General features: G+C 66.4%; 37 protein-coding genes. 20 read left to right on the top strand and 17 right to left on the bottom strand.

The window, feature by feature from the left end:
* Positions 1-782, top strand: a 782-nt coding sequence (locus tag K2Y56_RS11045; RefSeq protein WP_292507433.1) for a sugar nucleotide-binding protein, incomplete at its 5' end; no start/stop codon positions are given.
* A 59-nt stretch (positions 783-841) separates the two neighbouring features.
* Here the strand turns inward: K2Y56_RS11045 and K2Y56_RS11040 are convergent.
* The gene (locus tag K2Y56_RS11040; protein ID WP_292507432.1) at positions 842-1,558 is read right to left on the bottom strand and encodes a sulfate transporter family protein; all 717 of its coding nucleotides are present in this window, start codon (positions 1,556-1,558) and stop codon (positions 842-844) included.
* Between the two features lie 182 nt (positions 1,559-1,740).
* Between K2Y56_RS11040 and K2Y56_RS11035 the strand changes: the two genes are divergently transcribed.
* Positions 1,741-3,075: an NAD(P)/FAD-dependent oxidoreductase gene (locus K2Y56_RS11035; protein ID WP_292507431.1), complete on the top strand. Its 1,335-nt coding sequence runs from the start codon at positions 1,741-1,743 to the stop codon at positions 3,073-3,075.
* Here K2Y56_RS11035 and K2Y56_RS11030 read toward each other — a convergent pair.
* Positions 3,062-4,753, bottom strand: a complete 1,692-nt coding sequence (locus K2Y56_RS11030; protein WP_292507430.1) for a methyl-accepting chemotaxis protein — start codon at positions 4,751-4,753, stop codon at positions 3,062-3,064. The two genes, K2Y56_RS11035 and K2Y56_RS11030, sit on opposite strands and share 14 nt — an antisense overlap.
* A gap of 387 nt (positions 4,754-5,140) precedes the next feature.
* Complete coding sequence (locus tag K2Y56_RS11025; RefSeq protein ID WP_292507429.1) at positions 5,141-6,268, bottom strand: type II asparaginase; 1,128 nt, start codon at positions 6,266-6,268, stop codon at positions 5,141-5,143.
* Positions 6,269-6,669: 401 nt separating this feature from the next.
* Between K2Y56_RS11025 and K2Y56_RS11020 the strand changes: the two genes are divergently transcribed.
* Entirely contained in the window at positions 6,670-8,646 is a 1,977-nt protein-coding gene (locus K2Y56_RS11020) for a CoA-transferase (RefSeq protein ID WP_292507428.1), read from the top strand.
* A gap of 269 nt (positions 8,647-8,915) precedes the next feature.
* Here the strand turns inward: K2Y56_RS11020 and K2Y56_RS11015 are convergent, their stop codons facing one another.
* Positions 8,916-10,547, bottom strand: a complete 1,632-nt coding sequence (locus K2Y56_RS11015) for an alpha-D-glucose phosphate-specific phosphoglucomutase (RefSeq protein WP_292507427.1) — start codon at positions 10,545-10,547, stop codon at positions 8,916-8,918.
* A gap of 1,273 nt (positions 10,548-11,820) precedes the next feature.
* Here K2Y56_RS11015 and K2Y56_RS11010 point away from each other — a divergent pair.
* Together K2Y56_RS11010 and K2Y56_RS11005 are read left to right on the top strand one after the other, a co-directional pair.
* Positions 11,821-12,543: an ATP-binding protein gene (locus K2Y56_RS11010; protein WP_292507426.1), complete on the top strand. Its 723-nt coding sequence runs from the start codon at positions 11,821-11,823 to the stop codon at positions 12,541-12,543.
* Positions 12,540-13,220: a response regulator transcription factor gene (locus K2Y56_RS11005; protein WP_292507425.1), complete on the top strand. Its 681-nt coding sequence runs from the start codon at positions 12,540-12,542 to the stop codon at positions 13,218-13,220. The genes K2Y56_RS11010 and K2Y56_RS11005 overlap by 4 nt, the downstream gene beginning before the upstream one ends.
* An 18-nt stretch (positions 13,221-13,238) precedes the next feature.
* On the opposite strand, the gene K2Y56_RS11000 is transcribed toward K2Y56_RS11005, so the two are convergent.
* Positions 13,239-13,538, bottom strand: a complete 300-nt coding sequence (locus K2Y56_RS11000) for a hypothetical protein (RefSeq protein WP_292507424.1) — start codon at positions 13,536-13,538, stop codon at positions 13,239-13,241.
* A 458-nt stretch (positions 13,539-13,996) separates the two neighbouring features.
* Between K2Y56_RS11000 and K2Y56_RS10995 the strand changes: the two genes are divergently transcribed.
* Together K2Y56_RS10995 and K2Y56_RS10990 are read left to right on the top strand one after the other, a co-directional pair.
* A complete protein-coding gene (locus K2Y56_RS10995; protein WP_292507423.1) occupies positions 13,997-14,689 on the top strand; it encodes a sugar transferase in 693 nt (230 codons plus the stop codon).
* Positions 14,690-14,811: 122 nt separating this feature from the next.
* Positions 14,812-16,953 carry an AAA family ATPase gene (locus K2Y56_RS10990; protein WP_292507422.1) on the top strand — a complete coding sequence of 714 codons (2,142 nt, stop codon included), beginning with the start codon at positions 14,812-14,814 and terminating at the stop codon, positions 16,951-16,953.
* Between the two features lie 121 nt (positions 16,954-17,074).
* Here K2Y56_RS10990 and K2Y56_RS10985 read toward each other — a convergent pair whose 3' ends face one another.
* Entirely contained in the window at positions 17,075-18,463 is a 1,389-nt protein-coding gene (locus K2Y56_RS10985) for a polysaccharide biosynthesis/export family protein (RefSeq protein ID WP_292507421.1), read from the bottom strand.
* Between the two features lie 164 nt (positions 18,464-18,627).
* On the opposite strand from K2Y56_RS10985, the gene K2Y56_RS10980 reads away from it, so the two are divergent.
* The 3 genes from K2Y56_RS10980 (at position 18,628) to K2Y56_RS10970 (ending at position 23,564) form a co-directional block, all read left to right on the top strand.
* Complete coding sequence (locus tag K2Y56_RS10980; protein ID WP_292507420.1) at positions 18,628-19,767, top strand: glycosyltransferase family 2 protein; 1,140 nt, start codon at positions 18,628-18,630, stop codon at positions 19,765-19,767.
* A gap of 48 nt (positions 19,768-19,815) precedes the next feature.
* Complete coding sequence (locus K2Y56_RS10975) at positions 19,816-21,099, top strand: glycosyltransferase family 4 protein (RefSeq protein WP_292507419.1); 1,284 nt, start codon at positions 19,816-19,818, stop codon at positions 21,097-21,099.
* A 263-nt stretch (positions 21,100-21,362) separates the two neighbouring features.
* Positions 21,363-23,564, top strand: coding sequence for a carbohydrate-binding domain-containing protein (locus tag K2Y56_RS10970; protein ID WP_292507418.1), 2,202 nt, complete (start codon positions 21,363-21,365; stop codon positions 23,562-23,564).
* Between the two features lie 38 nt (positions 23,565-23,602).
* Here K2Y56_RS10970 and K2Y56_RS10965 read toward each other — a convergent pair whose 3' ends face one another.
* Genes K2Y56_RS10965 through K2Y56_RS10945 form a run of 5 tightly spaced genes read right to left on the bottom strand, consistent with a single transcriptional unit; the run spans position 23,603 to position 29,232 of the window.
* Positions 23,603-24,394 carry an FkbM family methyltransferase gene (locus tag K2Y56_RS10965; protein ID WP_292507417.1) on the bottom strand — a complete coding sequence of 264 codons (792 nt, stop codon included), beginning with the start codon at positions 24,392-24,394 and terminating at the stop codon, positions 23,603-23,605.
* A gap of 43 nt (positions 24,395-24,437) precedes the next feature.
* Positions 24,438-25,946 (bottom strand): lipopolysaccharide biosynthesis protein, encoded by a 1,509-nt coding sequence (locus K2Y56_RS10960; protein ID WP_292507416.1) that lies wholly within the window; start codon positions 25,944-25,946, stop codon positions 24,438-24,440.
* Between the two features lie 8 nt (positions 25,947-25,954).
* Positions 25,955-27,163 carry a glycosyltransferase family 4 protein gene (locus tag K2Y56_RS10955; RefSeq protein WP_292507415.1) on the bottom strand — a complete coding sequence of 403 codons (1,209 nt, stop codon included), beginning with the start codon at positions 27,161-27,163 and terminating at the stop codon, positions 25,955-25,957.
* Positions 27,160-28,485: a glycosyltransferase gene (locus K2Y56_RS10950; protein WP_292507414.1), complete on the bottom strand. Its 1,326-nt coding sequence runs from the start codon at positions 28,483-28,485 to the stop codon at positions 27,160-27,162. Before K2Y56_RS10950 ends, K2Y56_RS10955 begins: the two co-directional genes overlap by 4 nt.
* Positions 28,486-28,497: 12 nt before the next feature.
* Positions 28,498-29,232, bottom strand: a complete 735-nt coding sequence (locus K2Y56_RS10945; RefSeq protein WP_292507413.1) for an HAD hydrolase-like protein — start codon at positions 29,230-29,232, stop codon at positions 28,498-28,500.
* Between the two features lie 261 nt (positions 29,233-29,493).
* Between K2Y56_RS10945 and K2Y56_RS10940 the strand changes: the two genes are divergently transcribed.
* The 4 genes from K2Y56_RS10940 to K2Y56_RS10925 are packed head-to-tail and all read left to right on the top strand — an operon-like array spanning position 29,494 to position 34,406.
* Positions 29,494-30,633, top strand: coding sequence for a glycosyltransferase (locus K2Y56_RS10940; protein ID WP_292507412.1), 1,140 nt, complete (start codon positions 29,494-29,496; stop codon positions 30,631-30,633).
* A gap of 34 nt (positions 30,634-30,667) precedes the next feature.
* The gene (locus K2Y56_RS10935) at positions 30,668-31,573 is read left to right on the top strand and encodes an FkbM family methyltransferase (RefSeq protein WP_292507411.1); all 906 of its coding nucleotides are present in this window, start codon (positions 30,668-30,670) and stop codon (positions 31,571-31,573) included.
* Between the two features lie 39 nt (positions 31,574-31,612).
* Positions 31,613-33,049 carry a hypothetical protein gene (locus K2Y56_RS10930; protein WP_292507410.1) on the top strand — a complete coding sequence of 479 codons (1,437 nt, stop codon included), beginning with the start codon at positions 31,613-31,615 and terminating at the stop codon, positions 33,047-33,049.
* A 55-nt stretch (positions 33,050-33,104) separates the two neighbouring features.
* Positions 33,105-34,406 (top strand): glycoside hydrolase family 16 protein, encoded by a 1,302-nt coding sequence (locus K2Y56_RS10925; protein WP_292507409.1) that lies wholly within the window; start codon positions 33,105-33,107, stop codon positions 34,404-34,406.
* 181 nt (positions 34,407-34,587) lie between these two features.
* On the opposite strand, the gene K2Y56_RS10920 is transcribed toward K2Y56_RS10925, so the two are convergent.
* A complete protein-coding gene (locus K2Y56_RS10920; RefSeq protein WP_292507408.1) occupies positions 34,588-35,385 on the bottom strand; it encodes a methyltransferase domain-containing protein in 798 nt (265 codons plus the stop codon).
* Between the two features lie 184 nt (positions 35,386-35,569).
* Entirely contained in the window at positions 35,570-36,658 is a 1,089-nt protein-coding gene (locus K2Y56_RS10915) for an HD domain-containing phosphohydrolase (RefSeq protein ID WP_292507407.1), read from the bottom strand.
* A gap of 348 nt (positions 36,659-37,006) precedes the next feature.
* On the opposite strand from K2Y56_RS10915, the gene K2Y56_RS10910 reads away from it, so the two are divergent.
* Positions 37,007-37,363: a CsbD family protein gene (locus K2Y56_RS10910; RefSeq protein ID WP_292507406.1), complete on the top strand. Its 357-nt coding sequence runs from the start codon at positions 37,007-37,009 to the stop codon at positions 37,361-37,363.
* 78 nt (positions 37,364-37,441) lie between these two features.
* Here the strand turns inward: K2Y56_RS10910 and K2Y56_RS10905 are convergent, their stop codons facing one another.
* Entirely contained in the window at positions 37,442-38,227 is a 786-nt protein-coding gene (locus K2Y56_RS10905) for a 3-hydroxybutyrate dehydrogenase (protein ID WP_292507405.1), read from the bottom strand.
* A gap of 238 nt (positions 38,228-38,465) precedes the next feature.
* Between K2Y56_RS10905 and K2Y56_RS10900 the strand changes: the two genes are divergently transcribed.
* The 3 genes from K2Y56_RS10900 to K2Y56_RS10890 all read left to right on the top strand — a co-directional run bounded on the left by K2Y56_RS10900 (position 38,466) and on the right by K2Y56_RS10890 (position 41,743).
* Positions 38,466-39,419: an acetyl-CoA carboxylase carboxyltransferase subunit alpha gene (locus K2Y56_RS10900; RefSeq protein WP_292507434.1), complete on the top strand. Its 954-nt coding sequence runs from the start codon at positions 38,466-38,468 to the stop codon at positions 39,417-39,419.
* Between the two features lie 13 nt (positions 39,420-39,432).
* A complete protein-coding gene (locus tag K2Y56_RS10895; RefSeq protein ID WP_292507404.1) occupies positions 39,433-40,119 on the top strand; it encodes a DUF1796 family putative cysteine peptidase in 687 nt (228 codons plus the stop codon).
* Positions 40,120-40,300: 181 nt separating this feature from the next.
* Positions 40,301-41,743 carry a L,D-transpeptidase family protein gene (locus K2Y56_RS10890; protein WP_292507403.1) on the top strand — a complete coding sequence of 481 codons (1,443 nt, stop codon included), beginning with the start codon at positions 40,301-40,303 and terminating at the stop codon, positions 41,741-41,743.
* 104 nt (positions 41,744-41,847) lie between these two features.
* Here the strand turns inward: K2Y56_RS10890 and K2Y56_RS10885 are convergent, their stop codons facing one another.
* Positions 41,848-42,726: a peptidylprolyl isomerase gene (locus K2Y56_RS10885; protein WP_292507402.1), complete on the bottom strand. Its 879-nt coding sequence runs from the start codon at positions 42,724-42,726 to the stop codon at positions 41,848-41,850.
* A gap of 254 nt (positions 42,727-42,980) precedes the next feature.
* Between K2Y56_RS10885 and K2Y56_RS10880 the strand changes: the two genes are divergently transcribed.
* Both K2Y56_RS10880 and secA read left to right on the top strand, forming a co-directional pair.
* Positions 42,981-43,340, top strand: a complete 360-nt coding sequence (locus K2Y56_RS10880) for a hypothetical protein (RefSeq protein ID WP_292507401.1) — start codon at positions 42,981-42,983, stop codon at positions 43,338-43,340.
* Positions 43,341-43,550: 210 nt separating this feature from the next.
* Positions 43,551-46,418 carry a preprotein translocase subunit SecA gene (gene secA / locus K2Y56_RS10875; RefSeq protein WP_292507400.1) on the top strand — a complete coding sequence of 956 codons (2,868 nt, stop codon included), beginning with the start codon at positions 43,551-43,553 and terminating at the stop codon, positions 46,416-46,418.
* A gap of 123 nt (positions 46,419-46,541) precedes the next feature.
* Here the strand turns inward: secA and K2Y56_RS10870 are convergent, their stop codons facing one another.
* On the bottom strand, positions 46,542-46,919 hold the full coding sequence (locus K2Y56_RS10870) for a response regulator (RefSeq protein ID WP_292507399.1): 378 nt from the start codon (positions 46,917-46,919) through the stop codon (positions 46,542-46,544).
* A 10-nt stretch (positions 46,920-46,929) separates the two neighbouring features.
* Positions 46,930-47,485 (bottom strand): ATP-binding protein (locus K2Y56_RS10865; RefSeq protein ID WP_292507398.1); only part of this gene is annotated, 556 nt, incomplete at its 5' end.

The following is a 47,485-nucleotide window of genomic DNA, read 5'->3' as shown; positions in this document are numbered from 1 at the left end:
CGCTCGGCGCGGACGCGTCGTCTACATCGCTCTATGCCAAGTCCAAGGCCTTGGGAGAAGTGCAGGTCTTTTCCGCTTGCCCCGACGCCGTGGTGTTCCGACCCTCGATCGTGTTCGGGCCGGGCGACAGCTTCTTCAACCGCTTCGCGAGCCTCGCCCGCGCCCTTCCGGTGCTGCCGCTGGCCGGTGCGGAGACCAAGTTCCAGCCGGTCTTCGTCGGTGACGTCGCCGAGGCGATCGCCCGCGCCGTCGACGGACAGGTGTCCGGCGGCAAGGTCTACGAACTCGGCGGCCCCGAGATCGAGACCCTCGAGGGCCTCGTGCGCTACATGCTCGAGACGACGATGCGGCGCCGGGCGGTGGTGTCGCTGCCGCTGCCGGCAGCCCGGCTCCAGGCGCGCCTGCTCGAAGCCGTCGATACCCTGACCCTCGGGCTGCTGCCCGATTCGCTGAAACTGACTCGCGACCAGGTCACTCTGCTCCAGACCGACAACGTCGTGTCCGAGGCGGCGAAGGCGGAGAGCCGCACCATCGAGGCCCTCGGCATCACGCCGACCGCCGTGGAAGCCGTGGTGCCGGGCTATCTTTGGCGATTCCGCAAGGCCGGCCAGTTCACCACCGGCCGCGGCAGTGAAGCTCAGGCAGAGATCCCCGACACCTTGGCGGACGAACCGCTGGCGAGCGGCTCGCAGCACCGACCTGGCCGAGCCAGCGGCCCGGCGATCGGCCCTGACGCGGCAAGCCCGAGCCGGATGGGGACGCGCTGGGGAACGCGGGACTAAGCATCATTCCGCGAAGTGGTCCGCGGTTCGCGGATAAGAATGATGCGGCTTGCTGGGGTCTAGCGAAGCCGCCCCTGTGCCGCCGGTCCCGCGAGAAGGGCCTTCCGGCTCAGGCCCTTGTGGACATGGACCATGAGGGCGATGCCGAAGAGCGGCGTGAGCAGGTTGAGCACCGGCACCACCATCAGGCCCGCCAGCAGGGCGCCCGCGCTCATGGTGGTGAAGGAATGGTGGCGCCGCATCGCGCCCGCCTCGCCGAGGCCGCGGAACCGGGCCGCTGCGAGTTCGAAATACTCGCGCCCGAGCAGGTAGGTATTGGCGCCGAAGAAGGCGACGAGGTTCACGCCCGGCACGAAGATCAGGATCAGCGCCACGAAATTGACGAGGAGCGCCAGGCCGGCAAAGCGCAGGGTGTAGAGCATCGCCCGCCCCAACGGCATCGCAGTGCCGGGCGGGTCGCCCGGGAAGTCCGTCGCTTCGACGATGGCGGCGGCATCGTCGAGGAAATAGCCCGCCACGAGGATCGAGACCGCCGGCATCAGGTAGGCCAGCGCCACGAACAGGCCGGCACCGGCGAAGAAGAATGCGAGGGTGTCGAGGAACGGGTACTCCGCCGAAAGGTGGTGGTTGGCGAGGAACCAGGCGATGAGTCGTGTCAGCGCGAACCAGATCACGACGAGGATGCCGATCGTCAGCGCCAGCGACTTCCACAGGATCGCCCGCAGCGGCGGTGAGAACACCTGTCGGAGCGCAGCGAGGCAGGCCTGAAGCAGCATGAAGCGGACCCTCGAGCGGGGGGACGGATGCCCGCGTTAGGGTGCCATCTGGCGCCCCTCGCCGGCCGGAACAAGGCCGGTCCGACCCCATACGACGCTAAGCCGCCTCAGACGAGAAGCCGGTTTCCATTGCCACCGCCAGAGCGTTGACCGTTCGAGAGCCGCCCTCCATGAGCTGATTCATGACCCCAACACCTCCGCCGGTCGCGCATTCCCATTTCCGGCCGAGCGTAGCACCGCGGCTCGCACCCATCCTGCCCGATCCCGATGTCGTGGTGATCGGGGCGGGAGCCGCAGGCATCGCGGCGGCGCGGCGGCTCGTCGAGCGCGGCGTCTCCGTGGCTGTGCTTGAGGCGCGCGACCGCGTCGGCGGGCGGCTCGTCACGACGATGCTGCGCGGCCATGCGGTCGATCTCGGCGGACACTGGCTCCACGCCGGGCCGATCAATCCGCTCGTCCGACTCGCCGAGGCGCGCCGCGAGCCGCTGCGGGTGGCGGCGCAGGAGAGCCATCTCTGGGTCGGCCGTCGCCGGGCGAGGCGGGAGGAGGAGCGGGCCCTCGGCCGCGCCTTCGCCCTCGCCGACCGGGCCATGACGGAGCACGCGGCGCGGAATGGACCGGACCGTCCGGCGGCCAGCGTCATCCCGCCGGGGCTTGGACCCTGGGGCGAGCGGGTCGCCCTCGTCCACGGCCTGGTGTCGGGTCGGGCGCTGAGCGAGGTGTCGCTGCAGGATTTCCCCAGCATGGAGTACGGAGACAACCGCTTCATCGCCGGAGGCTATGGCGGCTACCTCGCCCGGCTGGCGCAGGGACTGCCGATCGCCCTCGATAGTCCGGTGCGCCGAATCGGCTGGAGCGAAGCCGGCGTCTCGGTTGAGACCTCGGGAGGCCGGACGACCCGGGCGAAGGCGGCGATCGTCACGCTGCCGATGATGGTGCTGCGGGACGAAAACCTGTTCGCCCAAGCCCTGCCCACCGCGCACCGGAACGCGATCGACGGCTTCTCGACCGGTATCTACGAGCATGCGGTTCTGCATTGGCCGTCCTGCCCGTTCCGTGGGCCTGACCGGCTCGCCAGCGTCGTCGGCGGCCGTCGCAAGCCGCCGGGCCTGCTCACCCGGATCGACGGCACGCCGTTCCATTTCTTCGAGATCGACGTTCATGGGGCCGCCGAGCTCGATGCGGCGCGGAGCGGGCCCGATGGTGTGCGGCGCCTCGTGCGCAGCGTCCTCGCGGAGCATTTCGGCTGCCGTGCTTTACATGATCTGGCGATTCCGGCGGTGAGCGAGTGGCGGCACGATCCGTGGTCGCGAGGCTCCTGGGCGGTGGTGCCTCCGGGCCATGCCGAAGCCCGGGCCCTTCTCCACCGGCCTGTCGAGGACCGGATCTGGTTCGCCGGCGAGGCGCTGTCGCGCCTGCAATGGGGGACCGCCGGCGGCGCCTACGAGGAGGGCAGCCGCGCGGCCGACGAGGTGGCCGCGCGCTTGAGTCGGGGGGCGGCCCTCAGGCCGCTTTGACGTTGGCGAGGAAGGTGCCGACTTCCCGTGTCAGGCTCTCGGAATGGCGAGAGAGCTCCTGGGCGGCGCTGAGCACCTGCGAGGCGGCCGCGCCGGTCTGACCGGCACCGTCTCGAACGCTCGAGATGTTGGTCGTCACCTGCTCGGTGCCGCGCGCGGCTTCCTGGACGTTGCGGGTGATCTCCTGCGTCGTGGCGCCCTGCTCCTCCATGGCAGCCGCGATCGAGGAGGCGTAGCTCGACATCTCGTCGATGATCCGGCTGATCGCCCCGATGTCGCTCACCGCCTCCTGGGTCGCGTTCTGGATCTCGGTGATACGCTCGCCGATCTCACTCGTCGCCTTGGAGGTCTGTCCGGCAAGTTCCTTCACTTCGGTGGCCACCACCGCGAACCCGCGACCCGCCTCCCCCGCACGCGCCGCCTCGATGGTGGCATTGAGCGCGAGCAAGTTGGTCTGTCCGGCGATGTCGGAGATGACCGACACGAAGGCGCTGATCCGCTCAGCGGTCGTGGCCAGACGGCGAACGGTGGCATCGGTGCGCTTGGCATTCTCGACGGCACGTCCCGCGATCTGGGCCGACTGGGAAACCTGATGCACGATCTCCTGGACCGACGCCGACATCTCCTCGCTCGCCGCCGCCACGGTCTGCACGTTGGCGGAGGTCTCCTCGGCGGCGCCAGCCACGATGACGGTCTGTTCGGTCGTCTGGGCGGCGATGCTGCTCATGGACTGTGCCGTGGCCTCCATCTCGGTGGAGGCGCCGGCGAGGCCCTGCGTCAGGGCAGAGACATTGTGCTCGAAGGTCTTGGTGATCTGGTCGAGCCGCTCGGCGCGACGCATCTTGGCGGCGTTCTCCACCTCCTGTTCGGCAGCAAGCCGGCGGGCGGTGAGGGCGTTGTCCTTGAACACCTGAAGCGCGCGCGCCAGAAGGCCGACCTCGTCCTTGCGCTCGGTGCCGGCCACGGTGATGTCCAGATCGCCACCGGCCAGACGCCCCATGGCGCCCGTCATCGCATGGAGCGGCCGGCTGACGCCGTAGAGCGCGATGGAAGCGAGGAGGCCGACCGCGAGAACGAGACCGACCACGGCCGTTACGACGAGTGTGGTCCTGGCGGAGGATGCAGTACGCGCGGCGTCGAGTTTGGCAGCCTGCAGATCTACGATGTTGATCTCGACTCGCTTGGCAACGCTCTCGGCGATCTTGGCGCGAGCCGGACGAACTTCGCCATTGGATATCGCGGCTGCGGCGTCGGTCTCGTTCTTGAGACCAAATGAGATCGAGCGGTCGGCTGCAGCGAAGAAGGCGATCAGGTCCGCCTTGATTCCCTCGTTCGAGGTGCGGCGCTGGGGCGTATCGGCCATGGCGATCAAGCGCTCGATGGAGGCCATCGCCTTCGCCTGTTGCTCCTTATAGCTCGCGAGCTGCTTCTGCATGGCCGCGGCATCAGTCTCGATAATGATGTTCTTCTCGTTGATCACCGCTGAATCGACGGCGACGTTCAACTGCAACGCCGTCACGGCGCGGGTCGCCTTGATGTCGATGACGGCTTCCGTGGTTTGTTCGAGAATGCCGAGGCTGGCATTGGCCATCCACACGAGGCCGGCAGCCACGGCGACGAGGATGAAGGCCGGAATGGCGAGCTTCGCCATCAGTGAAAGATTATTGAACGCGTGCACGATGTAGCCTCCTAACAAACTTATGTTTGTTTGACGCTAAAGTAGGCAATTTGAGTTAAAATCTGTTTAATATATTATACAATCGTCTGTAAATTTTGGGTCAAGACGCTGCGTCCGACCCAAGTCGATACCAAATATCTTGTGCTCTATGAAAACTTTGGGTTGTGTTCCAGGCACAAAGCTTGGGTCGAACGCCGTTTAGGGCTTCGAGATGCAGGGGTAGAATTTCGTCGAGCGGAAGCGGATCGACAGCTTGGCCCGAGCTGGTCAAAACCGTGGAAATGGCCGCTCGAAGTCCTCCGCCCTCCCGCCATGGGGAGGGTCTTGGGGCATAGCGGAACCCGCTCGGGCCACTCACCTCGCTCAGCCCGCCGTTGAAGTTGGGCCTCAATATTCCCAGAAGATCCGCTGCAGTTCCTTGCTGTCCTGCGTCTTCGTCAGCGCGACCGCGGCGAGGATCTTGGCCTTCTGCGGGTTGAGGTCGTGGGCGACGACCCAATCGTACTTGTCGTCGGGCTGCTCGGCGTTGCGTAGCACGAAGCCGTCGCCGACGCGGGACGAGCGGATGATCTGCACGCCCTTCCCGCGGATGTCCTTGAGCGTGTCGACCAGATAGCCGGCCACCGAGCCGTTGCCGGTACCGGCATGGATGATCGCCTTGGCGCCGCCCTCCACCGCAATCTTGTAGGGCGCAGGGCTCATGTTGCCCGAGCCGTAGACGATGGCGACCTCGGGAAGCGTCTCGATCGTGTCGATATCGAATTCGGAACTGGTGCCGTGGCGCTTGACCGGTGCGCGGAACCAATAGGTCTTGCCCTCGACCACCATGCCGAGGGGTCCCCATTGGCTGAAGAAGGCGGAAGGCTTGATGTTGACGCGCTTCGTCGTATCGCGGCCCGCCTGGATCTCGTCGTTCATGGTGAGGAGCACGCCCTTGGCCTTCGAGTCCTTGGCCGAGGCCACGACGACGGCGTCGAGGAGGTTGAGAGCGCCGTCGGCCGAGATCGCGGTGGATGGCCGCATCGAGGCGACCACGACGATGGGCTTGTCGGTCTTCACGACGAGGTCGAGGAAGTAGGCGGTCTCCTCCACCGTGTCGGTGCCATGCGTGATCACCACGCCGTCGACGTCGTCGCGTTTGACCAGCGCCGAGATCTGCTTGGCGAGTTGGACGAGCTGGACGTTCGTAAAGCTTTCCGAGGCGATCTGGAATGCCTGCTCGCCGCGCACTTCGGCCACCTGGGAGATCGCCGGCACGGCGGCAATGAGCTTGTCCACCGGCACCTTGGCGGCCTGGTAGGTGGCGCTGTTGGCGGCATCCGCGCCGGCCCCCGCGATGGTGCCTCCGGTGGCGACGATGACGATCCGGGGCTTGGTAGGCGCTGCCGCTGCCGTCGCGCCGGGCTTGGCCGGCTCGGGCCCCTGTAGGGCGAGCGCCGGGCTCGCGAGGGCGATGGTGACGAGGCTCGCCGCGGCGAGGTGTCGGAACGAAACGGCGGATGCCGGACGATGCATCGTGATCTCCTCAAGCGAGAGCGCCGGAATGGTGCCCTCTCCTATCCCGGGTGAGATCTGTCATGGGCGTGCGCCGGGTGCAAAGTCGCAAGCGCGACGTGAACGACGACCCGCGCGGGCAGCGACGGTCGTTTCAGCATTCGCCGGCTTTCTGGTATACCAACACAAGTCTTGGCTCAGACTTATTGCAACGCACCATCCATAATCGGCGCTGCGGGAAGATGAAGCGGAACCGTTCCTGTCCTATGATGCATTCAGGACCGGCTTGGTATTGGTCTTTGACGGTGCGGTGAAGAAATTTCACTGGACTTCGGCCCGTCCTACGGCAAGACAAAACGCTGGACAGCGATCCTGGAGGCGTCTGCCAGAAGCGGCGCCGACGCGACGAGGGCTTCTCGCCGATGAAGAAGAACAAGGTGATTTCCGCCGAGGAAGCGATCGCGCTGATTCGGCAGAACGATGTCGTCACCACCACCGGGTTCGTACAGAGCTGCATTCCCGAGGCGCTGCACGCCGCGCTCGAGAAGCGATTCGTCGAGACCGGCGCCCCGCGCGACCTCACCCTGATCATGACCGCGGGCGCGGGCGACAGCAAAGGCCTCGGCACCGGCCGCCTGCATCACGACGGTCTCCTGAAGCGGGTCATCGCCGCCAATTTCGGCCGGATGCCGAAGGTCGCCAAGGCCGCCCAGGAGAACAAGATCCTCGGCTACAACCTGCCCCAGGGCGTGATCTCGCAGCTTTACCGCGCCTGCGCCGCCGGCCAGCCCGGGCTGTTCTCCAAGGTCGGCCTTCAGACCTATGTCGACCCGCGCCACGGCGGCGCCAAGGTCAACACCGTGACCGAGGCCGACATCGTCAAGCTCGTCGAGGTCGATGGCGAGGAGTGGCTGTTCTACACCGCCACCAAGATCGACGTCGCCTTCATCCGCGGCACCTCGGCCGACCCCTCGGGCAACATCTCCTTCGAGAAGGAGGCGCTGACCCTCGACTGCCTCGCCCAGGCCATGGCGGCCCGCAACAACGGCGGCATCGTCATCGCGCAGGTCGAGCGCATCGTCGAGGACGGGTTCCTGCTGCCCAAGGACGTCAGGGTGCCGGGCATCCTCGTCGATTGCGTCGTGCTCGCCGAGCCCGAGATGCACCGGATGAATTACGGCGTGCAGCACGATGCGGCGCTCGCCGGCCAGATCCGCGTTCCTGTCGCCGGCATGAAGAAGATGTCGCTCGACGCCCGCAAGGTGATCGCCCGGCGCGCGGCCTTCGAGCTCCCGCCCAACGGGGTCGTCAATCTCGGCGTCGGCGCGCCCGAGGGTATCTCGGCGGTGGCCAACGAGGAGAAGGTCACCCCCTACATCACGCTGACCACCGAGGCCGGCGCAGTCGGCGGCGTCCTCGCCTCCGGTTCGAGCTTCGGCGCGGCGACCAACGCCGATTGCGTCATCGACCAGAACCAGATGTTCGACTTCTACGATGGCGGCGGGCTCGACATGACCTGCCTCGGCCTCGCCGAATGCGACCAGCACGGCAACGTCAACACCAGCATGTTCGGCGGCCGCCTCAACGGCTGCGGCGGCTTCATCAATATCAGCCAGAACGCCCGCTCCGTCGTCTTCGCCGGCACCTTCACGGTGGGCGGGCTCGAGACCGTGATCGAGGACGGACAGGTCAAGATCATCCAGGAAGGCCGCTCACAGAAGTTCCTGCCGGCCGTCGAGCAGATCACCTTCAGCGGCCCCTATGCCCAGAAGCGCTCGCAGCCGGTGATCTACGTGACCGAGCGCTGCGTCTTCCAGCTCACGGACGAGGGCCTGGAACTCATCGAGGTGGCGCCCGGCATCGAGATCGAGCGGGACATCCTGCCCCATATGGGCTTCACGCCGATCATCAAGCAGCCGGCGGTCATGGACCTGCGGATCTTCCGGGACGAGCCGATGGAGCTGCTCTCGGATCTCCTCAACCTCAACCTGCCGGAGCGGGTCAGCTACGACACCGAGCGCAACATCCTGTTCCTCAATCTCGAGGGCTGGCATTGCCGCGTGAAGAGCGACATCGACGATCTGCGCAAGGTGCTGGTCGATGCCTGCAAGAAGGCGGGCAAGCGGGTCAATTCGGTCGTCAACCACGACGGGTTCCGGATCAACGAGAACCTCTACGACGACTACGCGAGCATGATCCAATACCTCTCGGCGAACTACTACCTGACCACCACCCGCTACGCGACGAGCGCGTTCCTGCGCCTCAAGATGGAGGAGGCGCTGAGCCGCCGCGGCCTCGCCCCCCACGTCTTCGAGCGCAAGGAGGATGCGCAGGCCTTCCTCGAAAGCGCCGACCGCAAGGTCCGCCGCGCCTCGACGATCATTGCCTCGGCGGCTTGAGCCGAGTGCTTCCCTCCCCCTCGTGGGGAGAGCTATCGCATTTGAGGCATTACTTGCCGGAACACCTCCAGCCGTAACCCCGTCATCCGGGGCCGCGCAGCGGAGCCCGGGATCCAGAAACACAGGTGGTGCAAGGCTTTGCATCGTCTGCGGCTATGGATTGCACGCCTCCGGCGCGGCCCTCCGGGTCCGGGCTCGCCTGCGGCGCCCCGGAATGACGGGGCTTGGTCATGTGCGATCGCCCTGCACCCGGGGAGGGGAACTGGAGCTCAGGTGATCACGCTCGGCTCGGTACGGCCCGTGATCGCCGCGATGTCGGCGAGGCTTTCGGCGACGGCGACGACGGGCGCAAGCACCTCGGCGATCGGCAGTTCGAGCCGCTCGGGCGCCGATTCGTAGCGCTCGATATAGACCCGTAGCGTCGCCCCGGCGGTACCGGTGCCCGAGAGCCGGTAGACCACCCGCGCATCCTCGGCGAACACGATCCGCACACCCTGCCGCTCGGTGATCGAGCCGTCGACCGGGTCGACGTAGCGGAAATCGTCGGCGCTCTCGACCGTGAGGCCGCGAAAATGCTGGCCCGGCAGCGCGGGGAGCCTATCGCGCAGTGCCGCCATGAGGGCCTGCGCGGCGTCCGAATCGATCTCCTCGTAATCGTGGCGGGTGTAGAAGTCGCGCCCAAACTCGGCCCAATGCGCCCGCACGAGGGCGTCGGCACGGGAGCCGGTGGCGGCCAGGACGTTGAGCCAGAGCAGCACCGCCCAGAGCCCGTCCTTCTCGCGGACATGGTCCGAGCCGGTGCCGGCGCTCTCCTCGCCGCACAGGGTGATGAGGCCGGCATCGAGCAGGTTGCCGAAGAACTTCCAGCCCGTCGGGGTCTCGTAGGCCGGGATCTCGAGGGAGGCGGCGACGCGGTCGGCAGCCCGGCTGGTCGGCATCGAGCGGGCGATTCCGGAGAGGCCGCGGGCGTAGCCCGGCGCCCGGTGGGCGTGGGCGGCGAGAATCGCGAGGCTGTCGCTCGGCGTCACGAAAAGGCCCGGCGCCACGATCATGTTGCGGTCGCCGTCACCATCCGAGGCCGCTCCGAAATCGGGAGCATCGGGCCCGAGCATCAGCGCGTAGAGGTCGGCGGCGTGGACCGGGTTCGGGTCGGGATGGTGACCACCGAAATCGGGCAGCGGCACCGCATTCACGACGGTCCCGGCCGGTGCGCCGAGGGCGCCCTCGAGGATCGCCTTGGCGTAGGGGCCGGTCACCGCGCTCATCGCGTCGAAGCGCATGCGGAAACCCGAGGCGAACAGCCGGGCGATGGCGTCGAAATCGACGAGGCTCCGCATCAGGTCGAGATAGTCGGCGACCGGGTCGATCACCGTCACGGACATGTCGCCGAGCTGGGTCGTGCCGATCGTGTCGAGGTCGAGGTCGGGCACGTCGAGGATGCGGTAGCCGTCGAGCGCCTTGCTGCGCGCGTAGATCGCCTCCGTGACACTTTCAGGCGCCGGGCCGCCATTGGCCGCGTTGAACTTGATGCCGAAATCGCCGTTCGGACCGCCGGGATTGTGGCTCGCCGACAGCACGATGCCGCCGACCGCGCCGTGCTTGCGGATGACGCAGGACGCGGCGGGCGTCGAGAGCAGCCCGCCCTGCCCCACCAGCACCCTCCCGAAATCATTGGCAGCGGCAATCTTGAGCGTGGTCTGGACCACCTCGCGGTTGAGGAAGCGCCCGTCGCCGCCGAGCACCAGGGTCGCCCCCTCGTGCCCCGGAACGGTGTCGAGGATGGCCTGGACGAAGGTTTCGACGTAATGCGGCTGCTGGAAGATCGGGACCTTCTTGCGCAGGCCGGACGTACCGGGTTTCTGGTCGAGGAACGGGGCTGTAGTCACGTCTTTGACGACCATCGTCCGGATTCTCCTGATCGCGTCCGCTTACTGGCGGGCACGATGCGGTGGCCGCAGCCATTCCGCAAGGTGAGGTGAGCCGGCTCTGACGGGGACGATGAAACGAGCGCGTTTGTCCCTTGATCCGAGGTCCGACAGCGGACCGCTTGATGCCGGACTGCCGAAGCGGGCCAAAAAGGTTTCCTTCGGCAACAAACCGGCGTCGGAAGCATCCAGGATGTGCTGTTTGCATTCGGTTTTGGCTTGGCACATCGCGCCCTGAGAAACGACCGCAGACTGCGGAGCCGAGCTTTTCAGGTCTGCCGTGACCGCGGAAGGACGAGACGCCATACGATGGCGGGCATTTCTACTCGAGCGCCAGAAATGGCATACGGTACTTCTTTAGATTGCAAATCTCCTAGTCGGGATGCCGTAGATTCTCCGCCGACCGAGAGCAGGAGACTCGTCTTAAGACAAGACAACTGCCAGATAAGAGAAGCAAAACCTGGCGATCGGCCTGAACGATCTGAGTTATGACAGGCCAATGGTAGCTGCAACACCTTGCCGGGAAGCGTCTGCAGAGCTTTAGCGATCGTTCCTTTTGACGAAATCAGACTGAAGACGTGGGCTGTGAAATGAGGGACTTGGCCATTCAGCGCAATGGTCGAGATGTCCGGACCGCCTGCATCCGTTCAAAGAACAACCGAAACAACGGTATCATCCGAATGACTTAGAGAGACAGCTTTTGAGCATATCGATAAAAATTTGAACTTGTCAATAATCCAGATGGCTATCCCCAATCCGCATCAGATCTATGCCAAGCAGGGAGATTGTAATGGACGTCATTGTTGTTGACAATACGCTTGATGTCGGTGAGAATTACAGGAATGTTCGATACCAGACACTTACAGACTTGCTTGAGCATCACTCTTTTAAAGGTCATGTGCTTTAGTTTTTTCAGTCTTTGCTTCTTGGATTGGTTGATCCGCTTTGATTGAGGCAAGCCGAGCGCGAGCATGCAACGTCCATATTGAGAATAAAGTATGTGAAAGAGTGGAACCGAAATCGGTTGTTAAAGGTTTTGGGGCCGCTCAGAACTTTTGCACCGCGAAACGCAGCGAAAATTCCTTTTTCCGAAGGGCGTGAGCAAAGCACGATTTGGTAGAACAATAGCGATTGTCGTCGAACCCGTCTTCAGAACAACGATAAACGTCAAATAGGGAAGAAACATCGTCAGCCAGTGCACCAAGGTTTGCGGTGCACTTGTCTTCTGTGTTGCTGATGGGATCGGTTCATGATGTTTCCAGATCAGGGCGCTCACCCGCCCCGGGACGCGAGCGCGCCAGACAATCCCACCCTCCGATCGCTGATCGATCGTGCCATCTGCGACGAAAGACTCCGGATCAGCCGCGACCTTCATGATCATACGGCACAATACGCAACGATCTTGAAGCTTCGGCTACAGCGAGTCATGTCGTCTTCCACGGAGGCAATTTTTCTCGAAGAAATCAATAAGGCGATCAGAGATGTCGATATATTGATCGATGGTCTACGCGATATTGTCGATGAACTACGCAGCCCCTCAGTACACGATCAAGATTTTGCAAATAATTTAAAAACCTCTATTGGAGAGTGGAGTATAGATTATGGTATACCGGCTGATATTCAGATCGATCCACCCGATCTAAACATCAGATGCAGCCTTGCTCGCACCTTACTCCACATTGCGAGAGAGGCGTTGATCAACATCAAAAACCATGCCCGCCACGTCTCGCATGTCACTGTAACTTTGCAGTGCAGCGACGATGATGTCACGTTGACGATAGAAGACGATGGCGTAGGCTTCGACCCGCAGGATACGCCGCCATTGGGCGACGGCACTCGCCGGCGAGGTCTGGGCCTCGTCGGAATGCGCGAGCGCCTCGCCTCGGTGGGAGGCAGCATGGAGGTCACATCCCAACCCGGATCGGGCACGAGAATCAGGGCGCGAGTATCCATGGGGGGCTCCTCGACATGACCGCACGTTCCGAAAAGCCAATCCGAGTCGTCCTCAGCGACGATCACCCCTTGTTCCTGGAGGGTGTACGGTCACTTCTCGAGATCGCCTCAGATATCGACATTGTCGGCGAAGCCAATTCCGGCGCCCGGGCCTTGAGACTGATCACGGATTTGAAGCCCGACGTGGCGGTTCTCGACATCTCGATGCCGAGCAGCAACGGCATTTCGGTCACGAAGCAGTTGGTCGCGGCAGGGTCCCCCACGCGTGTGGTCATCCTGAGTTTCCATGACGACCGCACCTTCGTGCGGGAAGCCCTCGATGCGGGCGCCCGCGGCTACGTGCTGAAGCGCTCGGCGGGCGAGAACCTGTTGCAGGCGATCCGGTCGACCTATGGGGGCGGGCTTTATCTCGACCCGGCCATCACCGAGCAGCTCCTGCCGCCGGCCGATTCGACGAAGCGGCGAAGCGACCGGAACGGAGGTCTGGCGCAGACCCTCACGGATCGCGAGCGCGAGGTCATCCGGCTCATTGCCCTCGGGTTCACCAACAAGGAGGTCGCCGGCAAGCTCGGCGTCACGGCCAAATCGGTCGAGACCTACAAGCTTCGTGCGAGCGAGAAGCTCGAACTCCATACGCGGACGAAAATCGTTCAATACGCCGTTCTGCAGGGCTGGTTTCGCGAATTGCCGTGCTGACCGCCTGACCGGCCAGGCTCAAGAGATTTCCTCCTCCGGCCGAGGGGGAACGTCCGTGCGGCGCGCCGGATCGCGGAAGGAACTCAGCCATAGCGCCTTGGCGATCACGCCCATGCCATAGCCGCCCTGAAGGGCAACCACCGCCACCACGATGGCGAGGGGCATCGGCGCCGGAACGGCAAAACCGTAGAGGGACAGGAAGAACGGCAGCGCAGCGGCGGCGGCTGTCAGGACGATGACGGCGACCAGCAAGGGCAGTCTGGCGAATCCGCTGAGGACGGCACCGGCGCAGACGAGGCATACCGAGAAGACGAGCATCGCGTGCCTTTGATCGTAATTCGCCGCTCGACCCCGTCGGCGAACCCGGAAGATTCGATCCGGAAGATCGAGGCATCCCGAATGGGAGGTCACGCTCCGATCGGCTCCCCCCACCGGCTGCGACTGCCGAGGAGGGGCGCGGTCTTTATCCTACACTGTCCGCAGTAGTGGTGTGGCCGGATGTCGGTCAGGGAAATCCTGACTCGGCACCGACGAGTCCTGACGGCGCTTTGTGCAATGCACCGTCGTCATTCAGTCTGACCAGTGATAGTTAATATTTAGTTAACGAAAGCAGACGCGTGTCCGCGATCTGACAAAGCCGGCAATCCATATCACGTAAACTTGGCCATTCGTTCGGCATGAGCCGGCGACTTCAATCGGCTGCGCTGCACTGCACAGCATTGGATTAATGCGAAAAGTCCCGCGCCGCATGGCGTTTTCCTTGATTGGAGGTTCTCATGCTGATGAATAGTTCGGCTGAAGGGTCATCCGCCACGACTGTCGCGGCCTTGGCGGTGGGGGAACCTCGCCGGACCGCCGCTGCCCTGCGGGTCAAACGAAGCCTCGACGTCACCGTGGCGATCTCGGCGCTGATCCTCCTCAGCGTCCTGCTCCTGATGATCGCGGCGGCCATTCTGATCATGGAGGGGCGGCCGATCATGATCCGACACCGGCGCATCGGGAAGGACGGCGTCGATTTCGACTGCCTGAAGTTCCGGACCATGGTCAACGACGCCGACGCCGTGCTGGTGCGGCACCTTGCGAGCGATGCGGGCGCGATGCTCGAGTGGCAGGCGAGCCGGAAACTCAAGAACGATCCCCGCGTCACTCCGATCGGGCGTGTCCTACGGGAGACGAGCATCGATGAACTGCCCCAGCTCATCAACATCCTTCGTGGCGATATGAGCCTCGTCGGACCGCGACCGATCGTGATCGCCGAGGTTCCGAAATACGGCTCCGCCATCGCGGAGTACAAGGCTGTCCGTCCTGGCCTGACCGGCCTCTGGCAATGCAGCGGCCGCAACGACGTCGGCTACGACCGCCGGGTCCTCCTCGACAGCCATTACGTCCGCACATGGTCAATCAGTCGGGATCTCGCGATCATCGCGAAGACCATCCCGGCGGTCCTGCGCGCCCGCGGCGTCTATTGAGGCCTCGCTGAAACTCGACGTCCCAACGCCTTGCGGGGTCCCAACGCCTTGCGGGTGCGGGACGGTGCTGCCCTCGAGTGGCAACCATACGGGTTCGGTAGCGCCGATCCGAAGGGGAGAGCATGCTCCAGACCACCCCTGCCCGGCCCTCTGCGGCGGCACCCAGGATCGAGCCGTCGGCGACGGTGACGCTGAGCACGCTGCGCACCGTCCTTCGCCGCTACGCCCTCCTCGTCCTCCTGTTCACCGCCTTGGGCGCCGGGATCGCCGCCCTGATCGTCTGGGCAAGCGTTCCGACCTACGTGGCGAGTGCCCAGCTGCTGATCGAGGCGCAGCGTCAGCAGCAGCTTCTCGTGTTCGAGCCCGGCATGCTCGACCTCACCCTCGACAACGCCCAGGTCGAGAGCCAGGTCGAGGTCCTTCGCTCGGAACGCCTCGCCGGGGCGGTCGTCGACGCCCTCGATCTTGCCCTCGACCCCGAATTCCAGGGCAACGACGAGACCTGGATCGCGGCACTGGGCGAGCAGCGGCCGGCGGATCGCGCCACCGCAAGCCTTGCCGAGCGCAGGCGTGTCGCGGCCTCCGTCCTGGCAGGCCGCGTCGGCAGCCGGCGGGTCGGCCAATCCTACGTCATCGAGACGACCGCACGGTCCTATAAGCCCAAGCGGGCCGCCGAGATCGCCAATGCCTACATGGCGGCCTACCTCCAGGATCAGTACGAGGCCAAGGCCCAGGCCGCCCGAGGCGGCGTCGAATGGCTTCAGCTGCGCCTCCGCGAGGTCCGCCAGAGCCTCAACACCGCCGCCCGGACGGTCGAGGACTTCCGAACCCAGAACGGCCTGGTCGCGACGAGCAACGGCCTCCTCATCGAGCAGCAATTAAGCGAGATGAACAGCCAGTTCATACTCTCGCGTTCCCAGACGGCGCAGGCCGCGGCCCGCCTCGCGCGGGTGCGGGAGGTGAGCGCCAAAGGCATCACCGAGGCATCCGTCACTGAGGTCCTCAACAACCAGGCGATCACCAACCTGCGCCAACGCCAGCAGGACGCCGCCCAGCGCGAGGCCGAGTTGCGCGAACGCTACGGCCCCGACAGCGAGGCGGTCGCCGGCGCAAAGCGTGAGGTCGCCGCCGCCGAGCAGGACATCGCCGCCGAGCTCGGCCGAATCGGGCAGACATACCTCAGCGACTACGAGATCGCGGTCTCGCGCGAGCGGGGCCTCTCCGAGGAGATCCAGCGGCTCATCGGCGAGGCCGACAGACTGCGCCAGGCCAAGGTGACCCTGTCCGAGCTCGACGCTCAGGCGCAGAGCTACCGCAAGATGTACCAGAACCTCCTCGAGAAGCTCGCCGAGACGGTTCAGAAGGAGACGCTGCCGGTCTCGGGCGCCCGCGTCATCGCCCCCGCCAACGTACCGCTCGGAAAGAGCAGTCCCAAGACGAAGCTCACCCTCACTCTCGGCACAGTGATCGGCCTCGTCTTCGGCATCGCCGCCGGGACGATCCGCCATCGGCTCGATCAGACCGCCCGCACCGAGGCCGACATCCGCCGTGCCGTGCCCTTCCCGGTGCTCGGCCTGCTCCCCGATATCGGACGGGGACGGTCCCTCAAGGGACCGGGTGAAGGACCGGACGTCGTCGAGGCGCCGTTCTCGGCCTTCAGCAAGGCGATGCGCGGCGTGAAAGTCTCGATCGACGTCGCCCGCGAGGAGCGCCGGATCGAGACCATCGGCATCGCCTCGATCGCATCGGGCGACGGCAAGAGCTGCGTCGCCCTCAACCTCGCCTGCCTGTTCGCCCAGGCCGGCAACCGCACGCTCGTCGTCGACGCGGATTTTCAGTCCAACAAGCTCTCGCAATGTCTGGCGCCCACGGCCGAGGACGGACTCCTCGAGATGCTGGCGGACGGCCGCGAAGCGGTCCGGCCGACCGCGATCACCGATCTCTTCGTCCTGCCCCTCGTGGTCCGCTCGCGCTGGGCGCAATCGAACGATTTCCTGAGATCGAAGCAGATGCACGCGCTCATCAAGTCTCTGGCCGAGGCCTACGACCTCATCGTCTTCGATCTGACGGCGATGGAGACGGCCGCGGACGTGCGCGCCATCAGCCGGATGCTCGACGGCATCGTCCTCGTCGCGGCCTGGGGCAAGACCGAACTCGGCGCGCTCGCGGAGGCCGCCACCTCCCTCGACGCCGCGCAGGCACAGGTCGTCGGCGTCGTGCTGAACAAGGTCGGCGACGCCGAGATGGTGTCCCGGCGGATCTAGGGCGCTCCGCACCGAGGCGGATATCGCTTCGGGCAGGGCGCGCGGCGGAACGAGGACCGAGCACCCGCTCTCCCGCGAGCGGGTTGCCCAACGAAGGAGAGCGCTCGTGCCCGTAACGGCCTCACTGGACCGAGGCGACGATCCCGTCCCGCCGCGGCAGGGCGGTGGAGGGCTTCGGGACCGCCTTGCCGTCGAGAGGACGCGACTTGCCTTCCGGGGGACGCGACTTGCCGTCCTCGATGCGAGCCTTGCTCTCGTCGGCGCGCGCGCCGCCCTCCTCGATCGGGGCGTTCGATACCTTGAGGACGTCGCCGGGCCGCAAGGGCGCCATCTCGCCGACGACCTCCTCCGCAGCCCCATGCAAGCCGGCTCTGACCACGGTGAAGACGGTCGGCCTGCGCTGAGTCTCGAGCCGGTCCTCGATGAGCCTTGGTGCGACCACCTCGGTATCGGTCAGGAGGCCGCGCAGCGTATCCGCCTTGAGCTGGAGCTTGGTGAGTCGCATCTGCGTCTCGCGCAGGTCCACGAGGACCGTGCTCTGCTGCTGGTTCTTGAGATCGAGGGCGGTCCGGTCGGTGCGGCTGAGATCCTGACGGGCGCGGGAGATCGCGAGCTGGGTGTCGAGCCGCGCGCTCTCGAGCTGTGCGACGCTCTGCTCGAGGGCGAGCAGGCGCGGGTTGATCGACAAGCCACGCTCGACGAGGCCGTTGATGTTGCCGAGTTCCTTCTTGGCGAGGGCGATCTGGCGATCCTGCGAGACGGCCTTGGCCTGCAGGGTCTCGATCTCGGCGTTGAGCTGTTCCTTGGTCTGGGCGAGGGCAGCGAGCTGCGATCGCAGGGCGTTGCGGCGCGTGTCGAACAAGGCCCGCTCCTCGCCGACGGCGTCGGCGAATCGGCCGTCGGCGACCTCCTCCGGGAATGCGATGGCGCCGTCTCCGCGCCGCTCGGCGTCGAGCCGCGCGCGCCGCGCCAGCAGTGCCGCCCGCTCCGTGGCGACCTCTCGCAGGTCGCCCCGCGCGCTGATTCCCTCTCGCGAGAGCCGCTGCAGCCCGAGATCGCCAGGCCTGTAGAGGCCGCCGGCGAGACCGACGGCCTGCAGGACCGTGAGTTGGGGACGGAAGGCATAGGCGCCGGGCTTGTCCACCTGGCCGACGACGTAGACCGGCCGGAACTGGGCCACCTCCACCGACGCATCGGGCTTGCGCACGAGACCGACCTTACGCTGCAGGCGATCGCCGAGGAGCGTGCCGACATCTTCGGCACTGAGGCCTGCCACCTCAAGGGTGCCGACGAGGGGCAGCGAGATCCGGCCGGCGGCATCGACCGCGAACTCGCCCGACAGGGCCTCCCAGACGAAGGCCTCTCCGCGATCCGAACGCCACTCGGTGACCCGCACCCGGACCTTGTCCTGAGGACCGAGGCGGTACGGCGCATCGTCTCCCCGAGCCGGAAGGGCGAGCGTCGCCAGAATGGTGGCCGCGAGCAGGATCCCGTCGATGCGTCCCGTCATGGAATTCACTTCCTATCAAGCGATTTAGTTTCTCGGCGTCGCCGATATCGGTTCAGTTCATGCAGGTAAGCACCAAAGAATGTCAATATAGATTTCGAACAATTTCATCTTTTACTTTCAAAAGTTGCATATAAAATAGCCTTTATTAGCGGAGAGCTATATCGATGACTGTCGTCCTGACGAGAATACATCTAGGATCGTGGCTTCGCATCGATCCAGCCAACGACAACCCTCTCGACGCTGCGGTGCAGGCGTGGGGGCTGTCGGGGAAGAATGTGCCGGCCGCATCGGGCAGAACCGGTGTCGGTGCCGCTCCTCGCGCAGGCAGCGGCCAGTGGCCCGCCACGCGCCGCGATCCGGCGGATCCAGCCGTATCGCCCCTGACGCTCATGCGCCGAGACATGTCCGGCGACGGCCATGACGGCGACCCCTCCCGCCGCGTCCTGCGGCTCGCGGTCGGAATCGCCACCGTCGGCCGGCCGCAGGTGGCGAGGACCACCGTCGACAGGCTGAGCCGCCAATCCCGCAGACCCGACCAGATCGCAGTCTCGATCCCAACGCGCGGCGATTTCGAGGGCGAGACCGACATCCGCCTCCTCATCGGCGCCCGCGGCCTCACGGCCCAGCGCAACGCGATCCTCGACGCCGTGCCGGACGCGGATGTCATCTGCTTCTTCGACGACGATTTCATCCCCCACACCGACTACCTGAAAGCTCTCGAGGAGGCCTTCCTCGCCGATCCGACCCTCGTCGGGGGGACGGGCCTCGTCGTCGCCGACGGCATCATCGGCCCTGGCTACAGCGCGGCCGAAGCGGACCGCCTTCTGGAATCGCCCGGTGAGGTCGCCTTCGCGGAGCCCGTACCCGTCTACAGCGCCTATGGCTGCAACATGGCGTTCCGGCTCGACAGGATCCGCGCCGAGCGCCTACGGTTCGACGAGCGCCTCCCGGCCTATGGCTGGCTGGAGGACGTCGATTTCAGCCGGCGTGTCGCCAGGTTCGGGAGCCTTGCTCAGATCCGCGCGGCCGTCGGCGTGCATCTCGGCGTGAAGGGCGGCCGCCAGTCGGGCCGGCGGTTCGGCTACTCGCAGGTCGCCAACCCGATCTATCTCGTCCGCAAGGGCAGCTACGATTGGCACCGGGCGGCCTGGTTGATGGGCCGCAACATCGCGATGAACCTGTTCCACGCGCCGAGGCCGGAGCCGCATATCGACCGGCGCGGACGGTTAGCCGGCAACATCGAAGCTTTCGCCGACATCCTGCGTGGGCGCCTGAACCCGGCGCGCATCGCCGCTATGTCATGAGCGGCTCCATCCCATGAGCGGCTCCGTGGGATTGCCGGGAGGATACGAATGACGATCGAGCGGGTCTGTGTCATCAGCGACGACGCCGTTGAGAGCGGTGGAGCGGCCGGAGTCGCGCTACGGTCGGTGCGGCTACTGGCCGAGCGCGGCATCCCGGTCACGGTGCTGAACGGCAGCGGGTCCCCAGGCGGACAAGGGCTTCCCGAAGGGATCGACCTGCACTCCCTCGGCGCACGCAACCTGCTTCAGGGCTGGCGCGGACGGGCAGCCATGCGAGGAATCTACAACGGCCAAGTCCGGAGTTTCGTGGCGGACTGGATCGCGCGGCACGATACGCCGGGCACGGTCTACCACCTCCACAACTGGCACAAGGTCCTGTCGCCCGCCGTGTTCCGAGCGCTCGCGCCCGTTTCCCAGCGCCTCGTCATGACGGCGCATGACTACTTCCTCGTCTGCCCGAATGGCGGCCAGTTCGACTTTCCCCATGAGACCGCCTGCGAGCGGGTCCCGCTGTCCATCGGCTGTCTCGCAACGCAATGCGACCGGCGCCATTACGGTCACAAACTCTGGCGCGCCGGGCGGCAGGTGGTTCGCCAGGCCGCCATCGATCTCTCGCGCAGCGAGGCAACGGTCGTCGCCGTCCATGACGGCATGGTCCCCTACCTCATGCGCGGCGGGGTGGCGCCCGACCGGATTGCGGTGATCCGCAATCCCGTGGTGCCGTGGCGCTCCGCCCGCGTGATCGCGGAAGAGAACGCAGAGATCCTCTTCGTCGGCCGCCTGGAGAAGGACAAGGGCGTCGATGTCGTGGCCGCCGCCGCCCGGGATGCCGGCGCCACCCTGCGAATCGTCGGCGACGGCCCGCTCCGGGCCGAGCTCGAACGGGACCATCCCGAAGCGATCGTGATGGGCTGGCGCTCTCCGGCCGAGATCGCCGACCTTTCGGCGCGGGCACGGCTCGCCGTCGTTCCGACCCGCTGGCGCGAGACCTTCGGCCTCGTCACCCTGGAGGCGCTGACGAGCGGCGTACCCGTCGTCGTGTCTCGGCATGCGCTGATCGCGCCGGAGGTTGTGGCCCTCGGTGCCGCGGAGGCCTGCGACCCCTACGATCGCACCGGCCTCGCTGCGATCCTTCGAAGGCTTGCGGCGGACGACCGGGCGATCTCCCAAATGAGCCGAGCCGGTTTCGAGGGCGGCCGGGACCTCGCCCCCGATCCGCAGGTCTGGTGCGACGCCCTGATCGCGCTCTACATCGACAGGATCGCGGTTTCGGGACGGAGGTCGGTCCTGCGCCGGATTGGGTCAGTGGCCGCTGCCGCGCAGGCATCCTGAACCCGCCTCCGTGCAACTTGTCAGGATAAACCTGTCGAACGCCGGCAGCACCTATCCCGCATAAAGGACGAGCCTGCTCGGGTGTTGCCGAAGCGACGGCGCACGAGGCGCCCCGGAAAACCCATGCTTCCCTCCGGCACGCCCCTCGCTTGCGGTTCACCCTTTTTTGAATAATGTATGCAATGTAGCGTCTCCTTGGCATAGTGGCGGCATCGGGCGTTCGCTCCCCCACGCATGCGCACATCCCCGCGAGAGGCCCTCCCATGGTCGACCTGCACGGCTTTCGGCTGACCTTCGACGACGAGTTCAACGGCTTTAGCGTCTCGGCGAACGGAGTGGGGACGACCTGGGCCGATACGCGGCCCGGCTCGCTGCTTCGGCCGGGTGTCGACATCGGGTTCGGGCAATCGGCCTTTGTCGACCCCTCGACCGGCATCCAGCCGTTTTCTCTGGCGAACGGTGCCCTGCGGATCGAAGCCGCGCCTGCCACGGGAGCCGCCGCCGACCTCGTCTATCCCGGGCTCTACACGTCCGGCCTCATCCACACTCTGAACAGCTTCTCGCAAGCCTACGGCTATTTCGAGATGCGGGCGGATCTGCCGGAGGAGCCGGGAACCTGGCCCGGCTTCTGGCTGCTGGCGGCAGATGGTGTCTGGCCCCCGGAACTCGACATCGTCGAGACGTTCGGCTCCGATCCGACGGCGCTGACGAACACGATTCACACCGCCCAAGGCGGTCAGCATACCTATCAGACGATCTTCTCCAGTCAGCCGACCCTGACCGCCGGCTATCATACCTTCGGCACGCTCTGGACGCCCGAAACCATCACCTTCTACTACGATGGCGAAGCGGTGGGGCAGGTCGCGACGCCGGCCGATATGCATGGCGCGATGTACCCCGTCATCGCGCTGGCGATGCAGCGCGGGGTCGCCGGCATCACCGGCAACCCCAACGACCTCAAGGTCGACTACATCCGGATCTATTCGGATAATCCGGAAGCGACGGCGATCGACCTTCAGACGATCTCGTCCCCCGATGGGGCCGACACGTCGGGCCTCTACGGCGCCAGCACCGCAAGCTACACCCCGCCGGATCCGCCCCCCCCCGCGACCGGCCTCGACACTCTGACGATCCACATCTCGGGCGATCAGTGGAACGGAGCACCGCAATTCACTCTCAGCGTCGACGGCAAGCGGGTGGGCGAGATCTTCAACGTCGAGGCCCTCCACGCGCTGGGCCAGAGCCAGGACATCACCCTCACGGGCGATTTCGGTGATGGGCCCCACGAGGTCGCGATCAGCTACATCAACGACGCCAACTCGGGCGCGTATTACGACCCAGCGGCCGGCGGATTCGTCAACGATCGCAACCTGTTCGTCTCCGGAATCACGCTCGATGGCGTGAGGTATGACCGCGACGACGTCACTGGTAACAGTGCTGCCGTGAGCTATGAATGGCTCGATCCGGCTGCTGCCGTCATGGCCGCCAACGGGACCGTGACTTTCGCCACCTCGGCCGTCACCTCGCCACCCACGACGCCCGAGCCGGTGCCGACACCGGTTCCTCAGCCGCCCGTCTCGACGCCGGGTGCCGACACGCTGACGATCCACATCTCCGGCGACAGCTGGAGCGGGTCGCCGCAATTCACCCTCAGTGTCGACGGCAACCGCGTCGAAGGCGTCTTCAGCGTGGATGCCCTCCACGCGCTCGGTCAGAGCCAGGACATCACCCTCACGGGCGATTTCGGTGATGGGCCCCACGAGGTCGCGATCAGCTACATCAACGACGCCAATTCGGGTGCGTATTACGACCCAGCGGCCGGCGGATTCGTCAACGATCGCAACCTGTTCGTCTCCGGGATCACGCTCGATGGCGTCACCCATGACCGCGACGACGTCATCGCGAACAGTGCCGCCGCCGGCTTCGACTGGCTCGATCCGCAGGCCGTCGTCATGGCGGCGAACGGCACCGTGACCTTCACCACCTCGGCCGGCGCATCCCAACTCCCTACCCCGATTCCAGCGCCGGTTCCCCAGCCCACACCGGCGCCCTCGATGCCGGGCGACGACACGCTGACGATCCAGATCTCGGGCGATCAGTGGAACGGAGCACCGCAATTCACTCTCAGCGTCGACGGCAAGCGGGTGGGCGAGATCTTCAACGTCGAGGCCCTCCACGCGCTCGGCCAGAGCCAGGACATCACCCTCACGGGCGATTTCGGTGATGGGCCCCACGAGGTCGCGATCGGCTACATCAACGACGCCAACTCGGGCGCGTATTACGATCCGGCGGCCGGCGGATTCGTCAATGATCGCAACCTGTTCGTCTCCGGAATCACGTTCAACGGCACGGATTACGGCCAATCCGCGATCATCTCGAACGGCGCATCCATCGGCTACGGCTGGCTCGATCCCCATGCGGCCGTTATGGCGGCGAACGGGACCCTCACGTACGGCCTGTTCTAGTAGAGGATCGCCGCGGATATCGAACTCGCGAGGATGCCTCAGGCCCGCACGAACCAGGCATCCCATTGCGAGAATTCGGGGAACTTGCGGACATAGCCGTTCGATTCCATCAGCGCCTCGATCTCGTTCTCCGCGCCGGTGTTGTTGTGCTCGATGGAGAGCAGGCGCACGTCGTAGCGGTCGAAATCGAAGGCGCTGAGGATCTCGAACTCGCTGCCTTCGGTGTCGACCGACATGTAGTCGATCCGCATCGGCGCGCGCCGCTCGGCGAGGAGGTCGTTGAGCGATAAGGTCTCGACGGAGATCCGCGGAGCCGCGAGGCGCACCGAGGCGAAATGGTCGCCGGCGGCGCAGGTGGCGATGGTGCTCAGTTCCGGATCAGTGGCGGTCACGAACTCGACCCGTTCGCCGCTGCGCGCGGCGATGCAGCGATGCTCGATCTCGCAGACACGGTTGCGGCTGAGATCGGCGTGCCAGACCGGGTTCGGCTCCGCGAGGATGCCGCTCCAGCCATATTGCTTCTCGAGGAGCCAGGTGTTGCTGTTGACCCGGCCGTTGGTGGCGCCGAACTCGACGAAGAAGCCCTCCTGAAGCCCCTCCGTCTCGAAGGTCACCCACAGGTCCTGCAGGATCTGCGAGCACGACCGCTCGAAATCGAGGAAGCAGTGGGAGAGGAACCGCAATTCCTCCAGTTCGTGAAGGCGAGTGATCTCGGGCGAACGCTGCGCCATGGCGTTGAACAGCACCTGGCGGACATAGCCCTTGCGCGCCGCCGCGTGGGAGAGGCCGCCGAGCGCCTGCTTGATCTGGGGTTTGAACGCTTGGAGCATCGACGACATCCTCTTCGGGCGGCGAAAGGGGGGCATGGGAGCGTCAGGCGGTTCGGGGCGCTAAGAGCGCCAGAAGGCCGTCGATCGGTCCGCGAGCCGGGCGGGGAAGACGCCCCGCGAGGGTGCGCAGCCGAACAACGTCCTGAGCCGGCAGGGCCTGCAGGGTCCTGACCGACGCGGCGTACACGATCGCGGCGGCGGCGATCGCCAGCGGCAGCGCGACGAGCGGCGCGTGCACCGTCCGCACGATCGCGAAGGCGACGAGTGAGGCGAGGGTCGCCGCGAGGAGCAGCTTGGCGAGTGAGGCGAGCGGCGTCGGGCAGTTCAGGCGGCGGCTGACGAACCAGGTGCCGTAGGCCACCATGAAGGCGTGGATCGCCACGCGGGCAAGCGCCGCGCCGATCATCCCGAAGACGGGCGTCACCAGGAAGCCGGCGGCGAGGGTGAGGGCCGCCCCGACGGCGCCACTCAGGAAGATGAAGTCGCTGCGTTCATGCGCGTAGATCAAGTGCGAGCCGACCGCGCCGCTCGCCCCGATCGCCGCGCCCGCGACGAGGATGCAACCGACCGGGACCGCCTCCGCGAAGGACGGGCCGTAGACCAGGGGCAGCAGCGCCGGCAGGATGGCGGCGAGGCCGAAGCAGGCCGGAAACAGGAGGAACGCCATCACCCGCGTCGCGGTGGCGTAGACCTCGTGCATCTGGCCGATACCGCTTCGTCCGCGCGACGCGGCGAAATAGGGAAGCAGTCCCCCCGTGAGCAGGAGCGGCCCCTGCGAGGCGAGGTTGGAGAAGGTGAAGCCGATTGTGAAGAGAGCGACGGCCTCTCCGCCCCAGTATCGTTCCAGGAAATAGATCTCGACCCTGGACCAGACGAGGCTGAGCGTCAGCGCACCGGCCCAGGAATAAACCGCGAATCGCAGGATGCGCCTGCGGAGATCGGCGGCGATCCTTGGCCGTCCCGCCGCATGGATCAACGCAGCCCCTATCGGCAGCAGACTTCCCGCGCAGTAGCCGGCGAGGATGCCCGGAACGCCATGGAGGAGCCCGCCTATGGTGACCGCCGTGAGCTGGAGCGCGAGGGAGCCGAGGGTGAGTTTCGCGGCGATGTCGAAGCGCTGGAAGCCGCGCAGCGTCGCGAGGCCGAGAGCGGAGGCGAACTGCAGCAGGAACAGGAGACCGACCCACCACCAGTCGGAGCCTTGGAGAATCGCCCCCTCCCGGACGGCCGCGAATCCGCCCAGAACGAAGGCGGCGCTACCGAAGATTGCGGCGAGTGCCCCGATCCTGAGGAGCGTGGCGGCCATGGCCGCGGCGGCGTCCCCGTCACCGGCTGCGGTCAGTTCCGGAACGTAGCGGGCAAGGGTCTGCGTCAGGCCGATATCGGCGAAGGTCGCCGCGAGGGTCACGATCCAGAGCGCGTAAGCGACGGTACCGGTGCCCGCAGGTCCCAGCATGCGGGCGACGATCACCATGCTGAGGAAGCTTCCCAGCGCAGTGCCAAGGCCTGCGAGGGTGCCGTACGCGGAATTGCGGGCGAAGCGTCCTGACATGAGATACCTTAGCGGATCGCCGGATCGGCGGAGGGGTTGCTCCGTCGCCGTTCCACCATGGCTGGGACGGGAGACGCCGCACCTGCCCGATCAGGCCCATTCCGAGCGTGCCGGTCCTGCCCCGCGGCACCCATGGCATGCCGGTAGACGGCTACGGTGTCCGCGGCCATGCGGCGGGTGGAGAGCCAGTCGAGATTTTGCCTCGCAGCCCTGCGCCAATGCGCGAGCGAAACCGGATCCTCGATGAGGGCGAGGAGCGTGCGGGCGAGGGCCGGCGGATCGTAGGGAGGCGTCAGCAGTCCCGCATGCCCTTCCTCCAGCACTTCTGGAATGCCGCCCACCGTGCAGCCGATACAAGCACAGCCGGCCTCCCTCGCCTCTGCGAGGACAAGTCCGAAAGGCTCGCTATGCGACGCAAGAACGAAGATGTCGGTGCCGCGGAAATACGGCATCGGATCAGGTGCGAAGCCGGCAAATCGAATGCGTTCGGAATAGCCGCTCGCACGCGCCTGCACCTCGAACGCGGTGCGGTCCGGGCCGTCGCCGACGATGGTAAGGCTCGCCAGCGGGTGCCGCGCGGCGACGATCGCGAAGGCGGCGATGAGATCCGCGATGCCCTTGCGCGCATAGAGACCCGCCACGGTCAGGATCGATGGCGAGCCGAGATCGATGGCGCGTGCGCCGTCGTACCGACGGCGGGGCGATCCGAGAGGTCCGTTTCGCACCACCTCGATCCGGCTGGATGCGATGCCGCGCTTCGCCATCTGCCGGGCGACCGCGTCGCTCACCGCGATGACCTTGTCGCCGACGCCCATGACAACGGCGCTCCGCTGCCACTCATTGTGGACGGTGGTGACGAGGCGCCACTTCGCCCCTGGCCGCAGCATCCTGGCGAGGACGGCGCCGGTCATCATGTGGGCATGGACGATGTCCGGCCGCTCTCGCTTGAGGAGCGCGCGCAGGCGCAGAAGCGCGCCCGGCACGGCGAGGGGGCGGCGCCAATGCTGGTCGAGCCGATGGTGCCGGACCCCGGCCGATTCGATGAGCGGTACATAGGAGCCACCGCCGCTGGCGAAGGACACCGTATGACCCTGCTCGGCCTGGGCGCAGGCGAGGTCGACGGCGACGTTCATGATGCCGTTGCCGATCTCGTGGCAATGGTTGGCGAGGTGCAGAATCCGCAGACGGCCGGTTCCGGGAGAATGCAGGTCCGTCACGGATGCGACCCCGCTGGCGTCGGGGACAGCACCGAGCCGGCAGGCTCCTCCGAGGGATCCGGCCTCCGGGTGCTGCTTTGCGGCGACCGCGCAGGACTGATCTCAGCCCGGATCGCTCGCACCGTATGGGCGGCTTCGACGAGGGCGAGGCCCAGCCTTCCGACGCGCGGGAAAGCCTGGACGATCGCACCCTCCCGCCAGAGGCTGTCGCGAATGCGCGGGAGCCGCCCCCTCCCAGCCTGACCGGCGAACTGCGCGACGTGATCCGCCCGGCCGAAATCACGGGAGCGATCCTGCAGGGCCAACAGGGCGACATCGCCCTGGTTCGGCCAGGTGACGGCCCGCTTCAGATGGCTCCAGGCTTCCTCGGCATCTGCTGCGATCCGGGGCAAGGCGGCGCGGTCGAGGCCGTCGACATAAGCGAGGGCGCCGGAGAAGAGGCCTCTCTCACTGGGCTCGATGTGTTGACGCCAGCCGGCGATCTCGAGGTTGGCGCGGGGCGGACTCCCGGCCGGCAGGGCGGTGAATGACTTCACGCTGGGCAATTCCGGCTCGAGTACGGACTCGATCAGGTGCCAGAACCGGAGCGCCGCGGTGCGCCTGTCCCATGGCGCATAGACGTCGCGCTCGACGCTGAGGCCGACCGTGCAGTCGAAGTGCGGGGCCGCGTAGCCCTTGTAATTGCTCCTTGCGAATTGCACGCAGAGCCAGCGCCGCTCCGGCATCGCCTCGCGCATCAGCCTCACCGTGCTGCCGTAAAGGCCGGTATCGCACAGGATCACCGTCGGCCGCCCTTGTGTGCGCGACTCGAGATGCGATCGGAACAGCGCATTCTGTGCCGCGACGGCGGCGCGCACGATTTCGGTCTCGGCCATCAGTCGCGTGAAGCGCTGAGGCTCGAACAGATCGTACCAGACCGCCGGGAGTTCGAGATCGTCGCGCTGTGTCAGTGCCGCCGCGACATCGCTCATCGGGCGGTCGCGGAACTCGCGGCCGAGTTCGTCGAGGAGACCAGGCGTCGGCGCGAGGGCGCAGAGCCGCGCCGCCACGAGGCGCGAGATCATGAGATTATCGGACTGCACGCTCGAGGCAAGCGCCGTACGAACGAGGAAGCGTTCGTAGACGAGTTGCAGGCGAAGGCCGCCACGGGCGCAGAACAGCAGCGTCGCCTGCCCCGGATCGGGCAGGAAGCGCTGAAACTGCCAGAGGCGAGACGCGAACTCGGCGAGGATGGCGCCGAGGGCGACGTAGCCGAACGCATAGGCGTTCTGGGCGTGGACGCTGCCGGCGAGTGCGGCTGGGAACGACCGGTGCGGGACCATCGCGCCGCCCCGTCAGTGCAAGACGGCAGGGTGGCGCAAGCGGAAGCGCAGGGCATCCACCTTGCGGCCGAGCCGGAGATAGGCCGGCCGCTCGACCTGCCGACAGCGCAGCCCGGCACCGCGCGCCATGATGAGATCGGCGACGGGATCGTCGCCGATGTGAAGGACGCGGTCGGGCGCGATTCCTTCGACGTCGAGCACCGTCTGGAAAAGGCTGCCCGATCGCTTCGTCGCGTCCCAATCGGCACTCGTGTAGATCGCGGCCACCGGATGGCCGGGGGCGAGCGCGTCGAGAAGTCCGGAGATCGTCCGTGCGCTATGCCAGGTGTCGCTGATCGCGATGACGCGGGATCCGGCCTGCGCTTCGGCTGAGAGCCACGTCAGCAGGCGCCGGTTCGGTACCAATTGCTCGTGCTCGACGGCGATCTCGGCCTCCGCGATGATCGTGGCGCCATGCGCGTGGAGGCCCAGGATCGCGGCGACGCCGTCGACGAGATCGGCGAAACGGACCTCGCCGCGCGGGTTGACGATGTCGAGGACCCGATAGGCGAGAGTGTGAACGGAAAGGCGTGCTTGCAGGATCGCTCGGGTCTCGACGACGACGCCGAGTTCCTCACGAAGGCGCCGACCCGCACGTTTCGCAACGACTTCGAAGCGGCTCGTCTGCGCGCGGCGGTCGCGGTGAAGGAGCGTATCGAACACGTCGCATGAGAGGAGGGCCGATCCACCGGCCTCGGATTGAACCATTGCGGCTCCTCGCTCGGCTCGACCGTTTGGCGCGCCGCAACGAGGAACCTTGCGGATCGATGCCGCAGTGCAAAGACGGTGTTAACCCAAGTCTGTCGGGAAAAGTCTGACAAGACAAAGGGTATTCACGCATAGATCATCCCGAACGGGCATCAGTAGTGTTTCGATCATCGGGTGTGACGACCGTGGTCGCGTGGACTTCTCGAATCTCGTCGCACCGCACCATCCCCAGGCTGATCACCGGGACGAAAGCGAGTTGGGATGCGGGTCGCGATCGTTCACTATTGGCTGGTGGGAATGCGCGGCGGCGAGAAGGTCGTCGAGGCCCTGTGCCGAATGTACCCACAGGCGGACATCTTCACCCACGTCTACCAGCCCGCGGCGATGAGCGAGACGATCCGTGGGCGGCGCGTCACGCAGAGTTTCGTCGGCTCACTTCCCTACGCGGCGAAGCTCTACAAGAACTACCTGCCCTTGATGCCGATGGCCTTGGAGCAGCTGGACCTGCGTGGGTACGATCTCATCATCAGCAGCGAGTCGGGACCCGCAAAGGGAATCATTCCGCCGCCGGGCTCGGTCCACATCTGCTATTGCCACTCGCCCATGCGGTACATCTGGAACATGTTCCACGAGTACCGCAGCGGCGCCGGCGTCCTGAAACGGGCGCTGATGATGCCCGCGGCGCATTATATCCGGCAGTGGGACGCGGTGTCGGCTGACCGTGTCGACCATTTCGTGGCGAACTCGCACAACGTCGCCCGTCGGATCTCACGCTACTATCGCCGTGACGCGGACGTCGTGCCTCCTCCGGTCAGCGTCGACGACTTCATCGTCTCGGATGAGCCGGGCGGCGATTACGACCTGATGGCGGGCGAGCTCGTCGGCTACAAGCGGCCGGAGCTCGCGGTCGAGGCCTACAACGCCATGGGACGGCGGCTCGTCGTGGTCGGCGGCGGGGAGATGCTGGCGGCGATCCGGCGCATCGCGGGGCCGACGGTGATGGTGCTGGGGCCGCAGCCCTTCCCGGCCCTGCGCGATCTCTATTCCGGCTGCCGAGCCCTCGTCTTCCCGGGAGAGGAGGATTTCGGGATCGTTCCGGTGGAGGCGATGGCGAGCGGCCGACCGGTCCTCGCCTATGGCAAGGGCGGGGCGACCGAGACCGTGGTCGAGGGCGTCACGGGCCTGTTCTTCCACGAGCAGAGCGTCGAGGCGATCATCGAGGCCGAGCGGCGCCTGGCAGACATTCGCTTCGACCCGGCGACGATTCGGCAGCATGCCGAGCGGTTCTCGGTGGCGGTCTTCGAGCAGCGCATGGGCGCCGTCATCCGCGCCCATCTCGGCTCGAGCACCCCGCGCCCGCGTCTCTCGCCGGCTCCGGCCCTCGTCTCGGCCGGCGCCTGACCTCGCCCTCACGATCGTCAAGGAGGACAGCGTCATGTGGTTCAATGGAATCGTCGACGCGATCGACGTCGCGGCACGGATCTACATGCGTCTCTCCGGCAAGCTCCGTCCGAAGCGGATCGGACGGACCTACTTCGGCGCCGAGGTCGATTGCGACATCCAAGACTTCATCCAGCGGCGGATCTACTATTTCGGGATCTTCGAACCGAACCTCAGCCACTACATCGGCCAGCGCGTCGCCCCCGGCGACCACGTCGTCGATGTGGGCGCCAATATCGGCTACGTCACCCTGCTGGCGTCCCGACTCGTCGGCCCTGGGGGCAAGGTGACGGCGATCGAGGCTTCCCCCACGACCTTCGCCAAGCTGCGCGAGAACCTGCGCCTCAACGGGACGGCGAACGTCTCGCCCGTCAACGCCGCCGCCACTGGCGAACGCTGCCTCGTCGAGATCGTCGACGGCTCGGATCGCAACATCGGGTCGGGGACGGTCCGGATCGCCTCCGGCAAGGCGCGGATGACGGTGCCGGGGACCCCCGTCTCCATCCTCATCGAGGGAGACGCATCGGTCTCCCTCATCAAGATCGACATCGAAGGGTCCGAGGGGCCCGTGCTCGACGACATCCTCGCGAACCTCCCGGCATTCCCGGGGCTGAAGACGATCGCGGTCGAGCTGTCGCCCTCCTCGGCCGACCGGCTGAAGCGGTTCGAGGAGGCGGGCTTCACCGTCTACGCGCTTCCCAACAACTACCGCATCGGCGCCACCCTGGTGCGGGCCTATCTCGATCGCTCCGGCGAGGGCGCCTTCGTCGTCAAGCATCCCGTTGCCGAGTACTCCGAAGCCTTTACCGACTACGTCCTCGAACGTGAGACCGCGACCGCCGCCTCGGAAATCATCCGGCCGGACGTCTACATGCGCGTCGTGCCCTCGTCGGCGGCGTGAGAACGTGGACGAGTCCGGGGCCGCGCCGCGGATGATCCGATGACCTTCGAGTGGATCGGCCTCGCGGCCTTCATCCTCGGCTGCGTCGGTCTCGCCGCGGGTCGGGGCTTCTCCCTCGTCCTGTTCCTGGTCTCGACCCTGCTCGGTGCGGCGTCGGCGGCGATCCTGACAGTCATCGGCGGGGCAAACCTCCCGCCCGCGCATCTCCTTCTCGGCTTCCTGTTTCTGCTGGCGCTGTCGTCGCCGTGGCGCGGAGTAATGGCCGAGGCGATCGCCTGGCCGAGACCTGGCTTCTGGCTGTTCGTCACCGTCGCCTACGGCGTCGTGACGGCGGTCTTCATGCCGCGCCTCTTCGCCAATGCCACCTATGTCTACACCTTCGCACGGACCGATTACGGAACCGGGCTCCTGCTGGTCCCCCTCGGGCCGGTGAGCGGGAACATCACGCAGACGATCTACTTCGTCGGCGACCTTCTCGCCTATTGCGTCGTCACCGCGCTCGCCTGCGACGATCGCGGCAAGATCTGGGTCGCCAAGGGCCTGATCGTCTGCGGCTTTGCCAATCTGGCCTTCGCGGGCCTCGACTATCTTACCTTCTTCACCGGCACGGCCGATTACCTCGCCTTCATGCGCAACGCGCCCTACCGGATCCTCGACACCGCGGAGGTGATCGGCATCAAGCGGCTGGTGGGCTCCTTCCCGGAGGCCTCGGCCTTCGCCGGCGCAACCCTGTGCCTTTTCGCGTTCACGCTCACTCTGTGGCTCGAAGGCTACCGCTCGCGCCTGGTCGCCCCCCTGGCGGCCTTGCTGCTGCTGGCGCTCGTCGCCTCGACATCGACCACGGCCTATGCCGGGCTCGCGCTCTATCTCGCCTTCGTCTACGCCGCGAGCGTCCTGCGCCTCGTCTTCGGGACCGTGACGCGGATGAGGGTCGCCTTCCTGATCTACGCGCCCGTCGCCTTCGCCCTACTCGGCTGCATCGTCGCCATCGACGACAGGAGCGCGACGTTCGTCGGCGACGCCTTGCAGCAGCTCGTCTTCCTGAAGGGCGCGACCGCGTCGGCGGCGGAGCGCGCGACCTGGAACGCCCAGGCCCTGACGAACTTCGCCGAGACCTACGGCCTCGGCGTCGGGATCGGCAGCGCACGGGCCTCGAACGTCGCCGTCGCGGTCCTGGCCAATCTCGGCATCATCGGCACGATCACCTACGGGCTGTTCCTCGTGAACACCCTGACGATGCCAGCGCGCGATCCGGCTCCGCACCTCCACGGCATCCGCCAGGCGGCGGCTTCGGCCTGCATCGCCATGATCTTCGCCGGCCTTCTCGCCGGCACCACCATCGATCTCGGCCTCACCTTCTTCATCTGCGCGGCGCTGGCCGCCACCCCCGCCGCGGAGCCCGCTTCGGCGCGGTTGCCGAGCGCGCCCGAGCCTGAGGCAGAGACGCGGCTGACGGCCAGCGAGGTGCCGGCCTGACACGGAAGCTTGCCGGCCATTGACGGGGCCGGGACCGATAGCCTGGGAGACGTCGATGATCCTGATGCACGCAAACCCGACGAAGCGACGTCCGACGAGTGTTGCGCGTCGGCGGCCGAGATCCATCATTGTCGCGCTTCTCGCCATGGGTCTCTTCATCCAGGCCGGTGCGGCCCTCTCGGGAGCGCAGCCGCAGGTGCGGCCTGATCCGTTCGGCAATTCCGCATTCGGTCTTCAACTCACCTCGCCGGGGCCGACCGGCGTCTCGGTCCACAACCAGATCAGCGGGCCGGCGCCCTCCACGGTCTCGATCGCGGATGCCGCCATGAGGGTGCGGTCGGCACCCACGCCGATCGTGGGGATCGCCAAGGGGCTCAGGACCGTGGCCGTGGTCGTCGGCGGGAAGTGGCACGTCGTCGTACCGGATGCCGAAGGGCACTTCTCGGCGACGGTCGACCTCACGAACGCGGAGCGCGGTCCTCTCGTGATCGACGTCCACGGCTGGGACACCCTGCCCGACAACCACAACTACAAGGCCGCGATCAACCTGAGGATTCATGTTTTCGTTGAGCGCCTCGCTCAGCCGGCCGCCGCCGAGGCGCGGCGGGCCGGCCACCCGGCTTCCGGCCGGCGGCTCGTCTGGAGCGACGAATTCGACGGCCTCGCCAAGGAGACCTGGCACCTGGGACCCAAGCCCGATGGCCAGGAATACGGCGCCGCCGCCTTCGCCACGAACAACGATGTCGGATCCTATACCGCCATGGACGGCTTCCTGCGCATCCGCGCGAGCCACCAGCCGAACTTCAAGGACGAGCGGGGCTGGAACCGCAAATGGGTGACCGGCCATCTCTCGACCGGGTTCCCTGACGGCTCGGCCAGGGCCGCATTCCGAAAAGGGTATTTCGAGGCGCGCATGCTGGTGCCGGCTGGGCCTGGATGCTGGTCGTCGTTCTGGCTGCTCGACCAGCACGGTATCCGAACGAGCAACACCAATGGCGCCGTCGAGATCGACGTGATCGAAGCCTACGGCCACTCGAATACCTCCTACGTGGCGACGGAGCACGACTGGCCGCCTCCTTCGGCGGGCAGCAAGGGCTATCGCCGGGCGCAGAAGAACCTCACCGGCCTCCCCGACCTGACCCTCGGTTTCCACGATTACGGCGTCGAGATCACCGATGACGACACGATCTACTATTTCGACGGTAAGGAGGTCTTCCGGGCACCGCTCTACCGCAAGGATACGGTCTCGCCCTTCTTCCTCATGCTGACCCTGGCGATGAGCCACGACTGGCCCATCGTCGTGCCGCCGTCAGGCTATTACGACCTCTGGATCGATCGGGTCCGCGTCTACCGCTGAGGTCGGGACAGTCGTTTGAACGCGATCGCCCTTGGTTCTTGCTTGGCCTCAAGCGCCGGCGGCCGCCTCCGCGGCCTTGGCTTGCACTCCGCTTGACGCCCGAGAAGTGCGCGGGGCCCTCTTCGCGCCCGGTAGACGGCAACGGAGCCTTCGGGCGATCGCTCTGTTCCGGTGACGTCCTCTACTTGCGGGCGACGATGTAGGCGTAGCTCGCAAAGACGCGCCAATCGCGCGCCTCGGCCAGCCGGTCGAAGGCCCTCGCCACTTGGGCCAGAACCGGGATGCGGGGGAAGTACGGGGTTCCGAAGAACGGCACGACGCAGACCTCTCGGAAGCCCAATCCCATGAGGAACGGGCGCAGGCTCTCCTCGCTGGCCCGGCAGGCCTGGTAATAGGCCGGGAATTTCGGGATTTCGGCGGCGTTTCTGCTCCTGTCGAGCATGCTGACGAGACGGCTCGTCAGGACCTCGGGCATGAGCCGGTTCAGGACGAAGGGCGGCGAGTAGAGGGTCGGCACGAAGGCGAGGCCGACGCCGCCAGGGGCAAGCAGGTCCCGCACGTTAGACCAGGCCTTTCGCGCGTCGCGGACATGTTCGAACACCATCCGCGAGAAGACGAGATCGTAGGCTCCCATCTCGATCACGTCGCGGTCGATGTCGCGGGCGACGTCGAAGACGACGCGGTCGTATCCGCTCGGGGCGTATTTCAGCTCCTCGGCGTCGAGGTCGTTGACCGCTAGCCGGAAGCCGTTCCGCTCGGCCTCCTCGAGCCCGAGGAACGGATGGCGGCCGCCGCCGATCTCGAGGACCGAGCGGGCGTTCAACCCATTGACGAGCCGTTCGAGGGTCGGCTTCAGCTCGGACCAGGCGGCGTCCGTCCGGCGCCCGATCTTCGCCGTGTCGACGAGGTCCGCGAGGCCGCCCGAGCCCGGGACGCCTCGTTGCTGGCCGAGCCAGATGGGGCTTGTGCTTCCCGCCACGCGACCGCCTCCAAGATGCAGGGTGAAGCGAGGGGCGCACGGACTTGCCCGAGCCGATCGACAATGGGCGCCTCGACCCTTCGCAAGCGCGAGAGGAGCATCGAGCCTTACGAGACCACAAGTCAGGATATGGCGAAGACTCGTCGGCCCTCGCCTGACCGGTCGCGGCTCAGAGGGCGATCCCTCAATCCACCAGGGCGTAGCCCGCCGAGCGCAGGACGATGGGCGCGAAGGCCTTGAGCAGGACAAGGTCGAGCTTCGACGACATCCGGCACATGATCCCGTGGGCCTCATCGTGCGGCAGAGGCTGGCGATAGGCGCGGCGCTCGGTGAGCGCCGAGTGGATGTCGCAGATCGTGACGAGGCGGACGAGGTCGGGGATCCGGTCGCCGGACAAGCCCGCAGGGTAACCGCTGCCGTCGAGCATCTCGTGGTGATGGCGCACGACGTCCAGCATCGTCCGGTCGAACTCGCCCTGCCCGGCGAGGATGTCGGCGCCGATGTCGGGATGGGTGCGCATGACCGCCATCTCCTCGGCGTCGAGTTTGCCCGGCTTGTTGAGGATGGAGACGGGAATGCGGGCCTTGCCGAGATCGTGCAGCAGCGCGGCCTTGGCCAGGCGCATCTGATCGGCGCGGTTGAAGTTGAGCTCCAGTGCAAAGGCGGCGGCGAAGCCGGCAACGCTCAAGGAGTGCTGGTAGAGTTGGGAATCGTGCTTGGCGATCGTGTCGAGCCAGGCGCGGATACCGCAATCCGAAACCGCCTCGAGGATGACCTCCGTCCCGGAATCGATCTCGGCCGCCTTCACCGGCTGGCCTGTTTCGGCGGCCTCGAAGGCGCCCTGGATCACGAGGCCGGCCTGGCCGGCCAGACCGTTGACGAGGGAGGCGCGGACCGAAGCGCGCGCAGTCTGGACGCGGGCCTGGCGAACGGCGTCGATGAGGTCGAACAGGGCCGCAAGCATGATCGGACGCGTCGCCCCGGCACTCAGAGTCCGGGTCGCGCCGACGAGATGGGGCGCGGTCGCAGCATCGGCGGCGGCCTTGCGCGGCGCATAGAGGCAAGGAACCCGAAAGGCGTGATACCGGCTGAGCCAATCGGCGGCATTCGCCTCGTCGTCGACGTCGACGAGGACGATCAGCGGAATCTCCACCGGCAGGGCGACACGCGGGGTGAGGACGCGGCTACGGATGACGCGCACCAGACCGCGCGCCAGATCCCGGGCGAGATCGGGGCGATCCGAAACGATGAGGACGAAGCTTTCTTGAGCCACCGAGCGATCCGCTTCCGAGAGGCCTACAGGCGACGACGTTCCCATTCTTGGCAACCGTGTCACGAGCGGCACTTTCGGACGGTATGGTAAACCGACAATCCATCAACAATTTCTCTCCACCGAAAGGTCTAGGCCGACCGGACGGAAACATTTTTCACGATTCTGGCAAAATCCACACGCTCCCCAGCAGAGAGCCCTGCCGAGCAGTCACAGTTGAATTTTGAACACACGCGAAAATCTTGGCGTGAGCGGTGCCGTTTTCGCCTCAGCGGCGTTCTGTGACCGTAGGGTGCGGGTGCCCGGCCCAGAGAGGGCGCCGATCACGCACTGCAATGCGAGGACAGCACCATGGTTGATACGGATCGGATCGTCGGGACCGCCAAGGAGTTCGGCGGCAAGGTTCAGGGCTCGGCGGGCGATTTTGCCGGCTCGTCTCGCGACTCGGCTGAAGGCCGCTTCCGCGAGGCCCAGGGCCGTGCGCAGGACGTCTACGGCCAGGCCAAGGACACGCTGCGCGACGTCGCCGACAACGTCACCGACTATGCTGGCGACACCTACGACCGCGTTCAGAACCGTGGCGGCACCTACCTGCGCGACGGCAGCCGGGCCGTCGAGACCCATGTCGGGGAGAACCCCTTCGTCGCTCTGCTCATCGCAGGCGCGGTCGGCTACGGCCTGGCGCTCCTGCTTCACGGCCGCCGCTGAGCTATTCAGCGGGACAGGCTCTCGCCTGTCCTTAGGCCCGGCAGATGTTTCCCGTGAAACATTGCCGGGTTTCGAAGCTTATTGCGCGGTCCAACCGCCATCCATCGGGAGGTTGGCGCCAGTGATCTGGCTCGCCGCATCCGAGCACAGGAACACGGCGAGCGCCGCGACTTGCTCGACGGTGACGAACTGTTTGGTGGGCTGAGCCGCCAGGAGCACGTCGTTCATGACCTGCTCCTTGGTCATGCCCCGCGCCTTCATGGTGTCGGGGATCTGGCTCTCCACCAGGGGCGTCCAGACATAGCCCGGGGAGATGCAGTTCACCGTGATGCCGTGGGTGGCGAGTTCGAGGCCGGCGGCCTTCGTCAGGCCCGCAATGCCGTGCTTGGCGGCAACGTAGGCGGACTTGAAGGGCGAGGCCACGAAGGAATGGGCGGAGGCCGTGTTGATGACACGGCCCCACTTGCGAACCTTCATGCCGGGAATAGCCGCCTGCATGGTGTAGAAGGCCGAGGACAGGTTGAGCGCGATGATCTGCTCCCACTTCGCCGCCGGGAAGTCTTCGATCGGAGAGACGTATTGCACGCCGGCATTGTTCACGAGGACGTCGACGGAGCCGAAGCTGTCCTCGCCAAGCTTGATCAGGCCGGCGATCTCCTCGGGCCTCGTCAGGTCGGCCGGAGAATAGACCGCCTTCACGCGGAACTCGGCTTCGATGCCGGATCTCGCTGACTCGATATCCTCCGCCTTGCCGAAGCCGTTGATGACGACGTTCGCCCCTTCTCTGGCAAAGGCACGGGCCATTGCGAGGCCGATGCCGCTGGTCGAGCCGGTGACGATGGCGGTCTTCTCTTTCAGGATCATGGGAGCCTCCGTGCGGACGGGCGATATCGTCCTGCAGGAGGTGCCCGAAGGGCAGCGCGAAGTCGACCACCATGTGGCGGCCGGATCAGGGCGTGTGGTTGACAGGCGCCTTGCCATCGCCAACACCCCGCCCGTTCGTGATGCGCGCCACCTCGGTGAGACCCTGCAGCCACGGTTGCCTCTCGCAGGCAATCAGGGCGCCCCGGCGAAGAAGAGGAATCCTGAATCGATGACGGTGATGCGCTCCTACCTCGACTTCGAGAAGCCGGTGGCCGAGCTCGAGGCGAAGGTCGAGGAATTGCGGGCGGTGGCGGCCCGCGACGGCGCCGTCTCAATCTCCGAGGAGGTCGGGCGCCTGGAAGCCAAGGCGGCGGCCGCGCTCTCGGATATCTACGCGGCGCTGACGCCCTGGCAGAAGGCTCAGGTGGCGCGCCATCCCCAACGTCCTCATTTCGTCGATTACTGCGCCGGACTGATCGCCGACTTCACTCCGCTCTCGGGCGATCGCACCTTCGGGGAGGACGCCGCGGTGGTCGCCGGATTCGGGCGCTTCCAGGGGCGTTCGGTCTGCGTCATCGGGCAGGAGAAGGGCGCAACCACGGAAGCGCGCCTGCGCCACAATTTCGGGATGGCTCGGCCCGAAGGCTACCGCAAGGCGGTGAGGCTGATGGAGCTCGCCGACCGCTTCGGCCTGCCGGTCCTGGCCTTCATCGATACGGCGGGCGCCTTTCCTGGCATCGAGGCCGAGGAGCGCGGCCAGGCCGAGGCGATCGCCCGCTCGACGCAGGCCTGCCTCGCCCTCGGCGTCCCGAACGTGGCGCTGGTCATCGGTGAGGGCGGCTCGGGCGGCGCCATCGCGTTGGCCACCGCCAACCGCGTCCTGATGATGGAGCATGCCATCTACGGGGTCATCTCCCCCGAAGGCGCGGCCTCGATCCTGTGGCGCGACCAGGGGCGAGCGAGCGACGCGGCCACCGCCATGAAGATCACCGCCCAGGACCTGCTGCGGCTTGGCGTCATCGACCGCATCGTGCCCGAAGCCACGGGCGGCGCCCATCGCGGCAAGGAGCAGGCCCTCGCCGCGGCGGGCGACGCCATCGCCACGGCGCTCTCGGAGTTCGACGGGCTCGGGCCGGACGAGATCCGCGACCGGCGGGCAGCGAAGTTCCTCGAAATCGGGCGCAAGCTGTGAGCGCTGGGCGCGAATGACGACGCGCCTCGGCTCTGCCCTTCGGCGGGTGCTCGGCTGGCAGGACAACCGCGAGCCGGGTTCCCTCAACCACATCTCGCTGGGCAGCCACTGCCACATGGCCGAGCTCCTGAAGAGCACCGGATTGCGGACGTGGTCCGGTCCCTTCGACTGGATCTTCTCCAATCCCGGCATGGTGCTCGATTGCCTGAAGGACGACTTCGCCCTCCTCCTCGACCGGACGGAGCTCGAGAGCACCAAGCTTGAGGAGCGGCCGCGGCCGGACGAATGCCGCGGCCGGCACCGCGGCTATGCCGAGCGCCATCTGATCCCGTTCGTCTTCAACCATCACGATCCGGCGGGAGACGCGGCGGATTACGCTTTCCTCGAACGCGGCGTCGGGCGTCTGCGCCGGGCTTTGTCGATGGCTGGCACAGAGAACCGGTTCTACCTCATGGCCTCGGTGCCAGTTGAGGATGCCATCGTCCAGAGCATATGCGACGTTTTAGCGCGGCACCCGTCGAGGAACCATTTAACCTTCCTGCAGATCGCCGAGAACAGCCAAGCTGCCGCAATCGAGAGCCGCGACCTCGGTCGCCCGGACCTGAACTGGCTGCGCGTCGCGGCGCGATCCGCCTCGGTGGGCCTGCGCTTCTCGGACCCCTCCGACGACGCCCTCATCGCACGCCTCCTGAAGGCCTGAGCGCGGCAATTGCGGCAGGACATCGGCATCGCCGTGGCGATGACCGCGATCCACAGCCGGGCCGTGGGACAGCCCCGGCGTGATTGCGGTAAAGGTCGGGTAAGTTTAACGACGCTATGGGTTTGGGGAGGTTCGAGCGCCAGGGCGACATCCCGCGCACGACGGAAGTACGGGGTTCCCCATGGTGATGCGCCCTTTCGCAACTGCCTGCGTCATCGCACTGGCGATCTCGCTCGGTGCATGCCAGGACGGCGGCCTCGGCGGCGTTGCCTCGACCCGTCACCTCGCTCCCGTGCCCCCCAAGACCCTCGCGCTGATGTCCCAGAAGGGCATGAGCCAGAACGATCCGATCCTCATCCGCGCCTTCAAGAAGGAAGCCGAGATGGAGGTGTGGAAGCGCGACGGAAGCGGCCGCTACGCCTTGCTCAAGACCTTCCCGATCTGCCGCTGGTCGGGCCAGCTCGGGCCGAAGACGAAGCAGGGCGACCGTCAGGCGCCGGAGGGCTTCTACACGGTGACGCCGGGGCAGATGAACCCGAACTCGTCGTATTATCTCTCGTTCGACACCGGGTACCCGAACGCCTACGACAGGGCGCAAGGACGGACCGGCAACTATATCATGGTCCACGGCACCTGCTCGTCCTCCGGCTGCTTTGCCATGACCGACGAGTCGATGGCCGAGATCTACGCTCTCGCCCGCGATTCCTTCGCCGGCGGCCAGCGCGGATTCCAGTTCCAGTCATATCCGTTCCGGATGACGGCGCAGAACGTCGCCAAGTACCGCAACGACCCGCACACCCCATTCTGGAAGAACCTCAAGGAGGGCTCGGACTATTTCGAGGCCCTTGGCGAAGAGCCGCGGGTCGGCGTCTGCGGCTCGCGCTACGTCTTCGGCGGCGCCGACGTGGCGACGGGCTCATGCATGCCGAGGGTCGAGACCCTGGTGGCGGAGAAGCGCGATCGCGACAACCAGGCCGTGGCCGATCTCATCGCCAAGGGTACCCCGGCGACCCGCGTGGTCTACGAGGATGGCGGCCAGAATCCGGTCTTCCGCACCCCGGCCTCGACGACGGCCTTTGCCAGCCTGGTGAAGACGAACGAGCCCGAACTTCCTTACGATCCGAAGGAATTCGCGCAGCGCCGCCTCGGCGAGGTCAGCCGCCCCGAGACGCTCGCCGCGGCCGGGCGTGAGATCGAGGTCGATGCCAAGGGCCGGCCGGTCCTGATGGCTGCCGCCGAGGCACCGATTCCCACCAAGGCCGCCGCGGCGGCCCTCGCCAAATCCCCCGAGAAGGCATCAGCCGACCGCAAGGGCGCCACCCGCACCGCCGCGGCCGCTCCCGTGCCGGAGCCCACCAAGCCGGCGCCCGCGCCGCGCGTGATGGTGGCGGATGCCGACGGCGATCCGAGTGCCTACCAGAAGCTGCTCGGCGGGCTGTTCAGCAATGGCAGCGCCGCTCCGGCGACGCCGGCCACCGACGCGGCGACGATTCCGGAGACCACAGCCGCGGCAAAGCCAGTCAGGACGGCCGCCGTCGAGCCGGCGGTGATCAAGCCGGCGGCAAAGGCCGACGTAAAGCCCAAACAGGCAAAGCCTTCCGCGCCCGCAGCGCCGAAGAACTGATCGGATATTCGCACATCAAGTGAGTTATGCGCCCCTCCTCTCCCCATAAGCGGGGAGAGGAGAAACGCGCACAGCTGCGCCGGTCGACCGCAAACAGAGGAGGCCTACTTTACCCCCTCGGGCTTCGCACCCCCGTCCATCCGCTCGACCTTGGCGCTCTCGCGCAGCTTGAGGATGACGTCCTGCTGGGCCTTGCGGGTGATGTACTGGTCGACCTGATCCTTCATCTCGACGAAGGTCGGGACCGGCTTCACCCGCTTCTCCTCGACCTTGATCACGTGCCAGCCGAACTGGGTCTTGACCGGGTCCGAGATCTGGCCGCCATTCATCTTGAACGCGGCTTCGGCGAAGCGGGCGACCATCCGCTCCTTCGTGAACCAGCCGAGATCGCCGCCCTCGGTCTTCGAGCCGGGATCCTTCGAGACCTCCGCCGCCACCTTGGCGAAATCCTCGCCGCCCTTGATCCGCGCGGCGACCGCCTTGGCGGTGGCCTCGTCCTCGACCAGGATGTGGCGGGCGTGGACCTCCTCCTCGGGCTTCATCGCCTTGACGGTCTGGTCGTAGAGCGCCTTGGCGGCTTCCGGCGTCGCCGCCTTCTTGGCCTCGCGCTCGAGATACTCGTCGAGGAGGAGCTTGTCCTTGAAATAGGCGAGCTTGCGCTGGAAATCCGGAGACTCGCCGACCTTGGCGGCAGCGGCCGCCTGGGCGCCGACCTTGAGATCGACCATGTAGTCCACGAGCAGGTTCTTCTTCTGCTCGTCGTCGACACCGGGCAGCGACAGGGCCGGATCGTCGCCGGCGACCGCGAGGTCGCCCGCCGTGATCGGGGCGCCGTTGACCTTGGCCACCACCGTGTCGGGCGAGGCGCTCGCCGCGGGTGTAGGAGCGGCCGGGGCTGACGGCGTCTGCGCGAGGGTCGCAGCCGGCAGGGACACGCCGAGCGCGAGGGCGCTCGCGAGCCAGAGATGCGAAGGCGTGATCATGGCGGGAGCATCCTTGGAAGCGTCATCGCCGGGCCTTCGGCTTCTGGTGGCCGAACGGCACGGGCGTGGGAGGGCGGCCTCGAGGGCGGCCGCGTTGGACGCCACACAGGTGGCGCGCGCAGGCTCGGATGGCAAGACTGCCCTGGTTCGGGCTCGGGTCGGCCCGGGCAAGAGCGGAGAATGCGCGCGATCGGCGAGACCGGACTTTAAGATCTCCGCAGGAGAATACCGGATACGAAAGGTCGATCGTGGAGATGACGGCGATGCGTGCGGCTTTGATCCTCGCGGCGGTGATTGTGGCGGCAACGGCCAGCTCCGATGCGGAAGCGCGTGGGCGCCGTGGCGCCGCCGCCAGCAGTAGCAGCGGCGGCGGCGGACGAAGCGTCGGTGTCGGGGCGGGCGTCGGTGTCGGCGTCACCGTGCCGGTCAGCCGTGCCCGGGCGAGTGCCGAGAAGGCGTCTCCGCCCGCCAGCGACCCGGCCTTCATCCGCCCGATCCTCCCGGTGCGGGGGCCGGCCCAGGCGACCGCCTCCGAGCCGACCCGTTCGGCCTCCGCGGGCTGCAGCAGCGGCCGCTTGACCGGACAGGGCTCGGGCTTCTGCGAGATCAACTGACCCCGGATTAAGTCCGGAACGGATCGAGCGGCTCCTGCGGCACACCTGCCGGCCAGGGGCCGCTTTCGCATGCCTGGATCCCTTCGGATCACGGTGACATGACCCGGGCGGATCGGCGCGGACCCTTGTCTGATGCGCGCCCCGATATTTACCTCTATAAGCCCGGCCCAACAGACCGTTCTGACTTATTCGATCGACCGTAGGTTCACGATGCTCGGTGCCCTCGCCAAGAAGATTTTCGGCTCGTCCAACGACCGGCGGGTCAAGGGCTATCGTCCGCGCGTCGCCGCGATCAACGCCCTCGAACCCGAGATCGCCGCCCTTTCGGACGAGGCGCTTCGTGCCCGCACCGACATGCTGAAGGCCGAGCTCGCCGGCGGCAAGAGCCTCGACGACATTCTCGTTCCCGCCTTCGCCACCGTGCGCGAAGCGGCCAAGCGTGTGCTCGGCCAGCGCCATTTCGACGTGCAGATGATCGGCGGCATCGTGCTGCACGAGAGCGGCATCGCCGAGATGAAGACCGGCGAAGGCAAGACCCTTGTGGCGACGCTGCCGGTCTACCTCAACGCCCTCTCGGGCAAGGGCGTCCACGTCGTCACCGTCAACGACTATCTCGCCTCCCGCGACGCCGAATGGATGGGCCGGGTCTACCGCTTCCTCGGTCTCACCGTCGGCACCATCGTGCACGGGCTCGACGACGAGCAGCGCCGCGAAGCCTACGCCTCCGACATCACCTACGGCACCAACAACGAGTTCGGCTTCGACTACCTGCGCGACAACATGAAGTACGAGCTCGGCCAGCTCTCGCAGCGGGGCCACAATTTCGCGATCGTGGACGAGGTCGATTCGATCCTCATCGACGAGGCGCGCACGCCGCTCATCATCTCCGGCCCGGTCGATGACCGCTCGGAGCTCTACGTCTCGGTCGACGCCCTGATGCCCCACCTCGAGAAGGAGCATTACGACCTCGACGAGAAGCAGCGCCAGGTCTCGCTCACCGAGAGCGGCAACGAGTTCATCGAGGACCTTTTGCGCGGAGCGGGCCTGCTGAAGGAAGGCGACCTCTACGACGCGCACAACGTCTCCCTCGTCCACCACGTGAACCAAGCTTTGCGCGCCCACACCCTGTTCACGCTCGACAAGGACTACATCGTCAAGAACGACGAGGTCGTCATCATCGACGAGTTCACCGGCCGCATGATGCAGGGCCGGCGCTACTCCGAAGGCCTGCACCAGGCACTCGAGGCCAAGGAGCGGGTGACGATCCAGCCCGAGAACCAGACGCTGGCCTCGATCACCTTCCAGAACTACTTTCGGCTCTACTCGAAGCTCGCCGGCATGACCGGTACCGCCTCGACGGAAGCCGACGAGTTCGCCGAGATCTACAAGCTCGAAGTCGTCGACATCCCGACCAACAAGGAGGTCGAGCGCGTCGACGAGGACGACGAGGTCTACCGGACTGTCGACGAGAAATATGCCGGCATCATCGCCGAGATCGAGAAGGCGCATGCCCGCCACCAGCCGATCCTCGTCGGCACCGGCTCGATCGAGAAGTCGGAGCATCTCGCCGACCTCCTGCGCAAGGCCGGCTTCAAGGCACTGGATTATTCGGACCTGAACGCGCTCACGGACGTCTACAAGGCGGCCCGCGAGGGCAAGGTGACCAAGACCTTCGCGGTCCTCAATGCCCGCTTCCACGAGCAGGAGGCCTACATCGTCGCCGAGGCCGGCGTGCCGGGGGCGATCACGATCGCAACGAACATGGCCGGGCGCGGCACCGACATCAAGCTCGGCGGCAACCTCGAGATGCGCATCGCCAAGGAGCTCGCCGACGTTCCCGAGGGGTCCGATCGCGAGGCAAGGATCGCGGCGATCAAGGCGGAGATCGACGAGTACCGCGCCAAGGTGCTGGCCTCCGGAGAGCCGGCCGACTCGGAGGCCGGTCGCAAGACGGCACTTCCCGGCGGCCTTTACATCATCGGCACCGAGCGCCACGAATCACGCCGCATCGACAACCAGCTGCGCGGTCGCTCAGGCCGCCAGGGCGATCCCGGCCGCTCGAAGTTCTACCTCTCCCTTCAAGACGATCTGATGCGGATCTTCGGGTCCGACCGCATGGACGGGATGCTGACCCGGCTCGGCCTGGAGCAGGGCGAGGCGATCATCCACCCCTGGATCAACAAGGCCATCGAGAAGGCGCAGCAGAAGGTCGAGGCCCGCAACTTCGACATGCGCAAGAACGTGCTCAAATACGACAACGTCATGAACGACCAGCGCAAGGTCGTGTTCGAGCAGCGCCGCGACTTCATGGGCCAGGAGAGCGTTCGCGAGACCGTCGACGAGATGCGCCACGGCGTGGTCGACGACCTCGTCGCGGTCCACGTCCCCGAGAATGCCTATGCGGAGCAGTGGGATATCGAGGGCCTTCGGCTGCGCATCACCGAGGTCCTCAACCTCGACGTGCCGGTGGAGGACTGGGCCAAGGAAGAGGGCATCGCCGACGAGGAGATGCGCGAGCGCCTGCACAAGGCCGCCGACGAGGCCTATGCGGCCCGCGTCGAGAAGAACACGCCCGAGCTCATGACCTATGTCGAGAAGCAGGTCCTGCTGCAGACCCTCGACCACCTCTGGCGCGAGCACCTCGTCACCCTCGACCACCTGCGCCAGGTGATCGGCTGGCGCGGCTTCGCCCAGCGCGATCCGCTCAACGAGTACAAGTCCGAGGCGTTCGAGCTGTTCAACGGCCTCGTCGCGGCTTTGCGCGAGCAGGTGACGAGCCAGCTCTCCCGCATCGAGATCATGTACGAGCAGCCCGAGGAGCAGGGGCAGAACCTCTTCCCCTCCCCCGAGTTGCCGCCGATGTTCGCGCAGCACCTCGATCCCGTGACCGGCGAGAACGAGATGGATTATTCGCGGACGGACGGGTCTTCCGTGCTGCGCGCCGCTCCAGGCGACACCGCGTTGCTGGAACGCAATCCGGACGACGCGGAGAGCTGGGGCCGGGTCGGGCGCAACGAGCCTTGCCCCTGCGGCTCAGGCAAGAAGTACAAGCATTGTCACGGCCGCTTCACGGCCTGAGGCCGCGGAGTTCGTCCGGGGCCTTCCCTGGCGGGGAAAGCGTTTCGGTAAAGGGCCAGAGGAGGCGATCAGCGTCGCCTCCGGTCGACCGGCTCCGTGCGGATGAGGGGAATCCCTGTCCGTTCAGGGGGCCTCACCGCCGGCCAGCGTCCGGATCGCGTTGATGATCGCCGAGGCCCGATAGGGCTTGGTGAAGAACAAGCTGCCCTCGATGATCCGCGGCGGGGTCGTGGTGAACCCCGTCGCGTAGATGACGGGCAGACCGGGCCTCAGGCCGCGAACCGACTCTGCGAGCTGCCAGCCGTCCATCGTTCCGGGCAGGCGGATGTCGGTGAACAGAAGGTCGACGTTCAGCCCCTCCTTCAGGAGCCTTAAGGCGGTTTCGGCGGTGGCGGCGGGCGTGACGTCGAAACCGGCATCCTCCAGGTCTGCGGTGATCACCTCCAGGAGGAGGGTCTCGTCCTCGACCATCAGCACCCGAAGTGCGGCGGCGTCGCTCATGGAATGCCCCTCAGGCGAAGTTCGGCACGGGAAAGGATAGCGCGGGAGATCCGTCGGACGCTTCCGAGCTTGGTCGTGGGTCAGGCAGACTGACAGGCTCGTGCCGCGGCAGGAAGAGGCGCACCGTGGTTCCGACACCGAGATGACTCTCGATCTCGGCATGCCCTTCGGACTGCTTGACGAAACCGAAAACCTGGCTGAGGCCGAGGCCTGTTCCCTGCCCGACCGCTTTCGTCGTGAAGAAAGGCTCGAAGGCGCGCTGTACGACCGCCTCCGGCATGCCGCAGCCGGTATCCTGAACCTCGATCGCGACGTAGTCCGACCTCCTGAGACCCGGAAGTGTGGCTGCCTCCGCGGCGGCGACGTTACGGGTGCGGATGGTGACGGCACCGCCCGACGTGATCGCGTCGCGGGCATTCACGGTCAGATTGAGCAGAACGCCTTCGAGCTGGTTCGAATCGACGTTCACGGTCCAGAGGTCGTCCGCGATGTTGATTTCCGTTGAGAGTTGACCCGGCGGAGCCCGAAGTTTCCATCGAGAAGTGACCCGTGTCTGAACCCACCCC

This window comes from Methylobacterium sp. (assembly GCF_019745455.1).
In the GTDB taxonomy this organism is placed as follows: Bacteria; Pseudomonadota; Alphaproteobacteria; order Rhizobiales; family Beijerinckiaceae; genus Methylobacterium.
This window is presented reverse-complemented; position numbering and strand designations above follow the sequence as displayed.

Bases quoted from the DNA above. Each gene is read 5' to 3' on its own strand.
- K2Y56_RS11040 (WP_292507432.1), bottom strand. From the start codon at position 1,558: ATGCTGCTTCAGGCCTGCCTCGCTGCGCTCCGACAGGTGTTCTCACCG.
- K2Y56_RS11035 (WP_292507431.1), top strand. From the start codon at position 1,741: ATGACCCCAACACCTCCGCCGGTCGCGCATTCCCATTTCCGGCCGAGC.
- K2Y56_RS11025 (WP_292507429.1), bottom strand. From the start codon at position 6,268: ATGCATCGTCCGGCATCCGCCGTTTCGTTCCGACACCTCGCCGCGGCG.
- K2Y56_RS11020 (WP_292507428.1), top strand. From the start codon at position 6,670: ATGAAGAAGAACAAGGTGATTTCCGCCGAGGAAGCGATCGCGCTGATT.
- K2Y56_RS11015 (WP_292507427.1), bottom strand. From the start codon at position 10,547: ATGGTCGTCAAAGACGTGACTACAGCCCCGTTCCTCGACCAGAAACCC.
- K2Y56_RS11010 (WP_292507426.1), top strand. From the start codon at position 11,821: ATGATGTTTCCAGATCAGGGCGCTCACCCGCCCCGGGACGCGAGCGCG.
- K2Y56_RS11005 (WP_292507425.1), top strand. From the start codon at position 12,540: ATGACCGCACGTTCCGAAAAGCCAATCCGAGTCGTCCTCAGCGACGAT.
- K2Y56_RS11000 (WP_292507424.1), bottom strand. From the start codon at position 13,538: ATGCTCGTCTTCTCGGTATGCCTCGTCTGCGCCGGTGCCGTCCTCAGC.
- K2Y56_RS10995 (WP_292507423.1), top strand. From the start codon at position 13,997: ATGCTGATGAATAGTTCGGCTGAAGGGTCATCCGCCACGACTGTCGCG.
- K2Y56_RS10990 (WP_292507422.1), top strand. From the start codon at position 14,812: ATGCTCCAGACCACCCCTGCCCGGCCCTCTGCGGCGGCACCCAGGATC.
- K2Y56_RS10985 (WP_292507421.1), bottom strand. From the start codon at position 18,463: ATGACGGGACGCATCGACGGGATCCTGCTCGCGGCCACCATTCTGGCG.
- K2Y56_RS10980 (WP_292507420.1), top strand. From the start codon at position 18,628: ATGACTGTCGTCCTGACGAGAATACATCTAGGATCGTGGCTTCGCATC.
- K2Y56_RS10975 (WP_292507419.1), top strand. From the start codon at position 19,816: ATGACGATCGAGCGGGTCTGTGTCATCAGCGACGACGCCGTTGAGAGC.
- K2Y56_RS10970 (WP_292507418.1), top strand. From the start codon at position 21,363: ATGGTCGACCTGCACGGCTTTCGGCTGACCTTCGACGACGAGTTCAAC.
- K2Y56_RS10965 (WP_292507417.1), bottom strand. From the start codon at position 24,394: ATGCTCCAAGCGTTCAAACCCCAGATCAAGCAGGCGCTCGGCGGCCTC.
- K2Y56_RS10960 (WP_292507416.1), bottom strand. From the start codon at position 25,946: ATGTCAGGACGCTTCGCCCGCAATTCCGCGTACGGCACCCTCGCAGGC.
- K2Y56_RS10950 (WP_292507414.1), bottom strand. From the start codon at position 28,485: ATGGTCCCGCACCGGTCGTTCCCAGCCGCACTCGCCGGCAGCGTCCAC.
- K2Y56_RS10945 (WP_292507413.1), bottom strand. From the start codon at position 29,232: ATGGTTCAATCCGAGGCCGGTGGATCGGCCCTCCTCTCATGCGACGTG.
- K2Y56_RS10940 (WP_292507412.1), top strand. From the start codon at position 29,494: ATGCGGGTCGCGATCGTTCACTATTGGCTGGTGGGAATGCGCGGCGGC.
- K2Y56_RS10935 (WP_292507411.1), top strand. From the start codon at position 30,668: ATGTGGTTCAATGGAATCGTCGACGCGATCGACGTCGCGGCACGGATC.
- K2Y56_RS10930 (WP_292507410.1), top strand. From the start codon at position 31,613: ATGACCTTCGAGTGGATCGGCCTCGCGGCCTTCATCCTCGGCTGCGTC.
- K2Y56_RS10925 (WP_292507409.1), top strand. From the start codon at position 33,105: ATGATCCTGATGCACGCAAACCCGACGAAGCGACGTCCGACGAGTGTT.
- K2Y56_RS10910 (WP_292507406.1), top strand. From the start codon at position 37,007: ATGGTTGATACGGATCGGATCGTCGGGACCGCCAAGGAGTTCGGCGGC.
- K2Y56_RS10905 (WP_292507405.1), bottom strand. From the start codon at position 38,227: ATGATCCTGAAAGAGAAGACCGCCATCGTCACCGGCTCGACCAGCGGC.
- K2Y56_RS10900 (WP_292507434.1), top strand. From the start codon at position 38,466: ATGCGCTCCTACCTCGACTTCGAGAAGCCGGTGGCCGAGCTCGAGGCG.
- K2Y56_RS10895 (WP_292507404.1), top strand. From the start codon at position 39,433: ATGACGACGCGCCTCGGCTCTGCCCTTCGGCGGGTGCTCGGCTGGCAG.
- K2Y56_RS10890 (WP_292507403.1), top strand. From the start codon at position 40,301: ATGGTGATGCGCCCTTTCGCAACTGCCTGCGTCATCGCACTGGCGATC.
- K2Y56_RS10885 (WP_292507402.1), bottom strand. From the start codon at position 42,726: ATGATCACGCCTTCGCATCTCTGGCTCGCGAGCGCCCTCGCGCTCGGC.
- K2Y56_RS10880 (WP_292507401.1), top strand. From the start codon at position 42,981: ATGACGGCGATGCGTGCGGCTTTGATCCTCGCGGCGGTGATTGTGGCG.
- secA (WP_292507400.1), top strand. From the start codon at position 43,551: ATGCTCGGTGCCCTCGCCAAGAAGATTTTCGGCTCGTCCAACGACCGG.
- K2Y56_RS10870 (WP_292507399.1), bottom strand. From the start codon at position 46,919: ATGAGCGACGCCGCCGCACTTCGGGTGCTGATGGTCGAGGACGAGACC.